The 57406-nt window shown below is 58.7% G+C and carries 51 protein-coding genes (1 of these 51 cut by a window edge); 27 read left to right on the top strand and 24 right to left on the bottom strand.

Features of this window, described 5'->3' with window-relative positions:
- Together JSY17_RS20675 and oadA are read left to right on the top strand one after the other, a co-directional pair.
- On the top strand, positions 1-369 hold the end of the coding sequence (locus JSY17_RS20675) for an acetyl-CoA carboxylase biotin carboxylase subunit (RefSeq protein ID WP_117167896.1). Its footprint begins 1047 nt before the window's first position; only the last 369 of its 1416 coding nucleotides appear in the window; the start codon falls outside the window, past its left edge; the stop codon is at positions 367-369.
- Between the two features lie 103 nt (positions 370-472).
- On the top strand, positions 473-2278 hold the full coding sequence (gene oadA, locus JSY17_RS20670; protein ID WP_206402839.1) for a sodium-extruding oxaloacetate decarboxylase subunit alpha: 1806 nt from the start codon (positions 473-475) through the stop codon (positions 2276-2278).
- A gap of 104 nt (positions 2279-2382) precedes the next feature.
- Here the strand turns inward: oadA and JSY17_RS20665 are convergent, their stop codons facing one another.
- From JSY17_RS20665 to JSY17_RS20655, 3 genes are read right to left on the bottom strand one after another with little or no spacing between them, the layout of a single operon-like run.
- Positions 2383-3054 (bottom strand): GNAT family N-acetyltransferase, encoded by a 672-nt coding sequence (locus tag JSY17_RS20665; protein WP_206402840.1) that lies wholly within the window; start codon positions 3052-3054, stop codon positions 2383-2385.
- Positions 3055-3070: 16 nt separating this feature from the next.
- The gene (locus JSY17_RS20660; RefSeq protein WP_206402841.1) at positions 3071-3517 is read right to left on the bottom strand and encodes a GNAT family N-acetyltransferase; all 447 of its coding nucleotides are present in this window, start codon (positions 3515-3517) and stop codon (positions 3071-3073) included.
- A gap of 11 nt (positions 3518-3528) precedes the next feature.
- On the bottom strand, positions 3529-4152 hold the full coding sequence (locus JSY17_RS20655; protein ID WP_206402842.1) for an FMN-binding negative transcriptional regulator: 624 nt from the start codon (positions 4150-4152) through the stop codon (positions 3529-3531).
- 89 nt (positions 4153-4241) lie between these two features.
- On the opposite strand from JSY17_RS20655, the gene pdxR reads away from it, so the two are divergent.
- The 4 genes from pdxR to JSY17_RS20635 all read left to right on the top strand — a co-directional run bounded on the left by pdxR (position 4242) and on the right by JSY17_RS20635 (position 9840).
- Complete coding sequence (gene pdxR, locus JSY17_RS20650) at positions 4242-5798, top strand: MocR-like pyridoxine biosynthesis transcription factor PdxR (RefSeq protein ID WP_206402843.1); 1557 nt, start codon at positions 4242-4244, stop codon at positions 5796-5798.
- Positions 5799-5882: 84 nt separating this feature from the next.
- Positions 5883-7094 carry a YeeE/YedE family protein gene (locus JSY17_RS20645; protein WP_206402844.1) on the top strand — a complete coding sequence of 404 codons (1212 nt, stop codon included), beginning with the start codon at positions 5883-5885 and terminating at the stop codon, positions 7092-7094.
- Between the two features lie 137 nt (positions 7095-7231).
- Entirely contained in the window at positions 7232-8125 is an 894-nt protein-coding gene (locus JSY17_RS20640; protein WP_404823363.1) for a bestrophin family protein, read from the top strand.
- A gap of 110 nt (positions 8126-8235) precedes the next feature.
- The gene (locus JSY17_RS20635) at positions 8236-9840 is read left to right on the top strand and encodes a glucan 1,4-alpha-maltotetraohydrolase domain-containing protein (RefSeq protein ID WP_206402845.1); all 1605 of its coding nucleotides are present in this window, start codon (positions 8236-8238) and stop codon (positions 9838-9840) included.
- A gap of 24 nt (positions 9841-9864) precedes the next feature.
- Here JSY17_RS20635 and JSY17_RS20630 read toward each other — a convergent pair whose 3' ends face one another.
- The 3 genes from JSY17_RS20630 to aspA form a co-directional block, all read right to left on the bottom strand.
- Complete coding sequence (locus JSY17_RS20630; protein WP_117184677.1) at positions 9865-10866, bottom strand: asparaginase; 1002 nt, start codon at positions 10864-10866, stop codon at positions 9865-9867.
- A 26-nt stretch (positions 10867-10892) separates the two neighbouring features.
- A complete protein-coding gene (locus tag JSY17_RS20625; RefSeq protein ID WP_206402847.1) occupies positions 10893-12344 on the bottom strand; it encodes an alanine/glycine:cation symporter family protein in 1452 nt (483 codons plus the stop codon).
- Positions 12345-12625: 281 nt separating this feature from the next.
- Complete coding sequence (gene aspA / locus JSY17_RS20620) at positions 12626-14050, bottom strand: aspartate ammonia-lyase (RefSeq protein ID WP_206402848.1); 1425 nt, start codon at positions 14048-14050, stop codon at positions 12626-12628.
- A 362-nt stretch (positions 14051-14412) separates the two neighbouring features.
- Between aspA and JSY17_RS20615 the strand changes: the two genes are divergently transcribed.
- Positions 14413-15315, top strand: coding sequence for a LysR substrate-binding domain-containing protein (locus JSY17_RS20615; RefSeq protein ID WP_117180644.1), 903 nt, complete (start codon positions 14413-14415; stop codon positions 15313-15315).
- A gap of 21 nt (positions 15316-15336) precedes the next feature.
- Here the strand turns inward: JSY17_RS20615 and JSY17_RS20610 are convergent, their stop codons facing one another.
- Positions 15337-15978, bottom strand: a complete 642-nt coding sequence (locus tag JSY17_RS20610; RefSeq protein WP_206402849.1) for a hypothetical protein — start codon at positions 15976-15978, stop codon at positions 15337-15339.
- Positions 15979-16374: 396 nt separating this feature from the next.
- Here JSY17_RS20610 and purE point away from each other — a divergent pair, with 396 nt between their 5' ends.
- From purE to JSY17_RS20590, 4 genes are all read left to right on the top strand, one after another.
- Positions 16375-16866 carry a 5-(carboxyamino)imidazole ribonucleotide mutase gene (gene purE, locus JSY17_RS20605; RefSeq protein ID WP_025262557.1) on the top strand — a complete coding sequence of 164 codons (492 nt, stop codon included), beginning with the start codon at positions 16375-16377 and terminating at the stop codon, positions 16864-16866.
- A 9-nt stretch (positions 16867-16875) separates the two neighbouring features.
- Positions 16876-17958 carry a 5-(carboxyamino)imidazole ribonucleotide synthase gene (locus tag JSY17_RS20600; RefSeq protein ID WP_117167856.1) on the top strand — a complete coding sequence of 361 codons (1083 nt, stop codon included), beginning with the start codon at positions 16876-16878 and terminating at the stop codon, positions 17956-17958.
- Positions 17959-18084: 126 nt separating this feature from the next.
- Complete coding sequence (locus JSY17_RS20595) at positions 18085-18333, top strand: GlsB/YeaQ/YmgE family stress response membrane protein (protein WP_117167855.1); 249 nt, start codon at positions 18085-18087, stop codon at positions 18331-18333.
- 78 nt (positions 18334-18411) lie between these two features.
- Positions 18412-18945 (top strand): DUF3299 domain-containing protein, encoded by a 534-nt coding sequence (locus tag JSY17_RS20590; protein WP_117180681.1) that lies wholly within the window; start codon positions 18412-18414, stop codon positions 18943-18945.
- 9 nt (positions 18946-18954) lie between these two features.
- On the opposite strand, the gene JSY17_RS20585 is transcribed toward JSY17_RS20590, so the two are convergent.
- Entirely contained in the window at positions 18955-19854 is a 900-nt protein-coding gene (locus JSY17_RS20585) for a D-hexose-6-phosphate mutarotase (protein ID WP_117180647.1), read from the bottom strand.
- Between the two features lie 92 nt (positions 19855-19946).
- Positions 19947-20348 carry an acyl-CoA thioesterase gene (locus JSY17_RS20580; protein WP_117167853.1) on the bottom strand — a complete coding sequence of 134 codons (402 nt, stop codon included), beginning with the start codon at positions 20346-20348 and terminating at the stop codon, positions 19947-19949.
- Between the two features lie 429 nt (positions 20349-20777).
- On the opposite strand from JSY17_RS20580, the gene JSY17_RS20575 reads away from it, so the two are divergent.
- The 9 genes from JSY17_RS20575 to JSY17_RS20535 all read left to right on the top strand — a co-directional run bounded on the left by JSY17_RS20575 (position 20778) and on the right by JSY17_RS20535 (position 36652).
- Positions 20778-22067: an MFS transporter gene (locus JSY17_RS20575; protein ID WP_117167852.1), complete on the top strand. Its 1290-nt coding sequence runs from the start codon at positions 20778-20780 to the stop codon at positions 22065-22067.
- A 160-nt stretch (positions 22068-22227) separates the two neighbouring features.
- A complete protein-coding gene (locus JSY17_RS20570; protein WP_117184673.1) occupies positions 22228-23226 on the top strand; it encodes a phosphate ABC transporter substrate-binding protein PstS family protein in 999 nt (332 codons plus the stop codon).
- A gap of 138 nt (positions 23227-23364) precedes the next feature.
- The gene (locus JSY17_RS20565; protein ID WP_162883176.1) at positions 23365-25650 is read left to right on the top strand and encodes an ABC transporter permease subunit; all 2286 of its coding nucleotides are present in this window, start codon (positions 23365-23367) and stop codon (positions 25648-25650) included.
- A 15-nt stretch (positions 25651-25665) separates the two neighbouring features.
- Positions 25666-27336, top strand: a complete 1671-nt coding sequence (gene pstA / locus JSY17_RS20560; RefSeq protein WP_117180651.1) for a phosphate ABC transporter permease PstA — start codon at positions 25666-25668, stop codon at positions 27334-27336.
- Between the two features lie 67 nt (positions 27337-27403).
- On the top strand, positions 27404-28237 hold the full coding sequence (pstB, locus tag JSY17_RS20555; protein WP_117167848.1) for a phosphate ABC transporter ATP-binding protein PstB: 834 nt from the start codon (positions 27404-27406) through the stop codon (positions 28235-28237).
- A 70-nt stretch (positions 28238-28307) separates the two neighbouring features.
- Positions 28308-29069 carry a phosphate signaling complex protein PhoU gene (gene phoU / locus JSY17_RS20550; RefSeq protein WP_117167847.1) on the top strand — a complete coding sequence of 254 codons (762 nt, stop codon included), beginning with the start codon at positions 28308-28310 and terminating at the stop codon, positions 29067-29069.
- A gap of 204 nt (positions 29070-29273) precedes the next feature.
- A complete protein-coding gene (locus JSY17_RS20545; protein WP_206402850.1) occupies positions 29274-30173 on the top strand; it encodes a response regulator in 900 nt (299 codons plus the stop codon).
- A gap of 214 nt (positions 30174-30387) precedes the next feature.
- A complete protein-coding gene (locus tag JSY17_RS20540) occupies positions 30388-35589 on the top strand; it encodes a deaminase domain-containing protein (protein ID WP_206402851.1) in 5202 nt (1733 codons plus the stop codon).
- Positions 35590-35749: 160 nt separating this feature from the next.
- A complete protein-coding gene (locus JSY17_RS20535; protein WP_117180654.1) occupies positions 35750-36652 on the top strand; it encodes a peptidoglycan DD-metalloendopeptidase family protein in 903 nt (300 codons plus the stop codon).
- 114 nt (positions 36653-36766) lie between these two features.
- Here JSY17_RS20535 and JSY17_RS20530 read toward each other — a convergent pair whose 3' ends face one another.
- From JSY17_RS20530 to JSY17_RS20510, 5 genes are all read right to left on the bottom strand, one after another.
- On the bottom strand, positions 36767-38107 hold the full coding sequence (locus tag JSY17_RS20530; protein ID WP_117167843.1) for a hemolysin family protein: 1341 nt from the start codon (positions 38105-38107) through the stop codon (positions 36767-36769).
- Positions 38108-38207: 100 nt separating this feature from the next.
- Positions 38208-39530, bottom strand: coding sequence for a phosphate regulon sensor histidine kinase PhoR (gene phoR, locus JSY17_RS20525; protein WP_117167842.1), 1323 nt, complete (start codon positions 39528-39530; stop codon positions 38208-38210).
- A 63-nt stretch (positions 39531-39593) separates the two neighbouring features.
- Positions 39594-40283, bottom strand: coding sequence for a phosphate regulon transcriptional regulator PhoB (gene phoB, locus JSY17_RS20520; RefSeq protein ID WP_025262540.1), 690 nt, complete (start codon positions 40281-40283; stop codon positions 39594-39596).
- 100 nt (positions 40284-40383) lie between these two features.
- Positions 40384-41274: a 4-hydroxybenzoate octaprenyltransferase gene (gene ubiA, locus JSY17_RS20515; RefSeq protein ID WP_117180656.1), complete on the bottom strand. Its 891-nt coding sequence runs from the start codon at positions 41272-41274 to the stop codon at positions 40384-40386.
- The gene (locus tag JSY17_RS20510; RefSeq protein WP_200977112.1) at positions 41274-41834 is read right to left on the bottom strand and encodes a chorismate--pyruvate lyase family protein; all 561 of its coding nucleotides are present in this window, start codon (positions 41832-41834) and stop codon (positions 41274-41276) included. Before JSY17_RS20510 ends, ubiA begins: the two co-directional genes overlap by 1 nt.
- 213 nt (positions 41835-42047) lie before the next feature.
- Between JSY17_RS20510 and JSY17_RS20505 the strand changes: the two genes are divergently transcribed.
- From JSY17_RS20505 to JSY17_RS20485, 5 genes are all read left to right on the top strand, one after another.
- Positions 42048-42215 (top strand): rubredoxin, encoded by a 168-nt coding sequence (locus JSY17_RS20505; RefSeq protein WP_025262537.1) that lies wholly within the window; start codon positions 42048-42050, stop codon positions 42213-42215.
- 133 nt (positions 42216-42348) lie between these two features.
- Entirely contained in the window at positions 42349-43497 is a 1149-nt protein-coding gene (locus tag JSY17_RS20500; RefSeq protein WP_117180658.1) for an NAD(P)/FAD-dependent oxidoreductase, read from the top strand.
- A gap of 190 nt (positions 43498-43687) precedes the next feature.
- The gene (locus JSY17_RS20495) at positions 43688-43963 is read left to right on the top strand and encodes an HU family DNA-binding protein (RefSeq protein ID WP_025262535.1); all 276 of its coding nucleotides are present in this window, start codon (positions 43688-43690) and stop codon (positions 43961-43963) included.
- A 112-nt stretch (positions 43964-44075) separates the two neighbouring features.
- Positions 44076-44366, top strand: a complete 291-nt coding sequence (locus JSY17_RS20490) for a hypothetical protein (RefSeq protein WP_162880540.1) — start codon at positions 44076-44078, stop codon at positions 44364-44366.
- Positions 44367-44376: 10 nt separating this feature from the next.
- The gene (locus tag JSY17_RS20485) at positions 44377-44754 is read left to right on the top strand and encodes a helicase (RefSeq protein ID WP_117167837.1); all 378 of its coding nucleotides are present in this window, start codon (positions 44377-44379) and stop codon (positions 44752-44754) included.
- A gap of 1 nt (position 44755) precedes the next feature.
- Here JSY17_RS20485 and JSY17_RS20480 read toward each other — a convergent pair whose 3' ends face one another.
- The 10 genes from JSY17_RS20480 to JSY17_RS20435 form a co-directional block, all read right to left on the bottom strand.
- On the bottom strand, positions 44756-46717 hold the full coding sequence (locus tag JSY17_RS20480; RefSeq protein ID WP_206402852.1) for a DUF7844 domain-containing protein: 1962 nt from the start codon (positions 46715-46717) through the stop codon (positions 44756-44758).
- Positions 46714-47034, bottom strand: a complete 321-nt coding sequence (locus JSY17_RS20475; protein ID WP_025262532.1) for a DUF2388 domain-containing protein — start codon at positions 47032-47034, stop codon at positions 46714-46716. Before JSY17_RS20475 ends, JSY17_RS20480 begins: the two co-directional genes overlap by 4 nt.
- 36 nt (positions 47035-47070) lie before the next feature.
- Positions 47071-47376, bottom strand: coding sequence for a DUF2388 domain-containing protein (locus tag JSY17_RS20470; protein ID WP_117167834.1), 306 nt, complete (start codon positions 47374-47376; stop codon positions 47071-47073).
- A 74-nt stretch (positions 47377-47450) separates the two neighbouring features.
- Complete coding sequence (locus JSY17_RS20465; RefSeq protein WP_117180660.1) at positions 47451-47768, bottom strand: DUF2388 domain-containing protein; 318 nt, start codon at positions 47766-47768, stop codon at positions 47451-47453.
- Between the two features lie 265 nt (positions 47769-48033).
- Positions 48034-48249 carry a DUF1127 domain-containing protein gene (locus tag JSY17_RS20460; RefSeq protein WP_117167832.1) on the bottom strand — a complete coding sequence of 72 codons (216 nt, stop codon included), beginning with the start codon at positions 48247-48249 and terminating at the stop codon, positions 48034-48036.
- Positions 48250-48569: 320 nt separating this feature from the next.
- Positions 48570-50063, bottom strand: a complete 1494-nt coding sequence (locus JSY17_RS20455) for an acetyl-CoA hydrolase/transferase family protein (protein WP_117180661.1) — start codon at positions 50061-50063, stop codon at positions 48570-48572.
- 180 nt (positions 50064-50243) lie between these two features.
- On the bottom strand, positions 50244-51698 hold the full coding sequence (locus JSY17_RS20450; RefSeq protein WP_206402853.1) for an NAD(P)(+) transhydrogenase (Re/Si-specific) subunit beta: 1455 nt from the start codon (positions 51696-51698) through the stop codon (positions 50244-50246).
- Positions 51698-52018, bottom strand: coding sequence for an NAD(P) transhydrogenase subunit alpha (locus JSY17_RS20445; RefSeq protein WP_117180663.1), 321 nt, complete (start codon positions 52016-52018; stop codon positions 51698-51700). Before JSY17_RS20445 ends, JSY17_RS20450 begins: the two co-directional genes overlap by 1 nt.
- Before the next feature lie 10 nt (positions 52019-52028).
- Positions 52029-53150 (bottom strand): Re/Si-specific NAD(P)(+) transhydrogenase subunit alpha, encoded by a 1122-nt coding sequence (locus JSY17_RS20440; protein ID WP_206402854.1) that lies wholly within the window; start codon positions 53148-53150, stop codon positions 52029-52031.
- A 433-nt stretch (positions 53151-53583) separates the two neighbouring features.
- Positions 53584-54492 carry a LysR family transcriptional regulator gene (locus tag JSY17_RS20435; RefSeq protein WP_200977103.1) on the bottom strand — a complete coding sequence of 303 codons (909 nt, stop codon included), beginning with the start codon at positions 54490-54492 and terminating at the stop codon, positions 53584-53586.
- 156 nt (positions 54493-54648) lie between these two features.
- Here JSY17_RS20435 and JSY17_RS20430 point away from each other — a divergent pair, with 156 nt between their 5' ends.
- Together JSY17_RS20430 and JSY17_RS20425 are read left to right on the top strand one after the other, a co-directional pair.
- Complete coding sequence (locus JSY17_RS20430; RefSeq protein WP_117180666.1) at positions 54649-55830, top strand: acyl-CoA dehydrogenase; 1182 nt, start codon at positions 54649-54651, stop codon at positions 55828-55830.
- Between the two features lie 10 nt (positions 55831-55840).
- On the top strand, positions 55841-57061 hold the full coding sequence (locus tag JSY17_RS20425) for a CaiB/BaiF CoA transferase family protein (RefSeq protein WP_117167826.1): 1221 nt from the start codon (positions 55841-55843) through the stop codon (positions 57059-57061).
- Positions 57062-57406 lie beyond the last annotated feature (345 nt).

Below are 57406 nucleotides of genomic sequence, written 5' to 3'. Positions count from 1 at the left end.
TTCGGCAAGATCACCCGCTACTACGCGCCCGGCGGGCCTGGCGTGCGGACCGATACGGCGATCTACACCGGTTACACGATTCCGCCGTTCTATGACTCGATGTGCCTGAAGCTGATTGTCTGGGCGCTGACCTGGGAAGAGGCAATGGACCGTGGCCTGCGTGCGCTGGACGACATGCGCCTGCAGGGCGTGAAGACCACGGCTGCCTATTACCAGGAAATCCTGCGCAATCCGGAATTCCGTAGCGGCCAGTTCAATACCAGCTTCGTCGAAAGCCATCCCGAACTGACCAACTACTCGATCAAGCGCAAACCCGAAGAGCTGGCCCTGGCCATCGCCGCCGCCATCGCCGCCCACGCAGGGCTATGAATATGTGAGCGGCAAGCTGCAAGTGAAAAGCTACAAGACAAAGCGAATCAGCTTTTTCTTGCGGCTTGTAGCTTGAAGCTTGTCGCTATAAGGAGCTCCGAAAATGCCGAAGAAAATCTTTGTCACCGACACCATTCTGCGCGACGCCCACCAATCGTTGCTGGCGACCCGCATGCGCACCGAAGACATGCTGCCGATCTGCGACAAGCTCGACAAGGTCGGCTACTGGTCGCTGGAAGTGTGGGGCGGGGCGACGTTCGATGCCTGTGTACGGTTTCTCAAGGAAGACCCATGGGAGCGTCTGCGCCAGTTGCGTGCGGCCTTGCCCAATACCCGTCTGCAAATGCTGCTGCGCGGCCAGAACCTGTTGGGCTACCGCCATTACAGCGATGACGTGGTGAAGGCATTTGTCGCCAAGGCGGCATCGAATGGTATCGATGTGTTCCGTATCTTCGACGCCATGAACGATGTGCGTAACCTGAAGGTCGCCATCGAAGCGGTGAAAGAAGCGGGTAAACATGCCCAGGGCACTATCGCCTATACCACCAGCCCGGTGCATACCATCAGTGCTTTCGTGGAACAGGCCCGGCAGATGGAAGCCATGGGGTGCGACTCCTTGGCGATCAAGGATATGGCTGGCCTGCTGACGCCTTTTGCCACGGGCGAACTGGTCAAGGCCCTGAAGGCCGAGCAATCACTCCCGGTCTTTATCCACTCCCACGACACTGCAGGCCTGGCGGCGATGTGTCAGCTCAAGGCCGTCGAAAACGGGGCCGACCATATCGATACGGCCATCTCCAGCTTCGCCTGGGGCACCAGCCATCCGGGGACCGAATCCATGGTTGCCGCCCTCAAGGGCAGCGAATTCGATACCGGTCTGGATCTGGAGCTGCTGCAGGAAATCGGTCTGTATTTCTATGCCGTGCGCAAGAAGTACCACCAGTTCGAGAGTGAATTCACGGCAGTCGACACCCGTGTGCAGGTCAATCAGGTGCCGGGCGGGATGATTTCCAACCTGGCCAACCAGCTCAAGGAGCAGGGCGCGCTCAATCGTATGGGCGAAGTGCTGGCCGAGATTCCGCGGGTTCGCAAGGATCTGGGTTACCCGCCGCTGGTCACGCCGACTTCCCAGATCGTGGGCACCCAGGCGTTCTTCAACGTGCTGGCGGGCGAGCGTTACAAGACCATCACCAACGAAGTGAAGCTGTATCTGCAGGGCGGTTACGGCAAGGCTCCGGGTGAAGTGGACGCCAAACTGCGTCGTCAGGCCATTGGCAACGAAGACCTGATCGATGTGCGCCCGGCCGACCTGCTCAAGCCGGAAATGACCAAGCTGCGCGGCGAAATCGGTGACCTCGCGCAATCCGAAGAGGATGTGCTGACTTACGCCATGTTCCCGGACATTGGCCGAAAATTCCTCGAAGACCGCGCTGCGGGCACCTTGAAACCCGAAGAGCTGCTGCCAATCCCGGAAGCAGGCAGCATCGGCAAGGTGGGCGGTGAAGGCGTGCCGACCGAGTTCGTGATCGACGTTCACGGCGAAACCTACCGTGTGGATATCACCGGCGTAGGCGTCAAGGCCGAAGGCAAGCGTCACTTCTACCTGTCCATCGACGGCATGCCGGAAGAAGTGGTGTTCGAACCGCTCAACGAATTCGTCGGCGGCGGTGCCAGCAAACGCAAACAGGCCCATGCACCGGGTCACGTCAGCACCACCATGCCCGGCAACATCGTCGATGTGTTGGTCAAGGAAGGCGATGCGGTCAAGGCCGGTCAGGCTGTGCTGATCACCGAGGCGATGAAAATGGAGACTGAAGTCCAGGCGTCCATCGCGGGCAAAGTGGTTGCCATTCATGTGGCCAAGGGTGATCGGGTCAACCCTGGCGAGATCCTGGTCGAGATCGAATGACAACCTCGCTGTAGAAGCGAATTCATTCGCGAAATTCGCGGATGAATCCGCTCATACCTTAACGATTTTCCTCGGGGGAGCACACGTGGCTTCCCTTTTTTATGTCATCCGCGAAACGCTTCCAGCCCCTTGATCTGCTGCCCATCCTTGAAGTTATCCACAGCCAGCCAGGCCTCGAAAGCCTTTTGCAGTGCGGGCCACTCGTTGTCGAGGATCGAATACCAGGCGGTATCCCGGTTCACGCCCTTGACCACCATGTGCTGGCGAAAGAGTCCTTCGTAGCTGAAGCCGAAGCGGTCTGCCGCACGCTTGGAGCGGGCGTTGTTGGCGTTGCATTTCCATTCCAGGCGACGATAGCCCAGAGCGAAGGCTTCTCTGGCCAGCAGGTAGATGGCTTCTGTGCCTTTGGGAGTGCGTTGCATGCGGGCACCAAAGGTCACGTGGCCGATTTCTATCCGGCCATGGGCGGCGACAATCGACATCAGGCTGATCAAGCCCTCGGTCACGCCTGTGTTCTGGTCGACCACGCTGTAGAACCACGGGTCAGTATCGCTGGCATGTCTCTGCAACCAGGCGTCGAAAGCCTCGCGTTCGTTGAACGGGCCGTAAGGCAGGTAATCCCAGAGTTTCGGGTCGGAGTCCGGACCATTGAGCGCAAGCCAGAGATCATCTGCGTGGCGTGCCGGGTCGAGTTTCTCCAGGCGAATGAAGCGGCCTTCCAGAGTTTTGTTTTCTGGAAGTGATGCGGGTTGCCATTGGATCGGGGTATCGGACATGAGCAGACTTCCTGCCTCAAAGGGCCTTGCGAAATTGGATGTAGCCGCCGCGTTCGGCAATGCGTTCGTAAAGCGCAATGGCTGTAGTGTTGGTTTCGTGGGTCAGCCAGTGAACCTTGTCGCAATCGCTGGCCTTGGCAGTGGCGTAGACATGTTCGATCAACAGCCTGCCGATGCCGGTACCGCGCTGTTCGGGGCTCACGATCAGGTCCTGGAGATAACAGGCATTCCTGATGCTCCAGTTGGAACGATGGTAGATGAAATTCACCATGCCCACGGCTTTGCCATCCAGCCATGCCAATGCCGAGTGGGTGGGTTCGGTGGGGTCCAGAAAGCGTTGCCAGGTGACATCACTGACGCCGTCGGCCAGTTCGGTCTTGTAAAAGCGCAGATAGGCCTGCCACAACGGCAGCCATGCGTCGTGATCGTCAGCCGTTACGGGGCGGATTTGAACAGTGGTCATGCGATTCTCCTTCAGCTCATCAAGCGAGCGATTTCCTGATCTTTCGGGTCCTGGCTGACAGTCAGGCCGTCGCGTACGCCTGCAATATCCTGAGCACTGCGGTTCTGACTGAGTTTGCGCTTGCCCTGTAGCGACTCGATGGGCAGGGCGAAGCCGACAATTGCACCCAGCATCTTCTCGATGTATTCGGCTGGTGCGTCATCGATGGACCATGGCTGGGCGCGACGGGACTCATGTTTGTCGGTGAGGCTGCCGACCAGTCGGTGCAGGCGCTCGGGATCGGTGAAAACCTCGGCCTTGCCATAGGCATGAACGGCCAGGTAATTCCAGGTCGGTACGACTTTCTCGTGCTCGGCCTTGCTCGGGTAGAAAGACGGGCTCACATAGGCATCGCCACCGGGAAATATCACCAGAGCTTTAGACAGGTTTTCGAGCGCTCGCCACTGAGGGTTGGCTTTGGCCAGATGGCCGTAGAGCGTGCCATTGGGACCTTGCTCGCGGTTCAGTAACAGCGGCAGGTGAGTGGCCTGCAGGCCTTCTTCGCCCTGGGTAACGAGAATCGCCAGCCGGGTCTGGTCCATCCAATCATGCAACTGCAGCGTGTCGCTCTCACTGAAGGCTTTAGGCGTGTACATGGCAATGTCCTTGGTTAATGAGCAAATCCTAGGCAGGATATTGGTTCCTTGTAAGAGCCATTACCGACAGATTTCATGGGACCAATTTCATGCATTCAGGCACTCCCGCGTTTCCCTTGAACCTCGCCGGTGTCGAACTGGATCGTCGCAAGGGTTTGAGTCGGCAGCTTTATCAGATTTTGCGTCAGCGCATTCTCGAGGGCGGTCTTGCCAGCGGGACGCGCCTGCCAGCCAGTCGTGATCTGGCCGAATCCTTGTCGATTTCCCGAAACAGCGTGATGCGTGCCTACGATCAGCTTTATGCCGAAGGTTTTATCGAGGGACGCATCGGTGACGGGACCTATGTCGCTCAGTTGCCCGATAAAACAGCAGTTGTTGAGAATTCCTCGGTAAAAAAATTATCCACTGAACTATCCACAGGCTTATCAACAAGGTTACGCACAGGTTTATCCACATTTTCCTGCGAAAATCTTCAGAATGTGCCCAATCAAGTTATCCACAGTCCGGCGCTGGAGCTTCTGCAAAAGCATCATTTGAATGCCCCGCTAAAGGGTGCACCGCGAGCCTTTCGGGTGGGGGTTCCGGCTTTCGATCTTTTCCCCTTTACCCAGTGGGGCAAGCTGCATGCGGCTTTCTGGCGCAGGCCGGATCTTCAACTGCTGGGTTATGGCGAAGCGGCGGGAGAGTGGCGACTTAGAGAGCTGATTGCCTCGTATCTGCGTTCATCGCGCGGGCTGCATTGCTCGGCTGAACAAATAGTGATCACCAATGGCGCGCAGCAGGCAATCAGCCTTTGTGCACAGTTGCTGCTGGAGGCGGGCGATGGGGTGGCTGTGGAAAACCCCGGCTATCGTGCCGCAGGTCATGCCTTTGCCGTGGCGGGTGCCAGGTTGCAGGGCATTGCCGTCGATGAGGACGGCATGCGCTGTGCCGACCTTGAGCAGACCGATTGCAAACTGGCTTATGTCACGCCTTCCCATCAATACCCGACCGGTGTGGTCATGAGTCTGGCACGCCGCCTGGAATTGCTGGCCTGGGCAAAAAACAATCAGGGCTGGATTGTCGAAGACGACTACGACGGCGAGTACCGTTACAGCGGCGCGCCTCTGGCACCGCTGGCGGCGCTGGATGGGGCAGGGCGGGTTCTGTATGTCGGGACTTTCGGCAAGGTGGTTTTCCCGGCGTTGCGTCTGGGGTATCTGGTCTTGCCTCAGGGATTGGTCAAGCCATTCAGCCAGCGTCGGGGCGTGGACATGCGCCATTCCGAGGTCAGTACCCAGGCAGTGATGGCGCAATTTATCGCGACCGGTCACTTTCAACGTCATATTCGTCGCATGCGCCGTGCGGCCTTGAGTCGTCGCAATGCACTGCTTGAAGGCTGGCCGGACAATATCCCGGGCTGTGGCGCGATGCCCAGGGTCGTGGCCGGCCTGCATGTCATGGTCCGTGTGAACAGTCTGGCTCGTGAGCGCGAGCTGATCGACAAGGCCGAGAGTATCGGTGTCGAAATCAATGCCTTGAGCGACTACTGGCTCCCGGATTCAACCGAGCCTGTGGATAACCGCGCCGGGCTGGTCCTTGGGTTTGCAGGCGTGCCGGAAGCTGCGATTGCCGATGCATTGGGCAGATTGCGTCGGGTCTGGTAACCGAGGACTCTTTCGTTGCCTGACCAGTAGCCTGTGGCGAGGGGATATACTGCGCGGGACTGTTTTCCCTGCTGAGATTTTCCAATGAGTACTTCTCTTTCGGCTGCGCCTTCGCGCAAGCCCGGTGTGACGTTGGTCGCTGTTCTACTGCTTTTATCCGCTGCGCTGTTCTTGCTCAGTAGCACCAATGTGCGTCAGGTACTGTTGCTGATCGTGGGCGCGGCTCTGGGCCTTACGCTCTATCACGCAGCGTTCGGTTTCACGTCTGCATGGCGGGTCTTCATCAAGGAGCGACGGGGCGCAGGCTTGCGGGCCCAGATGGTTATGCTGGCGTTGGCGGTTGTGCTGTTCTTTCCTGCTTTGGGCGCTGGCACGCTGTTTGGCCAGCCGGTCAACGGGCTGGTCGCCCCGGCGGGTGTTTCGGTGGTGTTCGGAGCGTTCATCTTCGGTATCGGGATGCAACTGGGCGGTGGGTGTGCCTCGGGCACCCTGTTCACTGCCGGTGGCGGCAATGCGCGGATGCTGGTGACTCTGCTGTTCTTCATCCTCGGCTCCCTGATTGCGACTCACCATGTCGACTGGTGGTTCTCGCTGCCATCCTTCCCGGCCACCTCCATCGTGAAAAGCTTTGGCGTGATGCCTGCCCTGGGGCTGAGTCTGGCGGTATTCGCGTTCATTGCGTGGCTGACCGTGCGTCTGGAAAAACACCGCCATGGCGAGCTTGAAGCGCCTGTCACCAGCGAGCATCGTGGCCTGCAACGATTCCTGCGCGGCCCATGGATTCTGGTCTGGGGGGCGGTGGCTCTGGCGTTGTTGAACTATGCGACTCTGGCGCTGGCCGGGCGGCCTTGGGGTATCACGTCGGCTTTCGCTCTGTGGGGGGCCAAAGTGGCAGGAAGCCTTGGTGTGGATGTCGGCAGCTGGGTATTCTGGCAGATGCCGGCGAATGCCAAGGCGCTGGCGGCTCCGGTCTGGGAAGACATTACCAGCGTGATGGATGTCGGCATCATGATCGGGGCGTTGTTGGCTGCCGGGCTGGCGGGGCGTTTTGCACCGAATCTGAATATTCCGGCCCGTTCGCTGATCGCTGCCGTGGTGGGCGGCCTGCTGCTTGGCTACGGCTCACGCCTGGCCTACGGTTGTAACATCGGCGCGTATTTCAGCGGTATTGCTTCGGGCAGCCTGCATGGCTGGCTGTGGTTGCTGGCAGCTTATGCAGGCAACGTTGTCGGTGTTCGTTTCCGACCGTTCTTTTTCGCTTCGGAGCGTCCTCAGGTGGCCCTGAGCGGTTGCTGAGTGCGTCCGATTGTCTGGCATAAAAAGCGTCCGATAGCGAACCATCTGCGCTAACGGCATTCAAACCCTCGGTAGTCGGTCGGGTATTTGGCAGTCCCGCACTTTTATCGATGAGGTGATTTTTGCGAAAGGCGATCATTGAGAAGTCCCGATTTCTGAACAGGACAATCGGTTATGTAGGGTGGTCGCTTTTCTGGCTGCTGATATGGGATGTGATTGTGACGGTCGACTTCATGTTGTACCTGGAGCGCAAGATCACCCTGCCATCGATGCCGTTGACGCTGTTGGGGTCGTCCCTGGTGGTGTTGATCAGTTTTCGTAACTCCAGCGCCTACAACCGCTGGTGGGAAGCCCGGACTCTCTGGGGAGCCATGGTCAACAGCTCCCGCAGCTTCGCTCGCCAGACATTGACGCTGATCGATGACGAGGAGGGCATCAACCCGATCAAGGCGGTATTGCTGCGTCGCCATGTGGCTTATGTGAAAGCCCTGGCGGCGCATCTGAAGGGTGATGTTACCCAAGCCGATATACAGGCCCTGATTCCTCGCGAAGAGTTCGAGCGCCGCCTGGACACCAATAACTTCCCCAACGATCTGCTCAATGCCAGCGCTGCGCTGATTGCCAAGGAGTACAAGGCCGGGCGTCTGGACAGCATTCGTCTGGCACGCCTCGAATCGACGATGGTGGATCTCTCCAACTGCCAGGGCGGTATGGAGCGTATCGCCAACACCCCGCTGCCTTACCCCTACGTAGCGTTCCCGCGGTTGTTCATCACCCTGTTCTGCCTGATCGTACCCATCGGTCTGGTTGAAACCCTGGGCTGGTTCACGCCCCTGGCGTCGACGGTCGTGGGCTTCATGCTGCTTGCCATCGAAAAGATCGGTACAGACCTGCAAAGCCCGTTCCGTGCGAGCCAGCATGAGATTCAGACGATTGCGCTGTGCGAGAACATCGAGCGCAATCTGGCCTCGATGCTCAAAGGGGCCGAGGTGGAAAGCAAGTCCAGGCGAGCCCCTGCGTTGCAGGAATAAGGACGCGTCTTTTCGTGAAAAACTGAAAGGGCGTTCTGTCAGTTCTATCAGGTTACAAGCCTGCGGGCGGTGCCTACTCTGGCGATAACTTCTTTCCGAGGAGTATCGCCATGCAGCTTTTCAAGCTCGGTGCGCTCTCAATACTCTTGCTGGCGGCCCAGGCCTCCAGTGCCGACGATCTTCACGGCAACACCCCTGATGGCACGCGTAACGACGGCAACGATGAAATCGTGCTGCAGGGTTTTCACTGGAACTCCAGCCGCTCAAGTCCGGGCAGTTGGTACAGCACACTCAAGACAATGGCCCCGCAGATCAGTGCCGATGGCTTTACCTCGGTCTGGATGCCTGTGCCCTGGCGGGATACCTCGCGCTGGAGCGATCCCGGCTCGGGCGCTTCGGGTGGTGGCGAAGGGTATTTCTGGCAGGACTTCGACAAGAACAGCGCTTATGGCAGCGATGCCGAACTCAGGCAGGCTGTCGATGCCTTGAGCGTTGGCAATATCAAAGTGATCTATGACGTGGTGCCCAACCACATGGATCGACAACACGTCGGGCCTGCGCTCAAGGATGCCCTGAGCGACAAGACGGCCTGGCGCGACGGTTGCGCCCAGTGTGACGATGGCGATCCGTTCATGGGCGGTGATGCCGACCTCAATACGCAAAAGCCCGAAGTGTTCAGCCTCTTCAAGAACGAGTTCCTGAATCTGCGTGACAACTACTCCGCCGATGGCCTGCGTTTCGATTTTGTAAAAGGCTATAGCGCCACGACTGTGGATAACTGGATGAAAGCCTTCGGGGACGGGCAATTCTGCGTGGGGGAGCTCTGGAAAGCGCCGAACGAATATCCTGCCAATGACTGGCGACGCAATGCGACCTGGCAGGACAGTCTGAAAGACTGGTCCAATCAGTCGCATTGCACGGTATTCGATTTCGCTCTCAAGGAGCGCATGCAGAACGCCGGGCTTGCCGAATGGCGACACGGGCTCAATGGCAATCCCGATCCCGCCTGGCGTGCGGCCGCCGTAACCTTTGTGGATAACCATGACACCGGCTATTCGCCGGGTGCCAATGGCGGTCAGCATCACTGGTCTTTGCCCGAGCATCTCCGGGATCAGGCCTATGCCTACATTCTCAGCAGCCCCGGCACACCTGTCGTCTACTGGCCGGACATGTATGACTGGCCGCGCGGCCAACTGCTGCGCCAGTTGATAGAGATACGGCGCACGGCCGGTATCAAGGCCGATTCGGCGATCAGCTTTCTGGACAATTACTCAGGGCTGGTCGCCGAGGTGACAGGCTCGCAACAGATGCTGCTGGTTGCACTGGGCTCCAACTTCAAGAGCGAGAGTGTGCCGACCAGTTTCAGTCAGGCGCTGGTTGCAGGCGACAACGGGGCCATACGGATCTGGCGGGCCAAGGGGGTCGATGTGCAGTTTCGCTGTGACAAGGGCGAAACCCGGGTAGGTGAAAGTGTGTATGTCGTGGGATCGGGCTTCGAGCTGGGCGAGTGGAACCCCGCAAGAGCTGTTCGCCTGGATGATCTGAGCCAGTACCCGAACTGGAAAGGGCAAATCAGGCTTGCCGACAATACCCGCTATGAATGGAAGTGCATCGTGCGCAGCGAGGCTGACCCGAGCAACGTCATCAAATGGCAGGAAGGAGGGAATACGGAGTTTGTTGCCAATGAAAAAGGTAGCACTGCGGCTACCTTTTAGGTCCTGCTGTGGTGGGCGAGCTGCTTAACGCAGCTCTCCACACAGATCCAGCTCCACCAGACGCCGGACCTCTTCAATCTTCAAGCCTGCCCCCAGCAGCGCATGCAGTTTGCCAAGCGCTGCTTCACGGGTCATGCCGCCACCGGAAAGGACGCCCACGTCGCGCAGCTTGCTGCCTGCTTCGTAGATATCCAGATCGACACCGCCTTCATGACATTGAGTGATCGCGACCACGCAGATGTCCTGTTGCCGTGCACGCTCCAGGCTGGCCATGAATTGTGGGTTTTCGCTAGGGGCTGTGCCACTGCCGAAGCATTCGAGCACCAGGCCTTTGATACCGCTTTCGACCAGCGCATCGATCTGCGCTGCTCCGATACCGGGAAACAGAGGCAATACGGCGACATTCACCAGTGCCTTGGGCTGACGATAATCCAGCGCCTCGGGCAACGAAGTCGCCGCCTGACCGCCACGGGAGCGTTGCAACGGTGCGAACGGATGACGACCGAAGCTGCGGATCTTCGCGCAGCGTGTGGGCGCCATCAGTTCTCCGTGGAAGTACAGGTGAACACCCGGTGTCAGGCCCGAACCCAGTGCCAGCAGGGAGCCGTTGACGTTTTCCCAGGCATCGCTGTCGGGTACGCCGGCGGGCAGCATGGAGCCGGTGAACACCACTGGCGCATCGAGCCCCAGCAACTGGAAGCTGGCCGCGGCAGCGCTGTAGGCCAGGGTGTCGGTGCCATGCAGCACCAGCACCGCGTCGCAGCCCTCATCCACGGCTTCGATCACCGCTTCGCGCAGGCGCAGCCAGTAATCGGGCGTCATGTTGGCGCTGTCGATCAGGGGCGACATCTCGCGAAAACGCCACTGCGGTACCACCAGTTCAGGAAGGTCGGCCAGTTGCCCGGCCATCCTTGCCTCGAAACCGGAAGCTGGAACCAGGCCATTGGCGCTGGCTTGCATGCCGATGGTGCCGCCGGTGTAAAGAACCATCACTCGCTGAGCGGGTTGGGGTGCATCATGAGCCATGGTTCTCTCCTGCGGCATTTCGGTGATTAGTGTGCTTGTGAAGCAGGTTTGGCTGCCGCGTCGACGCTGCCTTGAGGCTGTTGCGTCGGGTTGGCTGGCCAGGCGTTGCGGTCCAGATCCAGATCCGGGAACTTGCTGGAATCGAAGACCGGAACCTTGATGCCTGCCTTACGCTGGGCATCGTAGTCACGCATGATACGCATGGCGACCTTGAACAGCAGCGCCAGGGCGATCAGGTTGACGAAGGCCAGCAGGGTCATGGCGATGTCGGCGAAGGCGAACACCGTCTTGAGGTCCACTACGGCACCCCAGAAGATCAGGGCCAGAACCACGATGCGGAAGCCGACGATGGCCTGGATCTTCTCGCCTACCAGGAAGCGCAGGCTGTTTTCGCCCAGGTAGTAGTTGTAGAGGATCGAGGTGAATACGAACAGGGCCAGCGCAACGCTGATGAAGATACGGCCCCAGTCACCGACTACGGCTGCCAGAGAGTTCTGTGCCAGAACGATACCGTTGCCGCTGTAGCCGACGTCATAGATACCGGACAGCAGGATCAGCAAGGCAGTACAGGTGCAGATCACGAAAGTGTCGAGGAATACGCTGAACGCCTGAACCACGCCTTGGGCAACCGGGTGCTCGACCTGTGCAACGGCGGCAACGTTCGGGGCACTGCCCAGACCGGCTTCGTTGGCGAAGACGCCACGTTTGACGCCCATCACGATTGCGCTGCCGATCAGGCCGCCAAACACCGGGTCAAGACCGAAGGCGCTCTTGACGATGGTGACCAGCATGGCTGGAACGTGATCGATCTGGATGGCGATGACGTAAATGGTGACCGCGATGTAGATCAGGGTTTTGACCGGTACCAGCAGGTCGGAAATGGCAGCGATACGCTTGATGCCACCGACGAACGCCAGGCCCAGCAGAACGACCAGACAGATACCGGTGGTGGTGTGGTCCACACCGAAAGCGCTATTGAGCGAGTCGGTCACGGCATGGGATTGCAGGCCGTTGAAGGAAAGACCGAAAGTCATGATCAGCAGGACTGCCATGACCATACCCAGCCAGCGCTTGCCCAGGCCGTGCTGGATATAGAACGATGGACCGCCGCGGAACTGGCCTTCGGAGTCCTTGCGTTTGTAGAGCTGAGCGAGGGAACACTCGATGAAGCTGCTGGACATGCCGACCAGCGCGGTAACCCACATCCAGAATACGGCACCCGGGCCGCCCAGTGTCACGGCAAGGCCGACACCTGCGATGTTGCCTGCACCGACGCGGCCCGCAAGGCTGAGCATCAGGGCCTGGAACGAACTCAGTTGACCCGCGCTGCTACGCAAGCTGTCGCGAAAGACCGCGAACATGTGGAAGAAGTGACGAAACTGAACGAAACGCGAGCGGATCGTGAAGTAACCACCTAGGCCTACGATAAGGACGATGAGGACCTTTCCGGAGAGGAAGTCGTTAATCATTTCCAACATTTTTGTTATTCCTCGCTACTTTTGAGGGGGCGCACTATACCGGTGCAAAGTTTTTACGTCTGTAGCCGCTTTGTTGTGTAACTGAATCTTCATTTGCGGTGCGAAACGAATGTTTTTGCAGGACCTCAGCAAAAACGGGCTTTTCAGGTGCTTGATGCCCTCCTTTGGGTCGTCAGCAAGCAGGCAAAAAAAAGGGTCTGGAGAATCACTCCCAGACCCCCAAAAGGTGAGGGGTGTCTAGGCCCTCAACCTGGTGAGCATGTTGCGAAAATCATTTTCGGTCAGGCCTTCAGAGGCGCCAGACGCGGAGCGATCATGTTCTCCGGACGCAGGATGTCATCGAGCATCGCGTCGTCGAGCAAGCCTTCTTCGCGGACCAGTTCCAGTACGCCGCGGCCACTTTCCAGGGCGACGCGAGCGATACGGGTCGAGTTTTCGTAACCGATGTAAGGGTTCAGTGCGGTGACCAGGCCGATGGAATGCTCGACCAGTTCACGGCAGCGCTGTTCGTTGGCGGTGATACCGACGATGCAGTGCTCGCGCAGCATGTCCATGGCACGTTGCAGCAGGCGGATCGAGTCGAAGATCTTGTAGGCGATCAGCGGCTCCATGACGTTGAGCTGCAGTTGGCCGCCTTCGGCTGCCATGGTCAGGGCCAGATCGTTGCCGATGATTTCAAAGGCAACCTGGTTGACGGCTTCCGGGATGACCGGGTTGACCTTGCCTGGCATGATCGAGCTGCCCGGCTGACGCGCTGGCAGGTTGATTTCGTTGATGCCGGTGCGTGGGCCGCTGGACAGCAGGCGCAGGTCGTTGCAGATCTTCGACAGCTTGACCGCGGTACGCTTGAGCATGCCGGAGAACAGCACGAAGGCACCCATGTCGGAAGTCGCTTCGATCAGGTCGGCAGCCGGAATCAGCGGATGGCCGCTGATGATTGCCAGACGCTCGACCGCCAGCTTCTGATAGCCCGGGTCGGCGTTGATGCCGGTACCGATTGCAGTACCGCCCAGGTTCACTTCGGTCAGCAGTTCCGGAGCCAGAGTGCGCAGGCGGTTCAGGTCTTCGGTCAGGGTGGTGGCGAAGGCACGGAATTCCTGGCCCAGGGTCATCGGCACCGCGTCCTGCAACTGGGTACGGCCCATTTTCAGAACGTGGCTGAATTCTTCGCCCTTGGCGGCGAAAGACTGGATCAGGCTTTCGAGGCTGGCGAGCATGGCGTCATGGCCCAGCAGCAGACCCAGACGGATGGCCGTCGGGTATGCATCGTTGGTCGACTGAGCCATGTTCACGTCGTTGTTCGGGTGCAGGTGCTTGTATTCGCCTTTTTCGAAGCCCATGGCTTCAAGGGCGATGTTGGCGATGACTTCGTTGGCATTCATGTTGGTTGAAGTGCCAGCGCCGCCCTGGATCATGTCGACAACGAACTGATCGTGGAAATCGCCGCGGATCAGACGTGCGCACGCTTCGCTGATGGCTGCGTGCTTGGCATCGTTGAGGTGTCCCAGCTTGTGGTTTGCATCGGCTGCTGCCTGCTTGACCATTGCCAGTCCGATGACCAGTTTCGGGTAGTGCGAAAGCGGTACGCCGGAGAGGTGAAAGTTATTCACTGCTCGCAGGGTCTGAATGCCGTAGTAAGCGTGAGCAGGTACTTCGAGAACACCAAGCAGGTCTTTTTCGATGCGCAGTGATGCAGGCGAGGACATGATAGAGATCGTCTCAAATAAGGCACAACAATGCCGGAACGCCGCGAATGTTGGGGTTTGAGCCGGAAGTTGACCAATGCTGTTAAACGCTGCCCTATGCAATAACGGCATAATGCACATGTGACGTGGGTTTCTCTTTGTTCGTAAACAGGACAAAATGTCGCACTTGTATTTGTTTTTGTCGCAGAGGCGACGTTATCTGGCAAATTGCGCGGCAAAATGAATGAGCGTGTGCAGAGTGAATGTCCCGGTTAAAGGGGGCATGTACTCGGCATATGGGCTGCAGGAGCACCCCTTGATGCGAAAAGCCGCTGAAAGGCCGCCAGTCCGGTAGCTGTACCCCGAATGTCCGGGAGGACGTAATGAACCTGGAAAGCAAATGGCTGGAAGATTTCAGTGCTCTGGCTGCCACCCGTAGTTTTTCCCAGGCAGCCGAGCGTCGTTTCGTGACGCAGCCGGCTTTCAGCCGCCGTATCCGCAGCCTGGAGTCGGCCCTTGGGCTGACGCTGGTCAATCGCTCGCGGACGCCTGTCGAATTGACGGCTGCCGGGCAGTTGTTTCTGGTCACGGCGCGCACGGTCGTCGAACAGCTTGGTGAAGTGGTGCGTCATCTGCATCATCTGGAAGGCGGGCAGGGTGAAGTCATTCAGGTTGCAGCCGCGCATTCCCTGGCGCTCGGCTTCTTTCCCCGCTGGATCGCCCAGTTGCGCAATGACGGCTTGAACATCGCGACCCGGCTCGTAGCGACCAACGTCGGCGATGCCGTGCATGCACTGCGCGAAGGCGGCTGCGATCTGATGCTGGCCTTCTATGACCCGGATGCCGCCTTGCAGATGGATGCGGAAATCTTCCCTTCGCTGCATCTGGGCCACACCGAAATGCTGCCGGTCTGCGCCGCCGATGCCAATGGCCAGCCCCTGTTCGATCTGGAGAATGAACAAAGCGTGCCGTTGCTGGCCTACAGTGCCGGTGCTTTCCTGGGGCGCTCGGTGAATCTGTTGCTGCGTCAGCGGAATCTGCGATTTACCACGGTGTATGAAACGGCAATGGCCGACAGCCTCAAAGGCATGGCGCTCGAAGGGCTGGGGATTGCCTGGGTGCCGCATCTGAGTGTGCGGGCCGAGCTGGAACGAGGCGAACTGGTGGTCTGTGGCGGGTCGCACTGGCATGTTCCACTGGAAATTCGTCTGTACCGCTGCGCCCTGGTACGCAAGGCCAATGTCAGGTTGTTGTGGCGCAAACTGGAAGGCGGCGCGGCCCAGTAGTCCGCCGCGCCAAGATCAGGATCAGGGATAGTTGTCGAGGTGGCGGGCAATGATCTGTTTGTTCTTGTCGCTGTAGATATAACAATTGGCCCGCAATACTTCACGGCTGGGCGTTATATTGGTTTCGCACCACCAGCCCTTTCTGAACAGTATTTCCGAATACTCATGGTCGCCACCTAACATATGACCTATCTCGTGTGCGGCCGAAGTGTAAGTCTGCATGGACGCTACCGCTGCATAATGTCCGATGCGCGTATAACCATAGGTATCTGAATTGATCTTGTGCCGTGTCAACAGCAGGTACTTGCCTGTCTGGTTTCTCGGCAGGTTCTTCTCATTGAGGTAGCGATTAACACGCGCTGTCCATTGCAGATGTCCCTCGCTCAGATCGACGGTCCGGTAGTCAAAGTCTGTCAGGCCCGGGCGGTGTTCGATGAGATCGATATAGACCCGGCGACCGGTAAAGCTTTCCAGATCTTTTATCATCCATGAGAAATAGTCGGCGCGGATATTGGCCCGCTCGGCGACCGGGATATCATCATGTACGAAGATATAAAAGAACAGTGGGCGTTTCTCCTGAGCCTCGCAAAGAGCGAATGGCAGTAAAGCGAATAACAGTACGGCGATGAAGCTGTTGATAAGTTTTTCAAAAGGGGCGTTCATATACTTGATCCATGAGTCATTGCGACGACGGTCCATCCTGTGGGTCGCGTTTTATGCAGACTCTTGTTGAGTTGCTTTTAGAGGTTTGAAGCAGCTAATACAAAAACCGAACGGATTATTAGTTGGTGATTACCCAGGGTTAAGTCGGGCCTTTGGATGAGTTCCGTAGGAATTTTTTCTGGCAGGCAGGTCGTCCGGCAGGTCGTTTTGCACGGTGTCGGCAAGGTCTTCATGCAGATGGTCGTCAGGGGGGCTCTCATCCTTGCGCTTTGAGGTATACTGCGCGGCCTTTGGCCGGTTGAATCGGCCATTATTCGTACAACAAGCCACGCCGGCCTTCCCGCGTGGCTTGTTGTTTTTAGACGCGCCTGCGGGCGCCCGATGAGAGGCACGACGATGAGCGCACTGGTTGGCGTGATCATGGGCTCCAAGTCCGATTGGTCCACCCTTAGCCACACCGCCGATATGCTGGAAAAGCTCGGCATCCCTTATGAAGTCAAGGTGGTGTCTGCCCACCGGACGCCGGATCTGCTTTTTCAGTACGCTGAAGAAGCCGAAGGCCGTGGTATCGAAGTGATCATCGCCGGTGCTGGCGGTGCAGCTCACTTGCCGGGCATGTGTGCTGCCAAGACGCACTTGCCGGTACTGGGCGTTCCGGTTCAGTCCTCGATGCTGTCGGGCGTCGATTCCCTGCTGTCCATCGTGCAGATGCCGGCAGGCATTCCTGTAGCGACCCTGGCCATCGGCAAGGCAGGCGCGATCAACGCCGCTCTGCTGTCCGCCAGTATCCTGGGCGCCAAGCATCCTCAATTCCATGCAGTGCTGAAGAAGTTCCGCACTGAGCAGACAGACAGCGTGCTGGACAATCCAGACCCGCGCCACGCCTGAGGTTTTTCCATGAAGATCGGTGTAATCGGTGGCGGCCAGCTGGGCCGCATGTTGGCTTTGGCAGGTACGCCGCTGGGTATGAACTTCGCCTTTCTCGACCCCGCACCGGATGCCTGCGCTGCCGCGTTGGGCGAGCATCTGCGTGCCGATTACGGCGATCTGGATCACCTGCGTCAGTTGGCCGATGAAGTCGATCTGGTGACGTTCGAGTTTGAAAGCGTACCCGCCGAAACCGTGGCGTTCCTGTCGCAGTTCGTGCCGGTCTATCCGAGCGCCGACGCCCTGCGCATCGCTCGCGATCGCTGGTTCGAGAAAAGCATGTTCAAGGACCTGGGCATCCCGACGCCTGCGTTCGCGGATGTCCAGTCGCAGTCCGATCTGGACGCAGCCGTGGCCAGTATCGGCCTGCCCGCCGTGCTGAAAACCCGCACCCTGGGTTACGACGGCAAGGGTCAGAAAGTCCTGCGCACGGCTGCCGATGTGGTCGATACCTTTGCCGAACTGGGCAGCGTGCCTTGCCTGCTGGAAGGCTTCGTACCCTTCACCGGTGAGGTTTCGCTGATTGCCGTGCGTGCCCGCGATGGTGAAACACGTTTCTACCCGCTGGTGCATAACACCCACGAGAACGGCATCCTGCGCATCTCCATCGCCAGTACCGATCACCCGCTGCAGGCGCTGGCCGAAGATTACGTCGGTCGGGTTCTGAAGCAGCTCGATTACGTTGGCGTGCTGGCCTTCGAGTTCTTTGAAGTCGATGGCGGCCTGAAAGCCAATGAAATCGCGCCGCGTGTGCACAACTCCGGTCACTGGACCACCGAAGGTGCCGAGTGCAGCCAGTTCGAGAACCACCTGCGGGCGGTTGCCGGTCTGCCACTGGGTTCCACGGCCAAGGTCGGTGAGAGCGCCATGCTGAACTTCATCGGCGAAGTCCCCGCTGTGGACAAGGTCATCGCCATCGATGACTGCCATCTGCATCACTACGGCAAGGCCTTCAAGGCCGGTCGCAAGGTGGGTCATGCCACCGTGCGCAGCGCCGATCGTGCGACCCTGGACCGTCAGGTCAAGCTGGTCGAGGCACTGATTCAAAACTGATTGCCTCCGATTCCCGGCCCTTTGTTTTCAAGGGGCCCGGAACCAATCCTGTCCCCTTGTTCTCAGATAGCAGTAAGCCAAGGCTGCAATCGGCTTTGGCATGTCCAACACATCGGGGGAAATGACATGGGCATCATTGGCACCATCTTTATCGGCTTGATCGTCGGTCTGCTGGCGCGTTTTCTCAAGCCGGGCGATGACAGCATGGGCTGGATCATGACCATCCTGCTGGGTATCGGCGGCTCTCTGGCTGCGACCTATGGCGGTCAGGCGCTGGGTATCTATCAGGCGGGTGAGGGTGCAGGTTTCCTGGGCGCGCTGGTCGGTGCAATCATTCTGCTGTTTATCTACGGCATGATTAAAAAGAAGAGCTGATCTTCATTTAATGGCCCTCTGCAATGCGCAGAGGGCTAGAATGCGCGGCAGTCTTTCCTGCCTTTGCCGAGCTTTATGATGCGTCGTTTTCTGTTGATGACCCTGTTACTGGTATCCGGGCTCGTGCATGCCGAGATTCCCGAGACCGACTGGCTTGAACTCATGCCCAAGTCGGACCAGAAAGCCCTCGAAGCCATGCCCGAGATCAGCCATGACTCTCCCGAAGCCATGGGGACCTTCGACAGCAAGGGTGGTTTGAAGCAGAGCAAAGGCTTGCCTGCCGTCATGTATTCGACCAAGACCGTGGCCGACATGAACGGCAAGACGATCCGCCTCGGCGGTTATCCGGTGCCGCTGGAAACCGACGCCAAAGGCCATAGCACTTTATTCTTTCTCGTCCCCTATCCGGGTGCCTGCATCCATGTGCCGCCACCACCTCCGAACCAACTGGTGCTGGTTCGTTACCCCAAAGGCCTGAAACTGGATGATATCTACACACCCTTGTGGGTAGTGGGTACCCTGAAGATTGAGAAGGTCAGTAACGATCTGGCCGATGCGGCCTATGCGATGGATGCTTCAAAGGTCCGGGTCGTGGTCGACTCGGACCTCTGATGCCGGGTTTCAGAGTGCCTCACTCCAGATACTGATCCCCAGGACATGCATGTCCTGAGGCGCCAGATTCACCACATCGTCCAGCACGTTGGCGGTTTCGACGCATACCATGCGCTGCCAGCCATCGGGCTTCATGTCGACGAGCTTGCTGGTCCTTTCGATCCACGGGTTCCACAGGACGGCGGATTTCGAGCCGCTGGTCTGGATGTGAATCCGGCGGTTCCACTGCGGATCGACAATGCTGAGCAATGGCGGCGTGTCCTGGTAAATGCGGTCGGTTTCGCCACTGAAGGTCAGGTCACCGCTTTGCTGGCGTTCTTCCCAGTTTTCCAGGGTTTCGATATAGCGCAGGCCATCGAGCCCTTCGATGCGGATCTGGTGAATATCGCTGATGGCGAAGTAGGTGTGCAGAGCCTGGCTGAAGCTGACGGTTTCGCTCCCGCTGTTATAGCTGACCAGGCTGACATTGAGTGCGTGGTCCAGGCGGATGCTGAGTTTCAGGGCTACGTTGTGCGGCCAGCCGGGTAAATGACCTTCAGCCTGTGGCAGGACGAACTCCACCAGCAGCGCATCGCCATCTTCGCCAATCCCCAGCAGTTCCCAGTCCAGAGTCCGGGCTTCCCCGTGGGCTTTTGCAGGCTCGCTGCTCTGGCGCATCGCCTGCACGCTTTGCGGGTTGCGCTCCAGGCTGCCGAACCATGGCCAGCAAACCGGAATGCCGGCACGAATCGGCTTGCCTTGCTTGAATAGCGCACCATCATTGAGCCAGACCAGAGGCTCCTGGCCTGCGACCTGGTAACTGAGGATATGCGCGCCTTGCTGGGCAACCAGCAGCTCTGCATCGCCATGACGGATACGCCAGCAATTCAGCTCGTCGTATTTTACGGATTCAACCTGCGGTGTTGGCATGCGAAGTTCTCACTCAATGACCGTGACATGAATAGACGCTTTCAAGGTCGAGGAGTTTAGCTCTAACCGGCCGGTCTTTGCCCGAACGACAATTAACGTCGTGCCGGAACCGAACGTGTCCGGCCGCTGCCGTCGATGGCGACGAAGACGAAGGCGGCTTCGGTGACCTTGCGCCATTCGCTGGTCATCGGATCGTCGCTCCAGACTTCGACCATCATCTTGATCGAGGTACGGCCAACTTCCAGGGTCCGGGTATAGAAGGAAAGCTGTTCGCCAACAGCGACCGGAACCAGGAATGCCATGCGGTCGATCGCAACGGTGGCGACACGTCCGCCGGCGATCTTGCTGGCCATGGCGGTGCCTGCCAGGTCCATCTGTGAAACCAGCCAGCCACCAAAGATATCGCCGAAACCATTGGTTTCACGGGGCAGGGCTGTAATTTGCAAGGCCAGGTCGCCTTGTGGGGTTGGATCTTCTTGTTCGAGCTCAATCATGCCTAGGGTGCCTCTGACCCATGACTCTCATTTTTTACCGCGGTTGACAGGTGCCATTCAAAACTACGCGGATGAACATTATGTGTTCAGCCGACTCATGGCGCCAAAAGGGAAACTCTGCGAAAGCCGCTGGCTAAAGAGGTTTTTGCGCAGTTTCCCAATGCGCGTGACGGTCTGCGAGTATATCGGGCGTTGCGTCACAGCACGACCATTGGGCTTTCTTTTTACAGGTGCTGCTTCTACTAGGGTGTTTTTTGAAACAATTTGCTATCTTGCCTGACCTCTACAGGTGACAAGACTGCCTGTACACGCAATTTTGGTGCCTATCTGCACAATTGCCCTGGACAATCGCTTCTGCACGCCACCCCGCCGCAGCCAGCGTAGCTGTCGTTAGCTCATTCAAAGAAAAGCCCAAAGAGAAGCCTTGTCATGTCATCCGTACCTTTAGATTCCGCGAAGTCAGCGCGGCCCTTGACCCGCAGCGACTACAGAACCCTGTCGCTTTCAGCCCTGGGTGGGGCGCTGGAGTTTTACGACTTCATCATTTTCGTTTTCTTCGCGGCGGTGGTCGGGAAGCTGTTCTTCCCGGCAGACATGCCCGACTGGCTGCGCATGATGCAGACCTTCGGCATTTTCGCCGCGGGTTATCTGGCAAGACCTCTGGGCGGCATCATCATGGCGCATTTCGGTGACCTGCTGGGCCGCAAGAAAATGTTCACCCTGAGCATTCTTATGATGGCCGTGCCGACCCTGATCATGGGTCTGCTGCCAACCTATGCGCAGATCGGTATGTGGGCACCGATCCTGCTGCTGTTGATGCGCGTCATTCAAGGTGCTGCGATTGGCGGTGAAGTGCCGGGTGCCTGGGTATTCGTGTCCGAGCACGTTCCGGCCCGTTATGTCGGATATGCCTGTGGAACGCTGACCGCCGGCCTGACGGCGGGCATCCTGATCGGCTCGCTGGTTGCGACGGTGATCAACAGCATCTACACGCCGGTCGAGGTTTCCGACTACGCATGGCGTATTCCTTTCCTGCTGGGCGGCGTGTTCGGCCTGATGTCGGTCTACCTGCGTCGCCTGCTGCACGAAACCCCGGTGTTTGCCGAATTGCAGCAGCGCAAGGCGCTGGCCGAAGAGCTGCCGCTCAAGGGCGTGCTGCGTGATCATCGCGGTGCCGTGGTGCTGTCGATGTTGCTGACCTGGCTGCTGTCGGCCGGGATCATCGTCGTGATTCTGATGACGCCGACCCTGCTGCAGACCAAATACGACTTTCCGGCAGCCACTGCCTTGAAGGCCAACAGCCTGGCTATCGTCCTTCTGAGCCTGGGTTGCATCGGTGCAGGCGCGCTGGCGGATCGTATCGGCGCTGGCCTGGTATTGCTGCTGGGCAGCGCAGGTCTGCTGATCAGTTCCTGGACTTTCTACCACGTGCTGGCCGCACATCCTGACTGGCTGTTCCCGCTGTATGCCGTGACCGGTCTGTTCGTCGGTACCATCGGCGCAGTGCCGTACGTGATGGTCAAGGCATTCCCGCCTGTGGTGCGTTTCTCGGGACTGTCGTTTTCCTACAACGTGGCGTATGCGATCTTCGGCGGTCTGACCCCGATGGTCGTGACTCTCATGCTCAAGAGCAGCCCGATGGCGCCGGCCTGGTACGTGGCGGCATTGAGTGGTCTGGGCATGGCGCTGGGTCTGTATCTGCTCTCCAGAAAGCGCTGATTGCCTCGCGCTGCAGCATTTTGTCTTGTGATAAAGGCTGTCATCCCGAAAGGGGGACGGCCTTTTCATCTTATTGTCACAATCAATTCATAGAGTATTCATACGACCCTCCACGATGGCAGGTCGCAGAACCTCTACATACCCTGCAGGAGCGCAAGGCATGACCCTCAAGAGCTGGATGACCGCATTGACATTCGTTGCCGCTGGAGTTGCGGCAGCCAATTCCTTCGCTGCCGTTGACCCTGCGATCAAGCCTTACGCAAAAACCACGGGTGTCTCCGGAAACCTCTCCAGTGTGGGTTCCGATACCCTGGCAAACCTGATGACTCTGTGGGCCGAGGCCTACAAGAAAGAATACCCGAGCGTGAACATTCAGATTCAGGCCGCCGGTTCCTCCACTGCACCGCCAGCCCTGACGGAGGGCACTGCCAACCTCGGGCCGATGAGCCGCAAGATGAAGGATGGCGAACTGTCGGCATTTGAGTTGAAGCACGGTTACAAGCCGACGGCCATTCCGGTCGCCGTGGATGCCCTGGCCGTGTTCGTACACAAGGACAACCCGATCAAGGGCCTGACCATGCAGCAGGTGGACGCGATCTTTTCCGTAACCCGCCTGTGCGGTGCCAAGGCCGATGCCAAAACCTGGGGCGATGTCGGCGTGACCGGTGACCTGGCGAGCAAGCCGATCCAGTTGTTTGGTCGCAACTCGGTGTCCGGCACGTATGGCTACTTCAAGGAAGAGGCGCTGTGCAAAGGCGACTTCAAGGCCAACGTCAACGAGCAGCCGGGTTCGGCTTCGGTGGTCAGTTCCATCAGCAGTTCGCTGAACGGCATTGGTTATTCGGGTATCGGCTACAAGACTTCCAGCGTCAAGACTGTACCGCTGGCCAAGAAAGAAGGCACGGAGTTCGTCGAGGACAATGAAGCCAACGCCTTGAACGGCACTTACCCGTTGTCGCGCTTCCTCTACGTTTATGTGAACAAGGCGCCGAACAAGCCTCTGGCACCACTGGAAGCCGAATTTCTGAAGCTGGTGCTGTCCAGGCAGGGCCAGGAAGTGGTGATGAAGGACGGTTACATTCCGTTGCCGTCCCGTGTAGTGGAAAAGGCATTGGCCGATCTGGGCCTGCAAGGTACCTCGGGTGTCGCCTCGAAATAACAGCAGCATGAGGGGAGGCTGAAGGATTGGCCTCGCAATCAATTGAACAGTCCGCTGCCGGCTTTCCTGGGTGGCGGGCTTTTTTGCGTCACCTTACTGTAATGTTTTTGTCATACAAGGCCGTTACGGTGTGCGCGCATGAATGATCTGGCTAAGTCGAGAATGAATCAGAGTTCACCTCCAGCGCGCATTGATTTCAATACGCCCGAGATGCTGCGCAAACGCCGTGTTCGTGCCTTCAAGGACCGCCTGACCCGCTGGTATGTCGCCGTCGGTGGGCTTGCCGTGCTGGCGGCTATCACGCTGATCTTTTTCTACCTCGCCTATGTTGTCGCGCCGCTGTTCAAAGGGGCCAGCCTGAGCGTCAAGACGCCGCTGAACGCTACCTGGATGCAGGACGCCGGCAAGCCGCTGATGATTACCATCGAAGAACAGAACCAGATCGGCATGCGGATTTCCGACAAGGGTGAAGTGATCTTCTTCGATATCAAGGAAGGCAGCGAGCTGCAGCGCATCAGCCTGCCGCTGCCGGCCGGAGTGAGCGTTGCGTCGATCGGCAAGGATCAGCCCGGCGCGCCGCTGATTGCCCTGGGCCTGTCCAATGGTCAGGTGCTGATCTTCAAGCATGCCTACCAGACAACTTACCCGGACAACAGGAAAACCATCACGCCGAGCATTGCCTGGCCTTACGGCGAGACCCCGCTGGTGCTGGACGATCAGGGCCGGCCGGTGGAGTACGTTACCGTCAGCGCCAGTGGCGACAACCTCAAGGTGGCAGGCTCTACCGGAACCCAGCTGCACGTTCTGGCGCTGGAGCAGACCGAGAACATGATGACGGGCGAGATGACCCGCGAGCAGAGCCGCATCGATCTGCCGCAGATGTCCGCCGCCGTCAAAGCCATTTATATCGATCCTCGCCAGCAATGGTTGTATGTGATCAACGGCCGTGCCCAGGCCGATGTGTTCAGCCTGCGTGACCGCACCCTCAATGGTCGTTACAAGCTGCTGGAAGACGGCAACGCGGAAATTACCGCCAGCGCCCAGTTGGTGGGCGGCATTTCACTGATCATCGGTAACTCCAAGGGCAGCATGAGCCAGTGGTTCATGGCCCGTGACACCGATGGCGAACAGCGCTTCATGCGCGTTCGCGACTTCAAGATGAGCCACGCGCCGATCGTGCAGATCAGGGCCGAGCAACGCCGCAAGGGCTTCATCGCTCTGGATGCTTCGGGCAAGCTTGGGGTGTTCCACAGCACGGCACATCGCACCTTGCTGGTCGATCAGGTGGTTGAAGGCTCGGGCATCCTGGCACTGTCGCCACGGGCCAACCAGATTCTGGTCGAGAGTTCAGGCCTGCTGCTGCCCATGACGCTGGATAACCCGCATCCGGAAGTGTCCTGGAGTTCGCTGTGGGGCAAGGTCTGGTACGAAAACTACGATGCGCCTCAGTATGTCTGGCAGTCCACGGCATCCAACAGCGATTTCGAGCCCAAGCTGAGCCTTGCACCGCTGACCTACGGCACACTGAAAGCCGCGTTCTACGCCATGATCCTGGCCGCACCGCTGGCCATTGCTGCTGCGATCTACACTGCTTACTTCATGGCACCGGGCATGCGCCGCAAGGTCAAGCCGGTCATCGAGCTGATGGAAGCGATGCCGACGGTGATCCTCGGCTTCTTTGCCGGCCTGTTCCTGGCACCTTACCTGGAAGGCCATTTGCCCGGCATCTTCAGCCTGCTGCTGTTGACGCCCATCGGCATCCTGCTGGCGGGCTTTTTGTGGACGCGCCTGCCCGAGTCGATTCGCCTGCGCGTCCCCGATGGCTGGGAAAGCGCGATTCTGCTGCCGGTGGTGGTGCTGGTGGGCTGGTTCTCCCTGGGTATGAGCCCGCATCTGGAAAACTGGTTCTTCGGCGGCGACATGCGCATGTGGATCAGCAATGACCTGGGCATCACCTACGATCAGCGCAATGCACTGGTCGTGGGTATCGCCATGGGCTTTGCGGTCATCCCCAATATCTATTCGATTGCCGAAGATGCGGTGTTCAGCGTGCCGCGCAGCCTGACCCTCGGTTCGCTGGCCCTTGGCGCGACTCCCTGGCAGACCCTCACTCGTGTGGTGATCCTGACCGCCAGCCCCGGCATCTTCTCGGCGTTGATGATCGGCATGGGGCGTGCCGTGGGTGAAACCATGATTGTGCTGATGGCCACCGGTAACACGCCGATCATGGACATGAACCTGTTCGAGGGCATGCGCACCCTGGCGGCCAACGTCGCTGTGGAGATGCCGGAGTCGGAAGTGGGAGGCAGTCATTATCGAGTGCTGTTCCTGGCGGCGCTGGTGCTGCTGGTGTTCACTTTTGTCATGAACACCCTGGCAGAGCTGATTCGTCAGCGCCTGCGCAAGAAATACTCGTCGCTTTAAGGAAGGCAGAACTTAGTGAAACGGGACTCTCTCAAGAGCTGGTTCAAAAGCGGCGCTCCCGGCGTCTGGCTGAGTGCGGGCGCTGTTTCTATCGCGGTGATCATGACCATCGGGCTGCTGGCGGTAATTGCCGTGCGTGGCCTGGGACATTTCTGGCCGGCGGATCTGGTGTATGCGCAATACGATGTGCCTGGTCAGCCACCGCATGTGCTGATCGGCGAGCGGGTCGAGCACGAACAGGTGCCGCTTGCGCGCCTCAAGGGTGCAGGCCTGCCTGTGCCGGACAACGGCCCCGAATTCATGACCCGCGAGCTGTTCAAGGTCGGCAACCGTGATCTGAACCCCAGCGATTTCACCTGGGTGGTCGGTGAATGGCTGACCGAAAGGAGCCTGCCCGCCGAACTGATGACCCTGGAGCGTCGCGAGTGGGGCAACTTCTATGGCTATCTGGTCAACGTCAAGGAAAACGGCACTGTCGTGGCCGAAGGCGAAGCGGCCTGGCCGAGCCTGCAGGAGCGTATCAAGCGGGTCGAGAAGCTGGCCGACGAGCTTTACAGCCTGGAAAAGAAAGATATCGGTGCCATCAACCACGGTATCGAGCGTCTGCGCCTGCAGGCCCGCAAACTGGAGCTGGAAGGTCGACTCGACGCGACGGCCCAGGCGGACATGGCTGCCGAGCGGGCTGAGCTGGATGCCCGCTATAAAGTGATCGAAGAACGTCTCGGCAGTCTGCATCAGGCTTTCGACCGCGACAGCCTGACCGCCCGAGATGCCAACGGCAAAGAGGTGGAGATCAGTCTGGGCAAAGTGGTGCATGCCTATCAGCCCAATGCCATGGGGTTCTTTACCAAGATCGGTTTCTACTTCAAGAAACTCTGGGAATTCCTGAGCGAAGACCCACGGGAAGCCAATACCGAAGGCGGTATTTTTCCGGCCATTTTCGGCACGGTGATGATGACGCTGATCATGGCCGTGATCGTGACCCCGTTTGGCGTGCTGGCGGCGGTCTATCTGCGTGAGTACGCACGTCAGGGCACGGTCACGCGGCTGATCCGCATTGCCGTGAACAACCTGGCCGGGGTGCCTGCCATCGTCTATGGCGTGTTTGGTCTGGGTTTCTTCGTCTATGTGCTGGGCGGCTCTCTGGACCATCTGTTCTTCCCCGAAGCACTGCCCGCGCCGACTTTCGGCACGCCCGGTCTGTTGTGGGCGTCGCTGACCCTGGCCCTGCTGGCGGTTCCGGTGGTGATCGTGGCTACCGAAGAAGGGCTGGCGCGGATTCCCTTGAGCCTGCGTGAAGGCTCGCTGGCGCTGGGTGCGACCAAGGCCGAGACCCTGTGGAAAATCGTCCTGCCCATGGCCAGCCCGGCGATGATGACCGGCCTGATCCTGGCGGTGGCCCGTGCTGCAGGCGAGGTTGCGCCCCTGATGCTGGTGGGAGTGGTCAAGCTGGCCCCGTCTCTGCCACTGGATGGCAACTATCCGTATCTGCATCTGGACCAGAAGATCATGCATCTGGGCTTCCATATTTATGACGTGGGCTTCCAGAGCCCCAATGTCGAGGCTGCACGCCCGCTGGTATATGCCACGGCCTTGCTGCTGGTGCTGGTGATCGCCTTGCTCAACCTGTCGGCGGTCGCCATTCGTAACCATTTGCGCGAGAAGTACAAGGCGCTCGACAACTGATCCGAAAGTACCGCCCCGCACAGGCAGGGCGGTTCGATGATGCGAAAAGTTCGCACAGGAGCAATCCATGCAACACGAAGGCTCAAACCACGGCGTCAATATGTCGGCCCTGAGACGCAACAAGTCAGGTTTGCATCTGGCCGATGAAATCGTCGCCATCGAAGTGCCGGGCCTGAACCTGTTCTACGGTGACAAGCAGGCGCTGTTCGATGTCAGCCTGAACATTCCCAAACAGAAGGTGACGTCGTTCATCGGTCCGTCCGGTTGCGGTAAGTCGACGCTGCTGCGCACCTTCAACCGCATGAACGATCTGGTCGATGGCTGCCGGGTGGAAGGCGCCATCAATCTCTATGGCCACAACATCTACAGCAAGGGCGAGGAAGTCGCCGAGCTGCGCCGTCGCGTCGGCATGGTGTTCCAGAAGCCAAATCCATTCCCCAAGACGATCTACGAAAACGTGGTCTACGGGCTGCGTCTTCAAGGGATCAACAAGAAGCGTGTGCTCGATGAGGCTGTCGAGTGGGCGCTCAAAGGTGCGGCCTTGTGGGATGAGGTCAAGGACCGGCTGCATGAGTCGGCGCTTGGTCTGTCCGGCGGTCAGCAGCAGCGTCTGGTGATTGCCCGCACTATCGCCGTGGAGCCGGAAGTCCTGCTCCTCGACGAACCCTGTTCGGCGCTCGATCCGATTTCGACGCTGAAAGTTGAAGAGCTGATCTACGAACTGAAATCGAAATACACCATTGTGATCGTTACCCACAACATGCAGCAGGCGGCACGGGTCTCGGATTACACCGCTTTTATGCACATGGGCAAACTCGTCGAGTTCGGTGATACGGATACATTGTTCACCAACCCGGCCAAAAAGCAGACAGAAGACTACATCACCGGTCGTTACGGCTAGGACGTGCTCCGTCAGCCCTGAACCACCGCTGCGTTTTCGCAATTAACCGGACGTTCCAAGGACACCCAGCATGATCCACAAAGACAGCCATACACATCACATCTCGCAACAGTTCAACGCCGAGCTCGAAGAAGTTCGCAGCCACTTGCTCGAAATGGGTGGCCTGGTCGAGAAGCAGGTCAACGATGCCGTCACGGCCCTGATCGAAGCCGACTCGGGCCTGGCCCAGCGGGTCCGGGAAGTCGACGACCGGATCAACCAGATGGAGCGCAACATCGACGAAGAATGCCTGCGCATCCTCGCCCGTCGCCAGCCTGCGGCTTCCGACCTGCGCCTGATCATCAGCATCTCCAAGTCGGTGATCGACCTTGAGCGTATCGGTGACGAAGCCACCAAGATCGCCCGTCGTGCCATTCAGCTGTGCGAAGAAGGCGAAGCGCCACGCGGTTATGTGGAAGTGCGTCATATCGGCGACCAGGTGCGCAACATGGTTCGCGATGCGCTGGACTCGTTCGCACGTTTCGACGCCGAGCTGGCGTTGTCCGTTGCCCAGTACGACAAGATCATCGACCGCGAATACAAGACCGCGCTGCGTGAGCTGGCGACCTACATGATGGAAGATCCGCGCTCGATCTCCCGTGTACTGAACGTGATCTGGGTCCTGCGCTCGCTGGAGCGTATCGGTGACCACGCCCGCAATATTTCCGAGCTGGTGATCTATCTGGTGCGCGGCACGGACGTGCGCCACATGGGTCTCAAGCGCATGAAAGAAGAAGTGCAGGGCATCCTGAGCGAAACCTCTAATGTTCCGGGTAAGACTGACGATAATTAAGATTGCCTGCGAAAAAACGCCCGGCACGCGCTGGGCGTTTTTCGTTCAGGCGATTAAGATTTACAACCGCCCGCGAACTTCAGTGCTGGGCGCAGTCATTCAATATGGCAGTTGGCTACCCTCCAACGCTATGCTTGCCGAAACAAAGGGCGTGTTGGCATACCGCAATTCACCTCCAAGGTGAACACGCCCGCAGGAGCGTCGATGAGTAAAGTCAGTGTATTGGTGGTGGATGACGCGACTTTCATCCGCGACTTGGTAAAAAAAGGGCTGCGCAATTATTTCCCCGGTATCCATACCGAGGATGCGGTCAACGGCCGCAAGGCCCAGGCGTTGCTGGTTCGCGAGACCTTCGATCTGATTCTCTGCGACTGGGAAATGCCGGAAATGTCGGGCCTGGAGCTGTTGGCCTGGTGCCGTGAGCAAGACAATTACCTCAAGACCGTTCCATTCATCATGGTCACCAGCCGTGGCGACAAGGAAAACGTCGTCCAGGCCATCCAGGCTGGCGTCACCGATTTCGTCGGCAAGCCGTTTACCAACGAACAGCTGCTGACCAAGGTCAAGAAGGCTCTGGCCAAGGTGGGCAAGCTTGATCAGGTGATGTCCGGTGCTCCGGCGCGCATGAACTCTCCGCTCAATGATTCCCTGAGCGCATTGACCGGTGGCAAGGCCGAAGTGGTCCGTAATGCCGCGCCTGCCCCTGCCCAGGCAGCAGGTGGTATCGCCAAGGCACCTCCTGTGGTGGCCAAGGCTCCGGAACCGGCAGGGCGTGGTCAAGGCCAGTTGCGTCTGCCCAACGGTAATCAGCCATGCGTCATCAAGACCCTGAGCCTGAAAGAAGCCTTGCTGCTGATTCGTCGTACCGACGCACTGCCGCAGATTCTCGACAGCGCCGTGCTGGACCTCGAACAGGGCGAGAGCAATGAAGTGGCGCGCTTGAACGGCTACCTGCATGCCGTCGTCGCCTTCGAGCAGAAGCCTGACAGCGAATGGCTGCAAGTGACCTTCCGTTTCGTCGACCAGGATGCCCAGAAGCTCGACTACCTGTCGCGCCTGATCGCTCGCGGCACCGCCCAGAAGCACTTCGTTCCTGGCGCCTGATTGCTGACCCTTCGCGAATGAATTCGCTCCTGTCGGAGCGGATTTATCCGCGAAGACGGTATTTCAGATTCTTCTCTCCGCATCCTTCCTTGAATAAATTTCCCGATTTTTAAGACTTTTCCTGCGCATTGAATACCTGGTATCCGGTTTCGCAGGCTGGTTGTTGCCTGTTCAGTCTGTCTCGCCGCATTAAACATGCATAGAGACCCCCTGGATGACGCCGAACGCAATTCAACCGCTGAACATTCAAACCATCAGTTCCTCTCGATTATTTTTCAATATCCATCACGCGCTGGGGATCAATCCCGGCGACCATTACACGGTCGATGCCCAGGCCTTGCCCGAAGAGCATTTTCGGGTGACCCGAATCGTTCTCCAGCATCTGCTCGGGGAAGACATCCGTTTCTCGAACGCCAACATTGCACCTCCCGACGCGCCTCAGGGGCAGAAACTGTTCCTGATCTACCAAAGCGAAAAAGCCTGGAAACTCTGTGCCGATGCGATGGCGCTGGAGCTGTCCGAGGTAACGCCCTTGCTGGTGCATCAGTTCTTTTCCCGACTGGCCTGGCTCGACGAGTCGACTGTCGGTTCCGAAGCGGGCAAGGCGCAACTGAACGACTATCTGTACGGGCTTCGTCCTTATCGGGGCGAGGATGTTGTGCTGGATCTCAAGGATTATTCCGAGCTGGGCGGACTGTTGACGCCAGTCCCGCAAGACCTTCGCCTGTGGATGGTGCAGTTCAGGCGCGGCGCTCGCTTGATGTCCATCGGTGAGTGGATCGCGCACAGTTCTGGGCGTGTGCTTTATAACGGAATATCTGCCGCCAGAGACGAACAGGCCCGCGCGCCGCTGAGCGTGGTCTATGACGCCATTTCCAGGCTGTTGCCGGCAGGCGAATACCGTGACAGCCCCCTGTCGGTTGCGCTCGACCAGCAGTTGGCGGAAATTGCGACATGGTGGCAGCTTGAGTTCTATCTGAAGGCGACTTCCGAGAGCGATCCGCTTTGCGCAGGTTTGCAGATCGACTTCCTGACACCGACCCCTTTCGCCTGCCGGGCCGAGTTCTATCGCAAGGCAGTGGCTTATGCCTTGAATCCCGATGATGAAGTCTGGTTATCCCGTGCCATCGCCAATGCCAAGGATGCTCCCGGCATGCGTGCGCTCTCGCTGGCGATCGAGCTGCGTTTCAAGCATGCAGGTTTGACGTTCGAGTCGGCCATTGCGCTGGCCACTGTGCTGGACCCGGCTTTGAAGTCCAGTCCCGAGGTCAGTGAATCGTCGCCCGCCTCACGGATGCTGGAGGTGCATGTGCCGCACCTGGACACCTGGAGTGCGGTGCGCAATGCCGATGAACTGTTCCGCGAGCTGGGCATCGGCTTGCTGTGTACGGATAGTGGCGACTTGCGCTGGAGCACCGCGCAGACCTGGCATGCGCTGAGCCAGACCGCCCGGTTCAAGTCCATGTTCGCTCCGCTGCTCAACAGCATGCAGTGGTACGGAGCCCTGAACAACCAGCAGGCCTCGCCGCGTATGACCCAGGCCCTGGCCGGGCGCGCGCTGGTCGATTACTTTCTCGGGGCCTCGCAGGCCTTTTCCCAACCGCTGGAAAAGACGTTGCGCGGCGCGTGGGTCTGTGGATATAGCCATGTTCAGTTGTGCGCAAGGGTGCGCAACGATATCAAGGCTCGCTTGCCCGGCGCGTCCGCGTCGACGCTCGAAATCCTGTATTACCTGTTGATACGCGAAGCGGTGCCCGATCTGCTGGTGGAGGGTGTTCCCGATCACTTGCAATACGGGCGATCCCTGCAAAGCGTGGCGTTGATTCATGGCGTGGCATTGCTCGAGAGCATGCGCCCGGGCCATTCCTTTTCGCTGCAATATGACGATGTGATCGATATCAGCGCCCGGTTGACCGGCTCAACCGATGCCAATGTGCATGCCCTGTGGGCAAAAACACTGGTCATTCCGGCCCTGCGTTATGCCATTGCGCATGGCGCCATTGAATGGAATATCGACGATCTTGAGCGGGCAAGCACCGCTCAGGTCAGGCAGGCCTTGAACTATCTCAAGGCTCAGCAGGCGCTGCATGCGGGTGAATTGAATGACTTGTTGAGCATCACACCGCCGGACCGCAAGCGCCTTGCCGAGCAAATGCTGAGCGAAGCCCGTGTTGATCGCCAGCTCTGGGAGGTCCCGATCAAGGTTCTCGGCAGGCCCATATTGCAGGAGCATGGCTTTACCATTTCGCATTCCTATTCCATTGATCGGCTGCTGGCCGTGGGGCGTCCACAGGCCACCATGGTGGAACTGGTGATGATGGGAGAGGCTTACATAAAAGGAAAGCCGCCGATTCCCCAGGCCTATGCCAGTGCCTTCGACTCATTCCGGCGAGCGCTGATCGATGCCGAAGCCAGAGTCATGAAGCGCCTTTTGACCGAGATGCAGGTCGCCGACCGTACCGCCCTGTTGAACTCCACCTGTGAAGTGAGCCGGTTGGTCTTTGATGGCGAAGAAGGGGTTCACGGCCTGTTCATTCGTTGCCAGCCAGGCGATCACCGGGCCGACTTCCACGAGCATAAGGTGGCCGAAGAGATTTTCCATGAGTTGATCCCGGCGGGTGGGGTCATCCGCAAAGTCGAACAGCGCTTTCAGTACAGAGTCGAGCTCAACACCGGTTTCAGCGGAAACATCGTGGAAACGGTCGAGAAAATGCGTAGTAATGCCGAAAAAACTGCCAAGGCACCGATTACGCCACTGCTGCCCCTCGACAGTGACGCCTACCTCAAGGGCAGCGCTTCGCGCTCCTCGGTCACCTACCATCAGCCCCGTCATGGAACACTGATTCCCGCCTCCACACTCATCTATCTACCCGACGGCAGCGAACAGGCCAGGCTCGATGCCTTTGTGCAGGTCGCGGCAAGCCATCTGTTCGCCAGTTATCTGGAGAGAAGCAGGGCCGAACACGAACACGTTACCCAGTGGGAACAGGTATGGGCCAAAGAGCGGGAATATGCCGATACCGTGGCACGCCTGCTCATTCCCTTCTATGGCTGTATCAAGGATCTGGTTCATGACAGGCACTCTGCAGAAGTCGTCATCGGCTGTGTGATGGAGGTGGCTTTCGCGTTGATTCCTGCCGGGCAATTCGCCGGTTCGACGGCGCGTATTGTCCTGAGAGCCGGGGAAATGAGCGTGCTGTCGATATTCAGCCTGACCGGCAAGGCGGTGACTCGCCTGATAGCGGGGCTGGCAGAACAGAGCACGCTGTTTGTCGTGCGTGATCTGGGCAGGTTCGCATTCAAGGCCGGAAGGCTGGGATGGTCGAGGTTGCTGGAGCAGGTGCCCGCGCTGAAAGAGATATTTGCTTCCCGGGGATTTCTGGAAAGCGGCATCAGCCTCGACAAAGGCATGTATCGCATAACGGACAGCGCGGAGCATCCCTGGCACCCCAAGGTCGAGTCGCGGGACAGGCGTGCGACCGTCGATGGCCGCTCTGACGTGGTCGTGCGCAATGTCGGTAACGCGCAGGAGCCGGATTTCAGATTGCTCGATCCCGAGTTCGATGCGGTATTCGGCAAAACACTGATACCGGTTTCGACAACCGAACCTCTGGAGTTTGCAGTGTTGCTTGCAAGCGACGGTATTGTGCCTGGCCACTATCCGACGGTTTTACCGGTCATCTCGAAAGTGGATGGTTTCACCGAGCTGCGTATCGGCCAGGGCTGCAATGCTCACTTCATTGAAAGAGATGACGGTGTGTTCGATATTCTGGTCGACGGCGAGCGTTACCGTCTCGATGCCGGCGCGCCGGATGCCGCCATGCGCAAGCTGGCGGTCAGCAGGCTCTCTGATGGGGCTTACGGGCTGGAAGAAGTCGGCAACCTGTGCAGGGCGCGCCGCAATCTGGAGTCGATACCCTGCGCGACCGGTGTAAGGCTCGTGACGCCGACTCCAGAGCCTCTGCCATCGGGGTCAATCTCTCCCAAGCGAACCGGAAAATACCCGAGCCATGCCATGGCTGCCCGCGAGTTCACTCTGGAGCGACTGACCACGGGAGCCGGAGAAACCTCGCAGAGTCTCGATGTCTTCGTCTATGAAGGGAAGTTCTGCCAGTGGGCCGAGCCTTCTCGGGTAACGTCCTCGACACAGGCCACAGCAGGGAAGACGGTCGTGCCGCTTTCTCAGGATGAGCGGGCGCTTTTTTCATTACCTGAAATACCGGTTTACCTGCCGGAGCTGGAGGGCTTGCTGTCGGATGCCGACCGATTGGGGATACCGCCAAATTACTCTTCTGAAGATACGTCCTTCGTGTTCGAGTTCGCTCCTGCCATCGAATTCGGAGCCATAGCCCATGGCGTCAAGGACACTCGCACGTTGCGCGGAGCGCGCCTGCGCCTTGTGAATACCGAGTGGATCTTCGTGGAGCCTGACACGGGGGTTTTCTACAAGACCCGTGTGCCCGAAGACGGGCGTCGGTCATTGAAGTTTTCCCGCGTCACCAGCAGTCATGAGATCAATGAGTTCATTCGGGTATCGGAGCAATATCGACTGGTACGCGAGCGCTCGAACATGGAGCAGGATCGGGAAAATATAGCGCGCCTGCTGTTCGATCTGCTCGATGAGTTCGAGCGGGATGCATGGCAGGTTTCATGGGGGCAGATGATCGACTCCTATGATGATTATGTGCAGTGGTGTCTCGGCAACAACGAAGACAACCCGCTCCTGGAGTTCGCCAGTAACATCCTGGCGGGCGAAGAGGTTCAGAAAAAGTTCGTGGAGCTGACCCGGCAATGTATTCCCGATTTCAAGACGATTGCCCAGAGAAGCGTGCCCGAACAGCAGCACATCATTGAGGTGCTCAACAGGCTTTTGCCGGTAGCGGGTTCAAAAGGCAAATGGGAGGCGCTGAATCTGCAGAGCATTGTTACTCCCAGAGCCGCAAAGGCGATCCTGAGTCAGATCAAGGGAGCCAATCTTTCCTTTGCCCAGGTTTATACCGGGGCCGGAGAGCGAGTGGTGTATTACGCACTTTCCGGGGGAGAGAAAGCGAGAGGCCTCAAATTGCGGCTCGACGTTGCCGACACCACCGAGCAGATCCTCGATGGTGTCATATTCCGCGATGCCCGTGCCCGCATGGCAGGTCGTCGGCCCGATCCGGGGTTTACGAGTCTGCCGGTGGTCCGGGATGCCTCTCATACCGTCATCAGGAATTTCAGTCGTGATCTCGATGCGGAGCGCTTGATTGCGACGGTGTTGAAAGAGGACATGGCAGTCACGCGCCTGACGCATATCAGGTTTTTTACTGTGCTCGATACCTGTCGGTCATGTGGCGGATTTGTCTTGCCGCGCTTGAAGCTGGACTTCCCCGATGCCCTGTTTTCCGTGACCTACCTGAAGAATTACACGCTTTCGTGAGCTATCCCGGCTTGCGCGGTGGGTCGGACATACCGCGCAGCGGCAGCATGGCGTGCATTTCTTGACGCTTGAGCCAGGGTCTATTGATACGGCAGTGTCCTTTTTTGTCCCTGACGCTGCTAGGCTTGGACCCTGTTGCCCATTATCCAGAACACTTGCGATGCTTGAACGCCTGCTGATCCTGACTGCCCTGACACTGGCCTCGCAAATGGCCGGAGCAGTCACGATCTATAAAACCGTCGATGCCGATGGCGTCGTTGCTTTTTCCGACCGTCCCTCAGCTGGTGCTTCCGTGGTGGTGTTCAGGGACCGGATGGTCGAGCATTTCGAGAAGCAGGTGCATCTGCGGGTCAAGAAGGACGGCGGTGTTCACACCTTGTATGTGCGCAACGATCTGTATGCGCCGGTCGAGGTGGAGCTCAAGCTTTCCGGGCTGAGCAACGTGCTGGGGATTACCGGGTCGTCTTCAACCATCCGCCGCACTGTCCCCGCACGCAGCAACGAACGCATTGTCGTGCTGAGCCCCAGACAGGCGGGCAAGGCCATGAACTATGCCTCGATACTGACTTCCACGCTGGGTGATCCAAAGCGCGCCACTCAGGCTTACAAGTATCCGCTGCCATGGGTGGGCGGGCCGTTCCGCCTGACTCAGGGGCCTGGCGGCAAATACAGCCATTACGGTCCCAAGGGTCGTTACGCGATGGACATCGCCATGCCGGAAGGCACGCCCATCATCGCGGCGCGTGCAGGTACGGTGGTGAAGGTCGAGAACAACCAGACCGGCAGGGGCTCGAATCCGTCGGGCAATTTCGTGCGGATCCTGCACGACGACGGCACCATGGGTGTCTATCTGCACCTGATGCGCGGTTCGGTGAGTGTCAGGGAAGGTCAGCAAGTGCATGTCGGCAGCCCGCTGGCGCGGTCCGGCAATACCGGTAACAGCACCGGCCCGCATTTGCATTTTGTGGTTCAGCGCAATACGGGACAAGCGCTGGAATCCATTCCCTATGAATTCGCCACGCCGATCCAGAGCCTGCCCAATTTCGCCGTGGGCGGGAATTAGCCGCCCGATTTGTGGGAGCGAGCCTGCTCGCGAAGAGGTCGGTACATTCAGAAGAGATTCATTTTCTTCAGCGCCGCTTTCGCGACCAAGGTCGCTCCCACAGGTGCAGCAGTCTCAATCGATCTTCAGCACCTTGGCCAGCACGATCTTCGGGCCTTTCATCTTCTTGATAATGATGCGCAGGCCTTCGACTTCCATCTGCTCTTCCTCTTCCGGCACCCGCTTCAGGGTTTCGTAGATCAGACCGGCCAGGGTTTCTGCTTCGATGTGGTCCAGATCGATGCCCAGCAGGCGCTCGACCTTGAACAGCGGGGTATCGCCACGAACCAGCAGCTTGCCCGGCTGATAGGCGAGGATGCCGCGTTCGACCTTGCGGTGCTCGTCCTGGATGTCGCCGACCAGCACTTCCAGCACGTCTTCCATGGTCAGGTAGCCGATAACCTTGCCGTCAGCCTCTTCCACCAGTGCGAAATGCGCGCCGCCCTTGCGGAACTGCTCCAGCAGTTGCGACAGCGGCATATGCCGGGAGACGCGCTCCAGCGGGCGGATCAGTTCGGCGAGGTTGAAGGATTCCGGAATATGGTCCAGTGCCGCCAGTTCCAGCAGCAGGTCCTTGATATGCAGCAGGCCGACGAACTCGCTGCGCTCGGCATCGTAGACCGGGTAGCGGCTGAATTTGTGGCGACGGAACTGGGCCAGGATTTCCTTGAGCGGTGCGTTGCAATCCAGAGAAACCAGGTCTTCGCGGGAGTTGGCCCAGTCGACCACCTCCAGCTCACCCATTTCCACTGCCGAAGCCAGCACGCGCATGCCCTGATCGCTGGGGTCCTGGCCACGGCTGGAGTGCAGGATCAGTTTCAACTCGTCGCGGCTGTAGCTGTGCTCATGATGCGGGCCGGGTTCGCCCTGGCCGGCAATCCGCAGAATGGCGTTGGCGCTGGCGTTGAGCAGGTAGATGGCCGGGTACATCAGCCAGTAGAACAGATACAGCGGTACGGCGGTCCACAGCGACAGCAGTTCCGGCTTGCGAATGGCCCAGGATTTGGGAGCCAGTTCACCGATCACGATATGCAGGTAGGAAATGATGAAAAATGCCGTGAAGAACGATACGGCCTTGATCACTTCTGCGGACTCCACGCCCATTGCACTGAGCAGCGGCTCCAGCAAGTGGGCGAAGGCAGGCTCACCGACCCAGCCCAGACCGAGGGAGGCGAGGGTGATACCTAGCTGGCAGGCCGACAGGTAAGCATCCAGCTGCCCGTGAACCGTGCGCAGGATATGGCCGCTCCAGCCGTTTTTCTTGGCGATGGCCTCGACGCGGGTCGAGCGCAGTTTGACCATGGCGAACTCTGCTGCAACGAAGAAGCCGTTGAGCAGGACCAGGAACAGTGCGAAAAGAATCATGCCGAAATCGGCGAAGAGTGAAGCCGTAGTGAAACTAGGGGATGGGTCCATGGTGGGGTTTTGCGGAATCCGTTGTGTTCAAAAATAAGGGCGTGCGGCACAGGAAATGGTGCCATGAGCGAGGCAATGTAGCGGCTCGCAGCAAGCTTGCCTAGTAGTCTGGATCCACATCTCCGGGTTTTGCCTGCTGAATGGCGGCGAAATGGCAGGTAAATACGCTGCCTTTGCCCGGTACGCTGTTGATTTCAAGTGTGCCGCGATGGCGCAGCAGCACATGTTTCACGATAGCCAGGCCCAGGCCGGTACCGCCGGTATTGGAGGCGCGGCTGGTGTCGACGCGATAGAAACGCTCGGTCAGACGCGGCAGGTGCTTGGTTTCGATGCCGATGCCCGAGTCGTGCACGCTCAGGTGCGCACCGCGATCATCGGCCCACCAGCGAATACGGATATTGCCTTCGGCCGGTGTGTACTTCACGGCATTGAAGATCAGGTTGGAAAACGCGCTGCGCAGCTCGGTTTCGCTGCCCTTGAGCTGCATGTCGCTTTCAACGTCGAGAGTGATCTGGTGATTCTTGCTGGCTGACAAGGCCTGAGCATCGGCCTTGATGGTCTTGAGCAGCGTCACTACGGCCACCGGATGGTTATCCGAGGGGTAGTCGGTGGCTTCGAGCTTGGCCAGCAACAGCAAGTCGTTGAGCAGCGTCTGCATGCGTCCACCTTGCTGGTGCATCTGCTGCAACGCCCGGACCCAGCGCGGATTGACCTCCTCGACGTTGTCGAGCAGCGTTTCCAGGTAGCCGAAGATGACCGTCAGCGGTGTACGCAGTTCATGAGATACGTTGGCGACGAAATCCTTGCGCATCTGTTCCAGTTGATGAATCCGCGTGACATCGCGCACCAGCATCAGGTGCTCGTTGTTGCCGTAGCGGGTAATCAACAGCTGGATGCGCAGGTGATCCTTGGTCGGTGAGGGGATTTCCAGCGGCTCGCTGTAGTTGCCCTGTGCGAAGTATTCCTTGAAGCGTGGATGGCGCACCAGGTTGGTGACCGGCTGGCCGCTGTCCTGAGGCGTCTTGAGCCCCAGCAGGGTTTCGGCAGCGCGGTTCCACCATTCCAGGTTGCCTTCGCTGTCGAGCATGATGACGGCATCACGCAAGGCGGCGGTGGACTCCTGGACACGATCGATGACGGCCTGCAGGCGACCACGCACGCGCTGATCCCTGCGCTGCAGATGATAGATGCTGTCGAAGACCTCGCCCCACAGGCCGTAACCGTCAGGTGGTGGCTCGTCGGTGCTGTGATTGCTCAGCCATTCATGCAGGCGCAGCAGTTGCTTGAGGGTCCAGGCCAGGTAAAGCCCCAGGCCGATCGCCAGGCTCCAGCCGTACTCGCCACTGATCAGGCCGACCACCAGGCAGGCGGTGACCAGCAGCAACATGTGGCGTATCAGCGTGCCGTGCCAGTTTCGATTCAATTAAAGGTACATCCTTGACGGGTACACATGGGCTGCTGCCTTGTGTCTCTAAGCAAACGACTCTCAGCTTTTGGTGGAAAAGCGATAGCCGGTGCCGCGCACGGTTTGTACCAGATTCTCGTAAGCATCGCCCAGGGCCTTGCGCAGGCGTCGGATATGGACGTCCACGGTACGCTCTTCGACATAGACGTTGCCTCCCCAGACTTGATCCAGCAATTGGCCGCGAGTGTAGGCGCGTTCCTGATGGGTCATGAAGAATTGCAGCAGGCGGTATTCGGTAGGGCCCATTTCTGCAGGCTTGCCGTCGATGGTCACACGGTGGCTGACCGGGTCGAGCAGCAGACCGCCGACTTCTATAGGCGCTTCGCCGTCGCTCGGGCCTGCACGGCGCAATACGGCCTTGAGACGGGCAACCAGTTCCCGGGGTGAGAACGGCTTGGTGATGTAATCGTCGGCACCGACTTCCAGGCCCTGGATCTTGTTGTCCTCTTCGCCCTTGGCCGTCAGCATGATGATCGGGATGTCACCGGTCAGTTCGTCGCGTTTGAGGCGTCGGGCCAGTTCGATACCGGATGTGCCGGGCAGCATCCAGTCGAGCAGGATGAGGTCTGGCTTGCGGTCGACGATAATCGCGTGGGCCTGCTGGGAGTTTTCCGCCTCCATGCAGTCATAGCCAGCCATTTCCAGTGCGACGGCGATCATTTCACGAATGGGGGCTTCGTCGTCAACGATCAGGATGCTCCTGCCAGCCATGCTCGAACCTCTTGTCATTTAACTGTCTTGGGGCGCATTAGATAACGGAAATATTGCAGTCGTGTGACATCTTGAGATGAGGCTAGCACGAGGACTGAAATCAGCGCAGTGCGTAGTCCGCCACAATCCCCAGGAAGATGGCCAGTCCGGCCCAGTGGTTATGCAGGAAAGCCTTGAAGCAGGCGTCCCGGTCCTTGAAGCGGGTGCTCCAGTATTCCCAGGCAAAGCAGCCGGCGGCCACCAGCAGGCCGGTGTAGAAAAAGGCGCCCAGCTCGAAGCGCACGCCGGCCAGGATCAGGCAGCCCAGCGCCAGACCTTGCAGCGTCAGGATGATGATGCGGTCGGCATCGCCGAACAGCACGGCAGTGGATTTCACGCCGATTTTCAGATCGTCGTCGCGGTCTACCATGGCGTAGTACGTGTCATAGGCCACCGTCCATAGCAGATTGGCGATGTACAGCAGCCAGGCGGCGGCAGGCAATGTGCCTGTTTCTGCGGTAAAGGCCATGGGCATTCCCCATGAGAAGGCAGCGCCCAGGACTACTTGCGGGTAATAGGTATAACGCTTCATGAACGGGTAACAGGCGGCCAGTGCCAGCCCGCCGAACGACAGCCAGACGGTCGTCGAATTGGTCAGCAGCACCAGCAGGAAGCTCAGGGTCACCAGAATGGCGAACAGCGCCAGTGCCTCTCGCGAACTGACCCTGCCGCTGACCAGCGGGCGCTGCTCGGTGCGTTTTACATGGCCGTCCACCTTGCGGTCGGCGAAGTCGTTGATGACGCATCCGGCGGCACGCATCAGAAACACACCGGTCACGAAAATCAGCACATTGGCCAGCGACGGTGAGCCCTTGCCGGCAATCCACAAGGCCCAGAGCGTTGGCCACAGCAGCAGGTAGACACCAATCGGCTTGTCGATGCGGGTCAGTTGGATGAAATCCCAGGCGCGAGGGTTCAGGCGATTGAGGGATTTGAGCAGCGACAGGTACATCAGGAGTGTTCCTCGCTCTTGAGGGCGTTCCAGAAATTGGGCAGAAAGATCTCGGCGACCAGTACGCTCAGCGGGCCGCGACTGAAGCACGAACGGCGAGCCCACAGATCGCTGGCGGCATCCGCTTCGGGCAGCCAGGCCTCGGGGTAGCGACAGACCTGCAATGGGCCGCGCTCGAAGGCCTTGTCGCTGAACAGCAACTCGCCCAGCGAACGCGTCCCCAGTTCATCCATGTGCAGGCCGTCTTCGAGCAAGGCACTGCGGGCGGCGACGCTGCGGGCAAAGACCCACTTTTCGCCGCGACCGCGCAAATACACTTCGCGCACCCAGCCCAGGCTGGCGTCGGGCAGCTCAAGCGCGGTGCATTCGTCGGAGCGCAGCGGCTGCCAGCCTTCAAACAGCAGCGTGACGCTGAAGCCATCCGACGACAGGCGCGTCAGGCGTCGGGTCAGGGAGTCCTGGTTGAACAGCCAGTCGAGAACCAGAGGCCCCGGCACATCGGCCAGTTGCTCGTGTTCAAGCCAGACGGGGGCGGGTAATGCGGGGTTTTGCTGGGACACGGTAAGCCATTATCGGCAATCATCAAGGAGTGCGAGCTTAGCATGATTGCCGGGGCTGACCGACGATTGGCCGCGTACCCGGTATCACAAACAGACTTGCATATGAGTGCTGTGGCCAGTACAAACCTCGCGGGGATTTGACTCCTGACACCCGGACCGGTGGCAATCGACCGCTGCGCCAGTATTTAGCCTGATCATCGAGGGACCCGAACCATGAAAAAGTGGCAATGCATTGTCTGCGGCCTTATCTACAACGAAGCCGATGGCTGGCCGGATGACGGTATTGCGCCCGGCACTCGCTGGGAAGATGTACCCGAAGACTGGCTTTGCCCGGATTGCGGTGTCGGCAAGATCGACTTTGAAATGATTGAAATCGGCTGATAAAGCAGAAATCGGCCAGACATGAATCACTTGGTGGGAGGCCGCTTGCCGGCGACTTCAGACGCGGCATATCTGCCGGTTTCATAAGCTTTTTCGCCAGCAGGCCTTCCACAATTTCTTGATGAGAAAAGTAATGAGCGCACCTGTCGTCATCATCGGTACCGGCCTTGCGGGCTATAACCTCGCCCGCGAGTTTCGCAAACTGGACGGCGAAACGCCGTTGTTGCTCATTACGGCCGATGACGGTCGTTCCTACTCCAAGCCCATGCTGTCCACCGGCTTTGGCAAGAACAAGCAAGCCGATGAACTGAGCATGGCGCAACCCGGGGCCATGGCCGATCAGCTCAAGGCGCAAGTGCGCACCCATACCCGCATCAGCGGCATCGATCCCGGCCACAAGCGGCTGTGGATCGGCGAAGAGGCGGTCCACTACCGCGATCTGGTGCTGGCATGGGGGGCGGAAACCATTCGGGTCCCCGTGGAGGGGGATGCACAGGACGTCATTTTCCCGATCAACGATCTTGAGGATTACGCCCGTTTCCGCGCGGCGGCGGAAGGCAAAAAGCGGGTTCTGATCCTGGGTGCAGGCCTGATCGGCTGTGAGTTTGCCAACGACCTGATCCTTGGCGGCTATGAGGTCGATCTGGTCGCGCCTTGCGAGCAGGTCATGCCGACTCTGTTGCCGCCCGCTGCGGCGGCTGCCGTGCAGGCGGGGCTTGAGAGTATTGGCGCTCGCTTCCATCTGGGGCCGATCCTTTCCCGTCTGCAGCGCAATGAACAGGCACTTGAAGCGCATCTGTCCGACGGGCAGGTGATTGCCTGCGATCTGGTGGTTTCGGCCATCGGTCTGCGCCCACGAGTCGATCTGGCTGCTGCTGCCGGCTTGCTCACCGGGCGTGGTGTCGTGGTCGATCGGTATCTGCAGACTTCCCACGCCAATATCCATGCCCTGGGCGACTGTGCCGAGGTCGATGGTCTGAACCTGCTCTACGTCATGCCGTTGATGAGCTGTGCCCGTGCCCTGGCGCAGACTCTCGCCGGTACGCCGACTGCGGTGAAATATGGCCCGATGCCCATCACCGTCAAGACCCCGGTTTGCCCTCTGGTGGTTTCGCCACCCCCTCGCGGGACCGAAGGAACCTGGAGTGTCGAAGGTCAGGATGCGGATATAAAGGCTCTGTGTCATGACACCGAAGGCCGGTTGCTGGGCTATGCCCTGACAGGCGCTGCCGTGTCGGAAAAACTGGCCCTGAACAAGACGTTACCTGCGCTATTGCCCTGAATATGGGGCGTTTTGTCGGATATGTCGCTTTTTTCGTCCTATAAACGTTACGCATGTACTGGCGCGTGCCTCGTCGGCATGCCATCCTCGGTTACGTCTGCCGCTACGTAGAGCTGTCGCGGCATCCTGTCGCTGCTTTGTATAGGCAGTACGGACATAAAAACAAAAAACCGTAAAAGAGGCTTCATACATGCGTAAACCAGATATCGCAGCCGCTATTGCTGAAAAAGCGGATCTCACCAAAGAGCAATCCAATCGCGTTCTCAACGCCATTCTTGAAGAAATCACCGGCGCACTGCACCGCAAGGACAGCGTGACCCTGGTGGGCTTCGGTACTTTCCTGCAGCGCCATCGCGGTGCCCGCACCGGCAAGAACCCGCAAACGGGCGAACCTGTGAAAATCAAGGCCAGCAACACCGTTGCCTTCAAGCCTGGCAAGGCTCTCAAAGACAGCGTCAATCCATAACATCCACTGCGCGCCTTGGCGGGAGGCGAGCAGTCATCGAGACGGGCATACCCATATGGGGTGCCCGTTTTTTCGCCTGAAACAGCAAGGTATGGCCGTATGAATGGGGTTCTTGAGTACGCCCGCTGCTTTTGACCGGTTTCTGGAAATTTCCTGTCTCAAGGTGTTTTTTGTCTCTGTTCTTGTAGGAATCTCCTGGCATTTTCCAATGGTTCGGGCAAAGGCAGCATCAACAGCATTCGCTGATCTGATCCTGTACGCCGATGCTGCTGTCCACGCAGGGCAGCGTTTCTGGCTTTATGATTCGATCTTCGTCGAAAAAACACGATTGTCCTACAGGATTGCGCTTGATAACCCGTTACACTGCCTCTCCACTCGCTCGACCGGGCTGACTTTCTGCTGAGGCAATGTGTATGAAGTTTCGTTTCCTGCTCTGGATGCTGGGCCTTCTGATGGCTCGGGCCAGCCGTACCAATCCTGCATTTCAGCAGCAGCTTGGCGACAAGGAGCTGACCTTTCAGTTGCAGACTGCCGATGGCAAGGTTGCTCGTCATTTCATTGTCAGTGGCCAGCGTATCCGCAGTGCCGGTGGCGTGGTTGCCGAACCTGCCTTCGCCATTGTCTTTCGCGATGCTGCTTTCGGGTTTGCCACGATGCAGGCCAGCAACAAGCAACTGGCGTTCATGAAGGGGATTCAGGACAAGGATATCCAGGTCAAGGGCAACACGGCCCTGGTGATGTGGTTTCAGGGCCTGACCAAGTACCTGAAACCGAAAAAGAAGGCCCGCTGATTCAAGGCAACTGCAATCCACCCGCTGCTTTGTGAAGCTCGCGCAGGTGCTCACCCATCTGTTTGAGATTGGCTTCGTTGGCCGCGATTTCGCTGGCGCGCTCAGGCTCCAGCAGGGCGCGTACTTCCTTGTCCAGATCGCCAGTCAGGCGCTTCAGTTGTTTCTGGCGCTGACTGCTCTCGGCTTCAAGCCGCTGCCATTCGCCTGCCTGTGGCAAGCCATAGCCGCTGCTGCCCAGCAATTCGGCCGGGCGGCTGAGAAAGCCGCTGCTGGCGAGAATCTCCTGCAGCGTCTTTGAAGCCTGGGAGACGCTGCCGTCTTTCTGTTCCCTGGCACCGAGATAGCGTTGCTTCACTTCGTCCTGAGCCAGCAACAATTGCCGACGCAGGCTTGCCTGTTCCAGCAGCAGAATAGCGGCACTGGTGCGCAGGTCGGCCTTGTCGAACCACTGGCTGCGTTCTTTGGCCGACAGTGACAGCCAGTCTTCGACGGTGCTCTGCGGGATCGGCAGATGCTTCTTCAGGACGTCGAACATCGCCTGATAGCGGTCGCGATAGGAGTCGAAGCGATAACCCAGGCGCAGCGCTTCCTTTGGATCGTCCAGCACACTGGTATCGGCCAGGCCTCGGCCTTTGAGCACCTCCAGCAAGCCGTTGGGCAGGATACTGTCCAGCCCAACAAGTCTGGGGTTGTGGGTGCCGCTGCGGAGCAGCTTGAGGTTTTCCACGGCGCAGTTGTTCGACAGGAAGTAATAGTTGCCGTCGTAACTCCAGTGCATCTCGGCCGCATGCTGCACCAGCCCTTCGATTTCCGGGCGAGACAGAGTGAGTGGCACGGAGGCGAGGCTGCGCAGTTCGGTCTTGGTGTATTCGTCGATGACCTGGGCCAGCGGCAGCACGAAAAGTCGCGACGGATAAGCGCCCATCAGGCCATCCCAGCTGGACAGTTGCACATCGCCCACGAACGCCCGGTAAGACAGGACCAGATGCTGATCCAGATCCAGGCGGCAATCAGGCCCGCGTGGCCGGCCCGGTTTGCAGATCACCAGACGCAGCATGCTGTGGCCCCAGCGGCTTACCCAGTTCTGGTTGGCTTCAGCCAGCAGGTAGTCGACTTCATAGACCCGCTCCGGATCAAGCTTGCCCAGCGGTTCGCGTCCGAAATCGCTCCCGGCATTCAGATACGGGAAGAAGGACGGACACTGGTCTTTCTGCGGCGGTGCCCAGCCAAAATGTTCCTTGTAGTAGGCGTACAGGGCCGGGCGGCGACAGGCATAGGCCGGGTCGAGGAGGAAGTACTCCATGTTTACGGCCACGAATTCCAGCGGGCTGGTGGTTTCGTAGATGTCCGGGCTGCGTGCCACTTGCCCGTTGTGTTCCTCCCGCTCGCCGCGTCGACCGACATATTGCGGCCAGCCTGCCAGGTCCAGCAGGCGCGGGTCATCGCTCAGGGTAAAGCGTCGCTCGGTTTCGCCACGGCAACTGTCAGGCAGGCCAATGTTGCCTGCTGAACTGTGCTGGCGCGAGCAGCGGAATATCAGGGCGCGTTGCGTCGAAGACCACAGGCGGGCGCGATCGTAGACGTGGGTCAGTTCGTGCAGGACCGTGGCGAGCATTTCACGCCGGACCGTGCCGTGGGGGCGTCCGGTCTGTGTGGTGGCTGCCGAGCCGTCGGTCAACGGCGTCAGCAGTTTTGTATTGAGATAAAGCTGGTAGGGACCGGCAGCCTGGCCATAGGCGTTTTCAGGCATATCGCCAGACCAGCGCACTTCAACACGCCGGTCCAGATCCTTGATGAAGCTTGGCGGCAGGGCGCGCATGGCTTCATCGAGGAGTGTCTGGCTCGCATGTTGTTGGGCTGGGGTCAGGCCGTCGGTCTGCAGCTCGAGCGTCAGGCTGGCAAGAGCATGAGAGGTGACCAGCGACAATGCGCCGGCAAGCAGCCAGGCGCTAAGTCGTCTCACAGAGCGAGAATGGCTTCGGCCAGTGTCCGGTCACTGGCATCACGTGCTTCGGGCACGCGGGTGCGCAGGGTATCGAAAGCGGCGTCGAGTTGCGCGCCGTGAATGTCACCGTCGCTGGCGACATAGCTGGCGGCGTCGTCTTTGGCCTGGATCACGACCTTGGAGTCGCGAATGGAAGTTGTGGTGTCCGAGGTGAAGTCGATGGAACGACCGAAAGCGCGAACGATGATATTGCTCGTGGCCACGACGGTCTGGGCCTGGGCAATGTCTGCCATGACGAGCAGGCCAAGGGTAGCGGCAATCAGCGGGGTACGCATGTAACGTCTCCAGTTACGCAAAGAGGTCGAAAGTGACTATTGGACGAGGATTGTTTCTGCCAGTTCAAGGTCGCTGGCATGAAGTTTTGACTGGGTGTTTCGCAGAGTACGCAGCGCTGACTCCAGCCGCACACCGCGGATCTGGCCGTCAGTGGCTACGAACGCTGCGGCGTCATCCTGAGCGGCCAGGATCAGCTTTCTGTCGAAGGGCGCAGTGGTGACCTGACTGGTGACGTAGCCGGTAATGACCAGGCTCTGTGTCGTCGTATCGAAGGCTTGAGCCGGGCTGACCCAGATCAGGCCGGCGACTGGAGCTGCAAACAGAAGAGGTAGTAAACGCATGGCTTTCAATGACTGGCAAAACGAGGTCCAAGGCTAGCGCAATGCCAGCCCTGGAGGCTACCCCAAGGGCTGGCTCAGATGGCCAGAATAGCCTGGGCCAATTGTGTATCTGTCGCGCCCAGGTTCGGGTACTGCTGGCGAATGTGCTGGAACGCACCTTCCAGTTGAGCACCACGAATGTTGCCTTCGCTGGCCACGAAACTGGCTGCCTCGTCACGGGCGGCGCGTACGATCTTGTCGTCTCTCAAGGAAGAAGAGGCATCGGAGGTGGCCTCGCTGGAGGCTGCCACTGCGCCTACGACGGCATCGGTAGTAACGATGAAACTGGTGGCGCTTGCACTGGCAGCTGCTGTCAGCAGTGCGGCAGCAGCAAAGATACGGAGCAGGGTCATGGCAGAGTTCCAAAAGTGTGACGGAGTGGGCAGTAGCCTATCGCAGCCGTCATGAGGTTGTCATTTCAGGGGTGGTCGCACGCATCATGTAGTCATGCGCCGAACTGTACAGGTATTTTTTGGTTTTCATGAAACTGTATCTGTTCCGGGATATTTCAGCCCGGAAACGACAAGGCCCGTCTCGGTTGCCTGAGACGGGCCTTGTGTTAAGCAATTCGGGGTGCTGGTGAGAGACCTTTGGGGTCTGGACCAGCGGGCGCTTGAGTCAGCGCCAGAACGGCTTGCTCAGTTCTTCGTAACGCTGTGCTTCGGTGATACCGGCGTCGGCGAGCAGACGAGCATCCAGGCGAGCCAGTTGGTGGCGGCTGGAGAGGCGACGCTGCCAGAGCATCAGGTTAGCGAGTACGCGCAGAGGCCATGCTGCTTGAGCGTTGTTGACGGTGCTTTCGTTGAACAGGTCGGAACTGACTGTACGTTCCATGGTGTGACTTCCTTCCGCTTGTGGCGGGTTTAGAGAATGACTTGACTGGTGCCTATCTTCCTCTCACTTGGGCAGTATCTATAGACACAGTTCATTTGTATTGTGATGGTTCAGTTAACTGTTTATAGGCACTGTTTTGTTCATAAATGGGGCAACTGTACCGGTTGGCACTGATGTGGTGCATTTTGTGGTCGGTCTTGGTGATTCTTGTTGTTTTGAACCGTTTTTTGACCGGTACAGAAGTACAGTTTGTTTCAAATGAGGTGGATGACACTTCAAAGTGAGCAAAGAAACCTCTTGCTCACTTGAAACTGTGTTCCTCAGGTCGGCAGCATGCGGCCTGTTTCTTCAAGGTTGATGTGCCAACTCAGTGCTTCGCGCAGGATGTGCGGGGTATGCCCTCCGACCTCGCAGGCGGCTGCAAAGTATTGATTCAGAGCCTCGCGATAGTCTGGATGCACGCAATTGTCGATGATGATCCGGGCGCGTTCGCGAGGTGCCAGACCGCGCAGGTCGGCCAGACCCTGTTCGGTCACCAGGATGTCCACATCGTGCTCGGTATGGTCGACATGGCTCACCATGGGCACCACGCTGGAAATCGAGCCGCCCTTGGCGATGGACTTGGTGACAAAGATGGCCAGATGGGCATTGCGCGAGAAGTCGCCGGAGCCGCCGATGCCGTTCATCATCCGGGTGCCGCAGACATGGGTCGAATTCACGTTGCCGTACAGATCGAATTCCAGTGCCGTGTTGATGCCGATGATGCCCAGGCGGCGAATGACTTCGGGATGGTTGGAGATCTCTTGCGGGCGCAGCACCAGGCGCGACTTGTAGCGATTGAAGTCCGAGAACACCTGCGCATGCTTGGCGGCCGACAGGGTCATCGAGCTGCCGGATGCGAAACTCAGTTTGCCGGCATCGAACAAGTCGAAAGTCGAGTCCTGCAGCACTTCGGAATACATGGTCATGTCATGGAACGGCGAGTCCAGCAGGCCGTGCATCACGGCATTGGCAATGGTGCCGATCCCGGCCTGCAACGGCATCAACTGATTGGTCAGCCGGTCTTCGCGCACTTCCTTCTTGAAGAACTCCACCAGATGGTTGGCGATGGCCTGGGTTTCGGCATCCGGCGGCAGTACAGTTGAAGGTGAGTCACCCTGATCGCTGATGACAATACCGACGATCTTGGCCGGATCGATCTTGACGGCGCTGCTGCCGATTCGCGAATCGGCATCCAGGACCGGGATCGGCAGACGGGTCGGTCGATAGCTGGGAATATAGATATCGTGCAGGCCCTCCAGCTCCAGCGGCTGTGACAGGTTGATCTCCACGATGACTTGCTTGGCCAGGATCGCAAAGCTGGCCGAGTTGCCGACCGAAGTGCTCAGAACCAGATGACCTTCTTCGGTAATCGCCACGCACTCGATGACGGCCAGATCCACTGCCTTGATCTGGCGGTTGCGCAACTGTTCAACTGTATCGGACAAGTGTTGGTCGATGAACATGACCGTGCCGTCATTGATGGCTTTGCGCAGCGTGTTGTCGACCTGGAAGGGCATGCGACGCGACAGTACGCCGGCTTCGGTCAACTGCTTGTCCAGATCGTTGCCCAGGCTGGCGCCGGTCATCAGGCTGATCTTGAGCGGCGACACTCTGGCGCGCTCTGCCAATGCGTGGGGAACGGCCTTGGCTTCACCGGCGCGGGTGAAGCCGCTCATGCCGACGGTCATGCCATCTTCAATCAACGCTGCAGCCTCTGCTGCGCTCATTACCTTGCTCATCAAAGAAGGCAAACGGATACGGTCGCGGTACATGGATTCTGTCTCGAAGGTGGAAGCGAGGGTCAAGTCTAGAGACTCGAGGTTTTTCCGTCCCGCGACCAAGGTCGCATTGGAGGGCTCTAATTAGGGCCTTTCAAGGCAAAACACTGTTGCGCGGAATGCAAAAAGCCCCAGGCGCAGAACGCACTGGGGCTCTTTCAGGCGGGTGGGAGGCTAAGCGTTTCCCACAGCCTTAACCATGTCCTCGATCACCTTTTTGGCGTCTCCGAACACCATCATGGTTTTATCCATATAGAACAGTTCGTTGTCCAGGCCGGCATAACCGCTGGCCATCGAGCGCTTGTTGACGATGATGGTCCTGGCCTTGAAGGCTTCAAGGATCGGCATCCCGGCAATCGGCGATTTGGGGTCGTTGCGGGCTGCCGGGTTGACCACATCGTTGGCGCCCAGTACCAGCACCACGTCGGCCTGACCGAACTCGGAGTTGATGTCCTCCATCTCGAACACCTGATCGTAAGGCACTTCTGCTTCGGCCAGCAGCACGTTCATATGCCCGGGCATCCGACCCGCTACCGGGTGGATGGCGTATTTCACGGTAACGCCATGGTGGGTCAGCTTTTCAGTCAGCTCTTTGAGCGCATGCTGCGCCCGTGCGACTGCCAGACCATAGCCTGGAACAATGATCACCGTGTCGGCGTTGGTCAGCAGGAAAGTGGCGTCGTCTGCCGAACCGGATTTGACCGGGCGTGCTTCCTTGGCACCTGCCGGGCCACCCGCTTCGGCTGTGCTGCCGAAGCCACCCCCGATCACGTTGAAGAACGAGCGGTTCATGGCCTTGCACATGATGTAGGACAGAATCGCGCCCGAAGAGCCTACCAGCGAGCCGGCAATGATCAGCATCGAGTTGTTCAGTGAGAAGCCGATACCTGCCGCCGCCCAGCCCGAATAGCTGTTGAGCATCGACACCACCACCGGCATGTCCGCGCCGCCAATCGGGATGATCAGCAGCACGCCGATCACGAAGGCCAGGGCCAGCATGATTGCGAAAGCAGTCAGGTTGCCGGTGAACATGAACGTCAGGCCAAAGAACAGCGTGGCCAGCCCGAGAATCAGGTTCAGCTTGTGCTGTCCGGCAAACTGTACCGGTGTGCCCTGAAACAGGCGGAATTTGTACTTGCCCGACAGTTTGCCGAAGGCGATCACCGATCCGGAGAAGGTGATTGCCCCGATGGCGGCACCGAGGAACAGCTCCAGGCGGTTACCGGTGGGTATCGCATCGCCAAGGTTGCGCACGATGCCCAGCGATTGCGGTTCGACCACGGCAGCAATGGCGATGAACACCGCTGCCAGGCCGATCATGCTGTGCATGAAGGCGACCAGCTCCGGCATTTTGGTCATCTCGACACGCTTGGCCATGATCGACCCCGCAGTGCCGCCGACCAGCAGACCGACCACGATATAGCCGATACCCGCGCTGGTGCCTTCGACGGTCGAAAGTGCAGCCAGCTTGAAGACCAGGCCGACGGTGGTTATCACGGCCAGGCCCATGCCCAGCATGCCGAACAGGTTGCCGCGGCGAGAGGTTGTGGGGTGCGAGAGTCCTTTGAGTGCCTGAATGAAGCAGACCGAAGCGATCAGGTACAGCAGGGTGACCAGATTCATGCTCATTACTTCTGCACCTCGTCTTGTGCCTTGGGTGCTTTTTTCTTGAACATTTCCAGCATGCGCCGGGTGACCAGAAAGCCACCGAACACATTCACGGCAGCCAGGGCCACGGCAAGCGTGCCCATGATCTTGCCCAGCGGCGTGACCGTCAGGGCGGCGGCGAGCATGGCGCCGACAATCACGATGGCGGAAATGGCGTTGGTCACGGCCATCAGCGGCGTATGCAGGGCAGGGGTCACGTTCCAGACCACGTGGTAACCGATGTAGATCGCCAGTACAAAAATGATCAGGTTATAGATACCAGGGGAGATCAACTCTTCCATTGTCTTGTCCTCAGCCGTTCTTGCGAATGACTTGGCCGTCGCGGCACATCAGGCACGCGGCGACGATGTCGTCTTCGAGATTGATCTGCAACTGGCCGTCCTTGTCGAACAGCAGTTTCATGAAATCCAGCAGGTTGCGTGCGTACAGCGCCGAGGCATCGGCGGCGACCAGAGCGGGCAGGTTGGTATGGCCGACGATGGTCACGCCGTGTTCCACCACCACCTGATCGGCGACTGTCAGCGGGCAGTTACCGCCTTGTGCTGCGGCCAGATCGATGACCACCGAGCCAGGCTTCATCTGTGCCACCGTTTCGGCACTGAGCAGCACCGGTGCCTTGCGGCCGGGGATCAGGGCGGTGGTGATCACGATGTCCGACAGTCTGGCGCGTTCATGCACGGCGACGGCCTGACGCTGCATCCAGCTTGCCGGCATCGGGCGCGCGTAACCGCCAACGCCTTCGGCGCATTCGCGCTCTTCATCGGTTTCGTAGGGCACATCGATGAATTTGGCACCCAGGGACTCGATCTGCTCTTTGACTGCAGGTCGTACATCTGAGGCTTCTACGACCGCGCCCAGTCGCTTGGCTGTAGCAATGGCCTGCAGCCCGGCAACACCGGCGCCGAGCACCAGAACCCGAGCGGCTTTCACGGTGCCGGCAGCGGTCATCAGCATCGGCATGAAGCGCGGATAGTGATGAGCAGCCAGCAGCACGGACTTGTAGCCGGCAATGTTGGCCTGGGACGACAGCACATCGAGGCTCTGCGCGCGTGAGGTGCGCGGTGCGGCTTCCAGGGCAAAGGCGGTGATGCCGCGTTCGGCCAGTCTGGCGATGGTCTCGTTATTGAACGGGTTGAGCATCCCGATGACAACCGTGCCGCTCTTTATCAGAGCCAGCTCGTTGTCGTTGGGCGCTGTGACCTTGAGGATCAGCTCACCTGCGAAGGCTTCGCTTGCACCACCGATAGTGGCGCCCGCTGCTTCATAGGCACTGTCCGGCACGCTGGCATGGATGCCTGCTCCGCTTTGCACAGTGATTCTATGGCCTTGGCTGATCAGCTTTTTGATGGTTTCCGGGGTGGCAGCAACCCGTGTTTCACCCGTCTGGGTTTCAAGAGGGACACCAATGTGCACGTCAAATCTCCTGCGTGATCTTTTTATCTTCATAAATAGGCCAGCGCACTACGGCTGGTGCGTCTGGGGTGGCCGATCAGCATGTCCCGGGGCCTTGAAAGCCTGGGGGGCGGAGCATTCTGCAATTGAAATCAGCGGGGCTTCAACACATTCTGTAACGAGACTGTAAATTAACTACAAGTCATCCTGTGACCTATTGTCGCAAGTAATTGCTGTAGGCCTTTATTTATATGGCTTTCAGGAGATTCCATCTGGAAATTGTGGAAAAGCGGATTTTTTCAGCGATTTGCCCTCAATTCTTTAAAAGCAGCTACAGGCCTCGTAAATAAAGCACATTGGCCAATTTACGCGTCATGCGGAAATATTGTTCCAAAGCGACAAAGCCTTATATCTGTAGGTGTTTTTGAGTAGTCACTACTTTCTGGTGTCCGGCTCAATCCCTTGCTGGCGGCAGTCTGTAGCCTTTTGCCTGATCGATCAGCCAATCCCTGAATGCGCGTAGAGAGGCCGATTCGACTTTTCGCTCTGGAATCATCAAGTGATAGGCCTTGATGCTGGAGAGTGCGTGGGTATTGGCGATGACCAGCCGTTTTTCCTGTAACTCGCGCTGAATCAGGAAAGGAGGGATCAGGGCTATTCCCATCTCATGCATGGCTGCCTGGGCAAGCATGGAGAATAGCTCGTATCGGGGACCTGTCATGTCGCGGGGAATATTCAGATGCTGCGCGTTGAACCACTGTCGCCAGGCGTAAGGGCGTGTGGTCTGTTGCAGTAAAGGCATCTCGGCGATCTGGCTGGCATCCAGGCTGTCGCGCCCTTGCATGAGTGTCGGGCTGCAGATCGGCATGGGGTTTTCGCTCATCAGGCGATGAGCTTCGGTGCCTGGCCAGTCTGCATCACCGAAGTAGATGGCGGCGTCGAAATCGGTATCGGCAAACAGGAATGGGCGAGTCCGATTGGTGAGGTTGACCGTGACTTCCGGGTGACGCTGCTGGAAATCCTTGAGTCGTGGCAGCAGCCATTGCGTACCGAAGGTCGGCACGACTGCCAGCTCGATCACACTGGCTCCTTGCTGGCCCATGATCGACAGCGTGTCGCGTTCAACCGCATCCAGCTGTGCAGCAACACGACGGCTGTAGGAAAGGCCGGCTTCTGTCAGCTTCACCCCGCGCCTGGAGCGTCGGAACAGTTCGACGCCCAAGAACTCTTCCAGGCTGCCGATCTGTCGGCAAATGGCGCTCTGGGTCAGCGAAAGCTCGGTGGCCGCCCTGGTAAAGCTTTCATGGCGAGCGGCCGACTCGAAACTGACGAGTGCGGCTGTGCTGGGGATTTTTCGTCGCATATACGCTTGTCTCACTCGTTATCGATAAATAGTGCGGTTTTATGGATTACGGAGTGAGAAATTAGCACAAGATCTTGAATAATCGTCGTTTGTCGCCTTGCGAAAGCGGGTCTAGGATCACTCCACAACATTTGCGAAAGACGCGAGGAGTGAGTCATGGGTGGTAAAGCAAGCTTCAACTGGATCGATCCGCTGCTGCTGGATCAACAGCTCACAGAAGAAGAGCGTATGGTGATGCGCAGCGCTGAACAGTTCGCCCAAAGCAAACTCGCTCCCCGGGTTCTTGAAGCCTTTCGTCATGAGCAGACCGATCCCGCCATCTTTCGTGAAATGGGCGAGGTTGGCTTGCTGGGAGCGACCATCCCGGAAGAGTTCGGCGGTAGTGGGCTGAATTACGTGAGCTACGGCTTGATTGCCCGGGAAGTTGAGCGCGTCGATTCGGGTTATCGCTCAATGATGAGCGTTCAGTCTTCTCTGGTAATGGTGCCGATCAATGAATTCGGCACCCTGGCCCAGAAACAGAAGTACCTGCCCAAGCTGGCTTCCGGCGAATGGATTGGTTGTTTCGGTCTGACCGAGCCGGATCATGGTTCCGATCCGGGCGCGATGGTTACCCGGGCGCGCAAGGTCGACGGTGGATATCGCCTGACCGGCAGCAAGATGTGGATCACCAATAGCCCGATTGCGGATGTGTTCGTGGTCTGGGGCAAGGATGACGAAGGCGACATTCGTGGCTTCGTCCTGGAGAAAGGCTGGGCCGGGCTGAGTGCTCCGGCGATCCATGGCAAGGTGGGGTTACGTGCATCCCTCACCGGCGAGATCGTGATGGACAATGTCTTTGTGCCTGAAGAAAACATCTTCCCGGATGTGCGCGGTCTCAAAGGCCCTTTCACTTGCCTGAACTCGGCCCGTTACGGAATCTCCTGGGGGGCTCTCGGGGCTGCGGAGTTCTGCTGGCACACGGCACGGCAATACACGCTTGATCGCAAGCAGTTCGGACGCCCTCTGGCCGCGAATCAGTTGATCCAGAAGAAGCTCGCTGATATGCAGACCGAAATCACTCTGGCACTGCAAGGGTGTCTGCGACTGGGGCGCATGAAAGACGAAGGCATCGCGGCGGTGGAAATCACCTCGATCATGAAGCGCAATTCGTGTGGCAAGTCGCTGGATATCGCTCGAATGGCGCGGGACATGCTGGGCGGCAACGGTATCTCCGACGAGTTCGGCATTGCTCGCCACTTGGTGAACCTGGAAGTCGTGAACACCTATGAAGGCACGCATGATGTGCACGCATTGATTCTGGGGCGTGCACAGACCGGCATTCAGGCTTTCTATTAAGGAGTCTGCCATGGGCGCGCTTTCGCATATTCGAGTGCTTGACCTGTCGCGGGTTCTGGCTGGCCCTTGGGCAGGGCAGATCCTTGCGGATCTCGGGGCTGACGTGATCAAGGTCGAGCGTCCGGGCAATGGTGACGATACGCGTTCATGGGGGCCGCCGTTTCTGAAGGATCCGGCCGGTGAGAACACCTCCGAGGCGGCTTATTACCTCTCGGCCAACCGCAACAAACAGTCCGTCACCATCGACTTCACTCGGCCTGAAGGGCAGAAACTGGTGCGGGAGCTGGCGGCGCGTTCCGATATCGTGATCGAGAACTTCAAGGTCGGTGGGCTGGCTGCTTACGGGCTGGACTATGCGACGCTCAAGGCGATCAATCCACGCCTGATCTATTGCTCCATCACCGGCTTCGGGCAGAGTGGGCCTTATGCCAGGCGAGCGGGTTATGACTTCATGATCCAGGGGCTTGGCGGGCTGATGAGTCTGACTGGCCGTCCTGAGGGAGAGGAAGGGGCGGGGCCGGTGAAGGTCGGTGTCGCATTGACGGATATTCTCACCGGGCTCTATTCGACCAGCGCGATGTTGGCAGCCCTGGCCCATCGCGATCAGAGTGGCATCGGGCAGCATATCGACATGGCTCTGCTGGATGTTCAAGTGGCCTGTCTGGCAAACCAGGCGATGAACTACCTCACTACAGGCAATGCTCCGCGTCGGTTGGGGAATGCTCATCCCAATATCGTGCCTTACCAGGATTTCCCGACGGCGGATGGCGATTTCATCCTTACGGTCGGTAACGACAGCCAGTTCAGAAAGTTTGCTGAGGTGGCCGGGCAGGCGCAGTGGGCGGATGATCCTCGCTTCCGGACCAACAAACTCCGGGTGACCCATCGTGCCGAACTTATCCCGTTGATCCGTCAGGTGACGGTGTTCAAGACGACGGCGCAGTGGGTTGAGGCGCTGGAGGCGGCGGGTGTGCCGTGTGGGCCGATCAATGACCTGGCCCAGGTGTTTGCAGATCCACAGGTTCGGGCACGTGGCCTGGCCATAGAGATGCCGCATGCGCTGGGCGGCAGCGTTGCTCAGGTGGCCAGTCCGATCCGGCTTTCTGAAACACCGGTTGAATATCGACGTGCGCCTCCCTTGCTGGGTGAGCATACGCAGGAGGTGCTGCAGAACATCCTGGGGCTCAAGGCCGAAGAGGTGATGGCGCTACGTGAGGCTGGGGTGCTTTAGCTATATAGAATAGAAGCGAGGCTCTTCTTCTATATAGGAAGCGTCCATTTCGGTTAATTTCAATGAAATCGAAATTAACGGTTGACGGGCGATTTAATCTCTCTATAATTCGCCCCACTTCCGGCGCAGGCGGAACTGAAAAAGCCTTGTAAATCAATAGTTTGCAAGTGTTTAACGGTTCGCTCGGTCAGTCTGGAAGGGCTTCGGTCGCGGTTGGATCGACAGCGGTATGAGAAAGGGTTTGACACCGCCTTCGGGTGCTGTAGAATTCGCCTCCCGCTGACGAGCAACGCGAAGTTGATCGAAGCGCAAGTGGTTGAAGTTGCAAAGGAAACTTTGAAACTT

Source organism: Pseudomonas capsici (assembly GCF_017165765.1).
In the GTDB taxonomy this organism is placed as follows: Bacteria; Pseudomonadota; Gammaproteobacteria; order Pseudomonadales; family Pseudomonadaceae; genus Aquipseudomonas; species Aquipseudomonas capsici.
Note: the sequence above shows the minus strand (reverse complement) of the source record. Positions and strands in the feature narration are given on the sequence as shown.

What these genes read in the sequence shown, in the direction of transcription:
- oadA (WP_206402839.1), top strand. Translation starts at nt 473, where the DNA reads ATGCCGAAGAAAATCTTTGTCACCGACACCATTCTGCGCGACGCCCAC.
- JSY17_RS20665 (WP_206402840.1), bottom strand. Translation starts at nt 3,054, where the DNA reads ATGTCCGATACCCCGATCCAATGGCAACCCGCATCACTTCCAGAAAAC.
- JSY17_RS20660 (WP_206402841.1), bottom strand. Translation starts at nt 3,517, where the DNA reads ATGACCACTGTTCAAATCCGCCCCGTAACGGCTGACGATCACGACGCA.
- JSY17_RS20655 (WP_206402842.1), bottom strand. Translation starts at nt 4,152, where the DNA reads ATGTACACGCCTAAAGCCTTCAGTGAGAGCGACACGCTGCAGTTGCAT.
- pdxR (WP_206402843.1), top strand. Translation starts at nt 4,242, where the DNA reads ATGCATTCAGGCACTCCCGCGTTTCCCTTGAACCTCGCCGGTGTCGAA.
- JSY17_RS20645 (WP_206402844.1), top strand. Translation starts at nt 5,883, where the DNA reads ATGAGTACTTCTCTTTCGGCTGCGCCTTCGCGCAAGCCCGGTGTGACG.
- JSY17_RS20635 (WP_206402845.1), top strand. Translation starts at nt 8,236, where the DNA reads ATGCAGCTTTTCAAGCTCGGTGCGCTCTCAATACTCTTGCTGGCGGCC.
- JSY17_RS20630 (WP_117184677.1), bottom strand. Translation starts at nt 10,866, where the DNA reads ATGGCTCATGATGCACCCCAACCCGCTCAGCGAGTGATGGTTCTTTAC.
- JSY17_RS20625 (WP_206402847.1), bottom strand. Translation starts at nt 12,344, where the DNA reads ATGTTGGAAATGATTAACGACTTCCTCTCCGGAAAGGTCCTCATCGTC.
- aspA (WP_206402848.1), bottom strand. Translation starts at nt 14,050, where the DNA reads ATGTCCTCGCCTGCATCACTGCGCATCGAAAAAGACCTGCTTGGTGTT.
- JSY17_RS20615 (WP_117180644.1), top strand. Translation starts at nt 14,413, where the DNA reads ATGAACCTGGAAAGCAAATGGCTGGAAGATTTCAGTGCTCTGGCTGCC.
- JSY17_RS20610 (WP_206402849.1), bottom strand. Translation starts at nt 15,978, where the DNA reads ATGAACGCCCCTTTTGAAAAACTTATCAACAGCTTCATCGCCGTACTG.
- purE (WP_025262557.1), top strand. Translation starts at nt 16,375, where the DNA reads ATGAGCGCACTGGTTGGCGTGATCATGGGCTCCAAGTCCGATTGGTCC.
- JSY17_RS20600 (WP_117167856.1), top strand. Translation starts at nt 16,876, where the DNA reads ATGAAGATCGGTGTAATCGGTGGCGGCCAGCTGGGCCGCATGTTGGCT.
- JSY17_RS20595 (WP_117167855.1), top strand. Translation starts at nt 18,085, where the DNA reads ATGGGCATCATTGGCACCATCTTTATCGGCTTGATCGTCGGTCTGCTG.
- JSY17_RS20590 (WP_117180681.1), top strand. Translation starts at nt 18,412, where the DNA reads ATGCGTCGTTTTCTGTTGATGACCCTGTTACTGGTATCCGGGCTCGTG.
- JSY17_RS20585 (WP_117180647.1), bottom strand. Translation starts at nt 19,854, where the DNA reads ATGCCAACACCGCAGGTTGAATCCGTAAAATACGACGAGCTGAATTGC.
- JSY17_RS20580 (WP_117167853.1), bottom strand. Translation starts at nt 20,348, where the DNA reads ATGATTGAGCTCGAACAAGAAGATCCAACCCCACAAGGCGACCTGGCC.
- JSY17_RS20575 (WP_117167852.1), top strand. Translation starts at nt 20,778, where the DNA reads ATGTCATCCGTACCTTTAGATTCCGCGAAGTCAGCGCGGCCCTTGACC.
- JSY17_RS20570 (WP_117184673.1), top strand. Translation starts at nt 22,228, where the DNA reads ATGACCCTCAAGAGCTGGATGACCGCATTGACATTCGTTGCCGCTGGA.
- JSY17_RS20565 (WP_162883176.1), top strand. Translation starts at nt 23,365, where the DNA reads ATGAATGATCTGGCTAAGTCGAGAATGAATCAGAGTTCACCTCCAGCG.
- pstB (WP_117167848.1), top strand. Translation starts at nt 27,404, where the DNA reads ATGCAACACGAAGGCTCAAACCACGGCGTCAATATGTCGGCCCTGAGA.
- phoU (WP_117167847.1), top strand. Translation starts at nt 28,308, where the DNA reads ATGATCCACAAAGACAGCCATACACATCACATCTCGCAACAGTTCAAC.
- JSY17_RS20545 (WP_206402850.1), top strand. Translation starts at nt 29,274, where the DNA reads ATGAGTAAAGTCAGTGTATTGGTGGTGGATGACGCGACTTTCATCCGC.
- JSY17_RS20540 (WP_206402851.1), top strand. Translation starts at nt 30,388, where the DNA reads ATGACGCCGAACGCAATTCAACCGCTGAACATTCAAACCATCAGTTCC.
- JSY17_RS20535 (WP_117180654.1), top strand. Translation starts at nt 35,750, where the DNA reads ATGCTTGAACGCCTGCTGATCCTGACTGCCCTGACACTGGCCTCGCAA.
- JSY17_RS20530 (WP_117167843.1), bottom strand. Translation starts at nt 38,107, where the DNA reads ATGGACCCATCCCCTAGTTTCACTACGGCTTCACTCTTCGCCGATTTC.
- phoB (WP_025262540.1), bottom strand. Translation starts at nt 40,283, where the DNA reads ATGGCTGGCAGGAGCATCCTGATCGTTGACGACGAAGCCCCCATTCGT.
- ubiA (WP_117180656.1), bottom strand. Translation starts at nt 41,274, where the DNA reads ATGTACCTGTCGCTGCTCAAATCCCTCAATCGCCTGAACCCTCGCGCC.
- JSY17_RS20505 (WP_025262537.1), top strand. Translation starts at nt 42,048, where the DNA reads ATGAAAAAGTGGCAATGCATTGTCTGCGGCCTTATCTACAACGAAGCC.
- JSY17_RS20500 (WP_117180658.1), top strand. Translation starts at nt 42,349, where the DNA reads ATGAGCGCACCTGTCGTCATCATCGGTACCGGCCTTGCGGGCTATAAC.
- JSY17_RS20495 (WP_025262535.1), top strand. Translation starts at nt 43,688, where the DNA reads ATGCGTAAACCAGATATCGCAGCCGCTATTGCTGAAAAAGCGGATCTC.
- JSY17_RS20485 (WP_117167837.1), top strand. Translation starts at nt 44,377, where the DNA reads ATGAAGTTTCGTTTCCTGCTCTGGATGCTGGGCCTTCTGATGGCTCGG.
- JSY17_RS20475 (WP_025262532.1), bottom strand. Translation starts at nt 47,034, where the DNA reads ATGCGTACCCCGCTGATTGCCGCTACCCTTGGCCTGCTCGTCATGGCA.
- JSY17_RS20470 (WP_117167834.1), bottom strand. Translation starts at nt 47,376, where the DNA reads ATGCGTTTACTACCTCTTCTGTTTGCAGCTCCAGTCGCCGGCCTGATC.
- JSY17_RS20465 (WP_117180660.1), bottom strand. Translation starts at nt 47,768, where the DNA reads ATGACCCTGCTCCGTATCTTTGCTGCTGCCGCACTGCTGACAGCAGCT.
- JSY17_RS20460 (WP_117167832.1), bottom strand. Translation starts at nt 48,249, where the DNA reads ATGGAACGTACAGTCAGTTCCGACCTGTTCAACGAAAGCACCGTCAAC.
- JSY17_RS20455 (WP_117180661.1), bottom strand. Translation starts at nt 50,063, where the DNA reads ATGTACCGCGACCGTATCCGTTTGCCTTCTTTGATGAGCAAGGTAATG.
- JSY17_RS20450 (WP_206402853.1), bottom strand. Translation starts at nt 51,698, where the DNA reads ATGAGCATGAATCTGGTCACCCTGCTGTACCTGATCGCTTCGGTCTGC.
- JSY17_RS20445 (WP_117180663.1), bottom strand. Translation starts at nt 52,018, where the DNA reads ATGGAAGAGTTGATCTCCCCTGGTATCTATAACCTGATCATTTTTGTA.
- JSY17_RS20435 (WP_200977103.1), bottom strand. Translation starts at nt 54,492, where the DNA reads ATGCGACGAAAAATCCCCAGCACAGCCGCACTCGTCAGTTTCGAGTCG.
- JSY17_RS20430 (WP_117180666.1), top strand. Translation starts at nt 54,649, where the DNA reads ATGGGTGGTAAAGCAAGCTTCAACTGGATCGATCCGCTGCTGCTGGAT.
- JSY17_RS20425 (WP_117167826.1), top strand. Translation starts at nt 55,841, where the DNA reads ATGGGCGCGCTTTCGCATATTCGAGTGCTTGACCTGTCGCGGGTTCTG.